The 56,819-nt window shown below is 68.0% G+C and carries 50 protein-coding genes (1 of these 50 only partly in view); 29 read left to right on the top strand and 21 right to left on the bottom strand.

Going from position 1 to position 56,819, the window contains the following annotated elements:
* Window positions 1-82: 82 nt before the first annotated feature.
* Window positions 83-376, top strand: coding sequence for a hypothetical protein (locus tag ABE571_RS09225; protein ID WP_313219827.1), 294 nt, complete (start codon window positions 83-85; stop codon window positions 374-376).
* Between the two features lie 24 nt (window positions 377-400).
* Here the strand turns inward: ABE571_RS09225 and ABE571_RS09220 are convergent, their stop codons facing one another.
* The 3 genes from ABE571_RS09220 to ABE571_RS09210 form a co-directional block, all read right to left on the bottom strand.
* On the bottom strand, window positions 401-1,846 hold the full coding sequence (locus ABE571_RS09220; protein WP_313211182.1) for an FAD-dependent oxidoreductase: 1,446 nt from the start codon (window positions 1,844-1,846) through the stop codon (window positions 401-403).
* A gap of 127 nt (window positions 1,847-1,973) precedes the next feature.
* Complete coding sequence (gene gltB, locus ABE571_RS09215) at window positions 1,974-6,428, bottom strand: glutamate synthase large subunit (RefSeq protein ID WP_346493595.1); 4,455 nt, start codon at window positions 6,426-6,428, stop codon at window positions 1,974-1,976.
* A gap of 167 nt (window positions 6,429-6,595) precedes the next feature.
* The gene (locus ABE571_RS09210; RefSeq protein WP_313211184.1) at window positions 6,596-6,997 is read right to left on the bottom strand and encodes an I78 family peptidase inhibitor; all 402 of its coding nucleotides are present in this window, start codon (window positions 6,995-6,997) and stop codon (window positions 6,596-6,598) included.
* A gap of 134 nt (window positions 6,998-7,131) precedes the next feature.
* Here ABE571_RS09210 and ABE571_RS09205 point away from each other — a divergent pair, with 134 nt between their 5' ends.
* Entirely contained in the window at window positions 7,132-8,196 is a 1,065-nt protein-coding gene (locus tag ABE571_RS09205) for a DNA topoisomerase IB (RefSeq protein WP_346481142.1), read from the top strand.
* Between the two features lie 9 nt (window positions 8,197-8,205).
* On the opposite strand, the gene ABE571_RS09200 is transcribed toward ABE571_RS09205, so the two are convergent.
* Window positions 8,206-8,547: a hypothetical protein gene (locus ABE571_RS09200; protein WP_313211186.1), complete on the bottom strand. Its 342-nt coding sequence runs from the start codon at window positions 8,545-8,547 to the stop codon at window positions 8,206-8,208.
* Between the two features lie 207 nt (window positions 8,548-8,754).
* On the opposite strand from ABE571_RS09200, the gene ABE571_RS09195 reads away from it, so the two are divergent.
* Window positions 8,755-9,888 carry an SDR family oxidoreductase gene (locus ABE571_RS09195; RefSeq protein ID WP_346493594.1) on the top strand — a complete coding sequence of 378 codons (1,134 nt, stop codon included), beginning with the start codon at window positions 8,755-8,757 and terminating at the stop codon, window positions 9,886-9,888.
* Here the strand turns inward: ABE571_RS09195 and ABE571_RS09190 are convergent.
* Window positions 9,845-10,990, bottom strand: coding sequence for a serine hydrolase domain-containing protein (locus tag ABE571_RS09190; RefSeq protein WP_346481140.1), 1,146 nt, complete (start codon window positions 10,988-10,990; stop codon window positions 9,845-9,847). The genes ABE571_RS09195 and ABE571_RS09190 overlap by 44 nt on opposite strands.
* A gap of 205 nt (window positions 10,991-11,195) precedes the next feature.
* On the opposite strand from ABE571_RS09190, the gene ABE571_RS09185 reads away from it, so the two are divergent.
* Entirely contained in the window at window positions 11,196-11,582 is a 387-nt protein-coding gene (locus ABE571_RS09185; protein WP_019184134.1) for a BlaI/MecI/CopY family transcriptional regulator, read from the top strand.
* Between the two features lie 15 nt (window positions 11,583-11,597).
* Window positions 11,598-13,427 carry a M56 family metallopeptidase gene (locus ABE571_RS09180; RefSeq protein WP_346493593.1) on the top strand — a complete coding sequence of 610 codons (1,830 nt, stop codon included), beginning with the start codon at window positions 11,598-11,600 and terminating at the stop codon, window positions 13,425-13,427.
* 51 nt (window positions 13,428-13,478) lie between these two features.
* Here the strand turns inward: ABE571_RS09180 and ABE571_RS09175 are convergent, their stop codons facing one another.
* From ABE571_RS09175 to ABE571_RS09165, 3 genes are read right to left on the bottom strand one after another with little or no spacing between them, the layout of a single operon-like run.
* Complete coding sequence (locus ABE571_RS09175) at window positions 13,479-13,814, bottom strand: I78 family peptidase inhibitor (RefSeq protein ID WP_313211190.1); 336 nt, start codon at window positions 13,812-13,814, stop codon at window positions 13,479-13,481.
* A gap of 48 nt (window positions 13,815-13,862) precedes the next feature.
* Window positions 13,863-14,975: a ribonuclease H-like domain-containing protein gene (locus ABE571_RS09170; RefSeq protein WP_346493592.1), complete on the bottom strand. Its 1,113-nt coding sequence runs from the start codon at window positions 14,973-14,975 to the stop codon at window positions 13,863-13,865.
* A complete protein-coding gene (locus ABE571_RS09165) occupies window positions 14,972-17,452 on the bottom strand; it encodes a DEAD/DEAH box helicase (RefSeq protein WP_313211192.1) in 2,481 nt (826 codons plus the stop codon). Before ABE571_RS09165 ends, ABE571_RS09170 begins: the two co-directional genes overlap by 4 nt.
* Before the next feature lie 145 nt (window positions 17,453-17,597).
* On the opposite strand from ABE571_RS09165, the gene ABE571_RS09160 reads away from it, so the two are divergent.
* Entirely contained in the window at window positions 17,598-18,104 is a 507-nt protein-coding gene (locus tag ABE571_RS09160; RefSeq protein ID WP_346481137.1) for a hypothetical protein, read from the top strand.
* Window positions 18,105-18,108: 4 nt separating this feature from the next.
* Here ABE571_RS09160 and ABE571_RS09155 read toward each other — a convergent pair whose 3' ends face one another.
* A complete protein-coding gene (locus tag ABE571_RS09155) occupies window positions 18,109-20,097 on the bottom strand; it encodes an IgaA/UmoB family intracellular growth attenuator (protein ID WP_346493591.1) in 1,989 nt (662 codons plus the stop codon).
* 391 nt (window positions 20,098-20,488) lie between these two features.
* On the opposite strand from ABE571_RS09155, the gene ABE571_RS09150 reads away from it, so the two are divergent.
* From ABE571_RS09150 to ABE571_RS09140, 3 genes are read left to right on the top strand one after another with little or no spacing between them, the layout of a single operon-like run.
* Window positions 20,489-21,217 (top strand): hypothetical protein, encoded by a 729-nt coding sequence (locus tag ABE571_RS09150; RefSeq protein WP_346481135.1) that lies wholly within the window; start codon window positions 20,489-20,491, stop codon window positions 21,215-21,217.
* Between the two features lie 9 nt (window positions 21,218-21,226).
* Window positions 21,227-21,727, top strand: a complete 501-nt coding sequence (locus ABE571_RS09145) for a sigma-70 family RNA polymerase sigma factor (protein WP_313211196.1) — start codon at window positions 21,227-21,229, stop codon at window positions 21,725-21,727.
* Window positions 21,724-22,335, top strand: a complete 612-nt coding sequence (locus ABE571_RS09140) for a hypothetical protein (protein ID WP_346493590.1) — start codon at window positions 21,724-21,726, stop codon at window positions 22,333-22,335. The genes ABE571_RS09145 and ABE571_RS09140 overlap by 4 nt, the downstream gene beginning before the upstream one ends.
* 32 nt (window positions 22,336-22,367) lie before the next feature.
* Here the strand turns inward: ABE571_RS09140 and ABE571_RS09135 are convergent, their stop codons facing one another.
* The 9 genes from ABE571_RS09135 to ABE571_RS09095 all read right to left on the bottom strand — a co-directional run bounded on the left by ABE571_RS09135 (window position 22,368) and on the right by ABE571_RS09095 (window position 34,947).
* Complete coding sequence (locus ABE571_RS09135; RefSeq protein ID WP_346493589.1) at window positions 22,368-24,200, bottom strand: hypothetical protein; 1,833 nt, start codon at window positions 24,198-24,200, stop codon at window positions 22,368-22,370.
* Entirely contained in the window at window positions 24,197-26,362 is a 2,166-nt protein-coding gene (locus ABE571_RS09130) for a hypothetical protein (protein WP_346493588.1), read from the bottom strand. Before ABE571_RS09130 ends, ABE571_RS09135 begins: the two co-directional genes overlap by 4 nt.
* Window positions 26,359-27,477: a BatA domain-containing protein gene (locus ABE571_RS09125; RefSeq protein ID WP_346462749.1), complete on the bottom strand. Its 1,119-nt coding sequence runs from the start codon at window positions 27,475-27,477 to the stop codon at window positions 26,359-26,361. Before ABE571_RS09125 ends, ABE571_RS09130 begins: the two co-directional genes overlap by 4 nt.
* Window positions 27,474-28,370 carry a DUF58 domain-containing protein gene (locus tag ABE571_RS09120; RefSeq protein WP_346493587.1) on the bottom strand — a complete coding sequence of 299 codons (897 nt, stop codon included), beginning with the start codon at window positions 28,368-28,370 and terminating at the stop codon, window positions 27,474-27,476. The genes ABE571_RS09125 and ABE571_RS09120 overlap by 4 nt, the downstream gene beginning before the upstream one ends.
* A 10-nt stretch (window positions 28,371-28,380) precedes the next feature.
* A complete protein-coding gene (locus tag ABE571_RS09115; RefSeq protein WP_313211202.1) occupies window positions 28,381-29,364 on the bottom strand; it encodes a MoxR family ATPase in 984 nt (327 codons plus the stop codon).
* A gap of 63 nt (window positions 29,365-29,427) precedes the next feature.
* Window positions 29,428-30,129 (bottom strand): DUF4159 domain-containing protein, encoded by a 702-nt coding sequence (locus ABE571_RS09110; protein ID WP_346493586.1) that lies wholly within the window; start codon window positions 30,127-30,129, stop codon window positions 29,428-29,430.
* A 67-nt stretch (window positions 30,130-30,196) separates the two neighbouring features.
* The gene (locus ABE571_RS09105) at window positions 30,197-31,531 is read right to left on the bottom strand and encodes a TldD/PmbA family protein (protein WP_346493585.1); all 1,335 of its coding nucleotides are present in this window, start codon (window positions 31,529-31,531) and stop codon (window positions 30,197-30,199) included.
* A gap of 20 nt (window positions 31,532-31,551) precedes the next feature.
* Window positions 31,552-33,186, bottom strand: coding sequence for a TldD/PmbA family protein (locus ABE571_RS09100; RefSeq protein WP_313211205.1), 1,635 nt, complete (start codon window positions 33,184-33,186; stop codon window positions 31,552-31,554).
* 132 nt (window positions 33,187-33,318) lie between these two features.
* On the bottom strand, window positions 33,319-34,947 hold the full coding sequence (locus ABE571_RS09095) for a TldD/PmbA family protein (protein WP_313211206.1): 1,629 nt from the start codon (window positions 34,945-34,947) through the stop codon (window positions 33,319-33,321).
* A gap of 144 nt (window positions 34,948-35,091) precedes the next feature.
* Here ABE571_RS09095 and ABE571_RS09090 point away from each other — a divergent pair, with 144 nt between their 5' ends.
* The 3 genes from ABE571_RS09090 (at window position 35,092) to ABE571_RS09080 (ending at window position 37,462) form a co-directional block, all read left to right on the top strand.
* Window positions 35,092-35,715 (top strand): DUF938 domain-containing protein, encoded by a 624-nt coding sequence (locus ABE571_RS09090; RefSeq protein WP_346493584.1) that lies wholly within the window; start codon window positions 35,092-35,094, stop codon window positions 35,713-35,715.
* Window positions 35,716-35,807: 92 nt separating this feature from the next.
* Entirely contained in the window at window positions 35,808-36,446 is a 639-nt protein-coding gene (locus ABE571_RS09085) for a tetratricopeptide repeat protein (protein WP_313211208.1), read from the top strand.
* An 83-nt stretch (window positions 36,447-36,529) separates the two neighbouring features.
* The gene (locus tag ABE571_RS09080; protein WP_313219846.1) at window positions 36,530-37,462 is read left to right on the top strand and encodes an AEC family transporter; all 933 of its coding nucleotides are present in this window, start codon (window positions 36,530-36,532) and stop codon (window positions 37,460-37,462) included.
* A 25-nt stretch (window positions 37,463-37,487) separates the two neighbouring features.
* Here ABE571_RS09080 and ABE571_RS09075 read toward each other — a convergent pair whose 3' ends face one another.
* On the bottom strand, window positions 37,488-38,972 hold the full coding sequence (locus ABE571_RS09075) for an AAA family ATPase (protein ID WP_313211210.1): 1,485 nt from the start codon (window positions 38,970-38,972) through the stop codon (window positions 37,488-37,490).
* 132 nt (window positions 38,973-39,104) lie between these two features.
* Between ABE571_RS09075 and ABE571_RS09070 the strand changes: the two genes are divergently transcribed.
* From ABE571_RS09070 to ABE571_RS09030, 9 genes are all read left to right on the top strand, one after another.
* On the top strand, window positions 39,105-39,737 hold the full coding sequence (locus tag ABE571_RS09070; protein ID WP_313211211.1) for a ParA family protein: 633 nt from the start codon (window positions 39,105-39,107) through the stop codon (window positions 39,735-39,737).
* Window positions 39,738-39,750: 13 nt separating this feature from the next.
* The gene (locus ABE571_RS09065; RefSeq protein WP_121043976.1) at window positions 39,751-40,227 is read left to right on the top strand and encodes a histidine phosphatase family protein; all 477 of its coding nucleotides are present in this window, start codon (window positions 39,751-39,753) and stop codon (window positions 40,225-40,227) included.
* A 42-nt stretch (window positions 40,228-40,269) separates the two neighbouring features.
* Window positions 40,270-40,827: a YceI family protein gene (locus tag ABE571_RS09060; RefSeq protein ID WP_259462215.1), complete on the top strand. Its 558-nt coding sequence runs from the start codon at window positions 40,270-40,272 to the stop codon at window positions 40,825-40,827.
* Entirely contained in the window at window positions 40,824-42,857 is a 2,034-nt protein-coding gene (locus ABE571_RS09055) for a phospholipase D family protein (RefSeq protein ID WP_313211212.1), read from the top strand. The genes ABE571_RS09060 and ABE571_RS09055 overlap by 4 nt, the downstream gene beginning before the upstream one ends.
* Before the next feature lie 25 nt (window positions 42,858-42,882).
* The gene (locus ABE571_RS09050) at window positions 42,883-43,320 is read left to right on the top strand and encodes a hotdog fold thioesterase (protein ID WP_313211213.1); all 438 of its coding nucleotides are present in this window, start codon (window positions 42,883-42,885) and stop codon (window positions 43,318-43,320) included.
* Window positions 43,321-43,501: 181 nt separating this feature from the next.
* Complete coding sequence (locus ABE571_RS09045; protein ID WP_313211214.1) at window positions 43,502-44,293, top strand: lysophospholipid acyltransferase family protein; 792 nt, start codon at window positions 43,502-43,504, stop codon at window positions 44,291-44,293.
* A gap of 56 nt (window positions 44,294-44,349) precedes the next feature.
* Window positions 44,350-45,345 carry an alpha/beta fold hydrolase gene (locus tag ABE571_RS09040; protein ID WP_313211229.1) on the top strand — a complete coding sequence of 332 codons (996 nt, stop codon included), beginning with the start codon at window positions 44,350-44,352 and terminating at the stop codon, window positions 45,343-45,345.
* A gap of 61 nt (window positions 45,346-45,406) precedes the next feature.
* Window positions 45,407-47,476 (top strand): tetratricopeptide repeat protein, encoded by a 2,070-nt coding sequence (locus tag ABE571_RS09035; RefSeq protein ID WP_346481130.1) that lies wholly within the window; start codon window positions 45,407-45,409, stop codon window positions 47,474-47,476.
* Window positions 47,477-47,486: 10 nt separating this feature from the next.
* Window positions 47,487-48,098: a YbhB/YbcL family Raf kinase inhibitor-like protein gene (locus tag ABE571_RS09030; protein WP_346493583.1), complete on the top strand. Its 612-nt coding sequence runs from the start codon at window positions 47,487-47,489 to the stop codon at window positions 48,096-48,098.
* A 353-nt stretch (window positions 48,099-48,451) separates the two neighbouring features.
* Here the strand turns inward: ABE571_RS09030 and ABE571_RS09025 are convergent, their stop codons facing one another.
* Together ABE571_RS09025 and ABE571_RS09020 are read right to left on the bottom strand one after the other, a co-directional pair.
* Window positions 48,452-49,276: an META and DUF4377 domain-containing protein gene (locus ABE571_RS09025; protein ID WP_346493582.1), complete on the bottom strand. Its 825-nt coding sequence runs from the start codon at window positions 49,274-49,276 to the stop codon at window positions 48,452-48,454.
* 71 nt (window positions 49,277-49,347) lie between these two features.
* Entirely contained in the window at window positions 49,348-50,142 is a 795-nt protein-coding gene (locus tag ABE571_RS09020; RefSeq protein ID WP_313211218.1) for an undecaprenyl-diphosphate phosphatase, read from the bottom strand.
* Window positions 50,143-50,419: 277 nt separating this feature from the next.
* Between ABE571_RS09020 and glnA the strand changes: the two genes are divergently transcribed.
* The 8 genes from glnA to ABE571_RS08980 all read left to right on the top strand — a co-directional run.
* Window positions 50,420-51,829, top strand: coding sequence for a type I glutamate--ammonia ligase (glnA, locus tag ABE571_RS09015; protein ID WP_121044004.1), 1,410 nt, complete (start codon window positions 50,420-50,422; stop codon window positions 51,827-51,829).
* Window positions 51,830-52,206: 377 nt separating this feature from the next.
* Window positions 52,207-52,545 (top strand): P-II family nitrogen regulator, encoded by a 339-nt coding sequence (locus ABE571_RS09010; protein WP_019184907.1) that lies wholly within the window; start codon window positions 52,207-52,209, stop codon window positions 52,543-52,545.
* A gap of 18 nt (window positions 52,546-52,563) precedes the next feature.
* Entirely contained in the window at window positions 52,564-53,997 is a 1,434-nt protein-coding gene (gene amt / locus ABE571_RS09005) for an ammonium transporter (RefSeq protein ID WP_346493581.1), read from the top strand.
* 139 nt (window positions 53,998-54,136) lie between these two features.
* Complete coding sequence (locus ABE571_RS09000) at window positions 54,137-54,886, top strand: N-acetylmuramoyl-L-alanine amidase (protein ID WP_346493580.1); 750 nt, start codon at window positions 54,137-54,139, stop codon at window positions 54,884-54,886.
* The gene (locus ABE571_RS08995) at window positions 54,883-56,058 is read left to right on the top strand and encodes an MltA domain-containing protein (protein ID WP_346493579.1); all 1,176 of its coding nucleotides are present in this window, start codon (window positions 54,883-54,885) and stop codon (window positions 56,056-56,058) included. Before ABE571_RS09000 ends, ABE571_RS08995 begins: the two co-directional genes overlap by 4 nt.
* Before the next feature lie 5 nt (window positions 56,059-56,063).
* Window positions 56,064-56,357 (top strand): immunity 53 family protein, encoded by a 294-nt coding sequence (locus ABE571_RS08990; protein WP_284128552.1) that lies wholly within the window; start codon window positions 56,064-56,066, stop codon window positions 56,355-56,357.
* A gap of 28 nt (window positions 56,358-56,385) precedes the next feature.
* A complete protein-coding gene (locus ABE571_RS08985) occupies window positions 56,386-56,736 on the top strand; it encodes a VOC family protein (RefSeq protein ID WP_346493578.1) in 351 nt (116 codons plus the stop codon).
* An 82-nt stretch (window positions 56,737-56,818) separates the two neighbouring features.
* Window position 56,819, top strand: partial view of a hypothetical protein gene (locus ABE571_RS08980; protein ID WP_346482596.1) — a 1-nt sliver only. The gene runs 404 nt beyond the window's last position; just 1 of its 405 coding nucleotides falls inside the window; the start codon is cut by the window's right edge — 1 of its three bases falls inside, at window position 56,819; the stop codon falls past the right edge of the window.

The following is a 56,819-nucleotide window of genomic DNA, read 5'->3' as shown; positions in this document are numbered from 1 at the left end:
CGCAGTTTCGTAGTTGTTGCATGGTCTCGGGAGGGGCCGTATCCGACAGTGGTGGTCGTCCGTCAATCAGGAAACCCCTGCCATGACCCTCCCCCGTTCCCCCATCGTCTCCTCATCATCGCCCGCCTCGGAGACGGGCCGCCGCATCCGTGCGCTGGCCACGGTGCTGCGCGAGGCGCCCCGGGCCGATGCCGAGGTGCTGCTGGCCGGGCTGGCGCGCATGCTCGATGCGCACATGGGCCGCGGCCACGATGATGTGGTCAGCAACCGCCGCATCCGCGACCAGCTGGACAACATCGAGCTGCTGATGGCACTGGAGATCGAGCGCGCCGGCGTGCGTCACACGCCGGTACCTGCGGTCCCGCGCGCCGCTTGAGAGGCGCGCTTCGGTAGGGCGCCGTTACGCCGAAAGCAGCTGCACGATGCTGCCGGCCGCATCGCGGCCCTCGGCCACGGCCGTCACCACCAGATCCGCACCGCGCACCGCATCGCCACCGGCGAACAGGCGCGGGTGGGCGGTCTGGAACGGCAGGCGGCCGCTGCCACCGGCCACGATGCGGCCGTTGTGGCCGGCTTCCACGCCCTGTTCGGTCAGCCAGGCCGGCGCAGTCGGCGAGAAGCCGAAGGCGATGATCACCACGTCCGCTTCCAGCAGCGATTCACTGCCTTCGATCGGTACTGCGTTGCGGCGGCCCTGGGCATCCGGTTCGTCCAGATGCGTTTCCACCACCATCACCCCGATCACTTCATCGTCCGCACCGGCTTCGATCGAGAGCGGCTGGCGGTTGAACAGGAAGCGCACGCCTTCCTCGCGGGCGTTGGCCACTTCGCGCGCCGAGCCGGGCATGTTGGCCTCGTCGCGGCGGTAGGCACAGGTCACCTTGGCCGCACCCAGGCGGATCGCGCTGCGCACGCAGTCCATGCCGGTATCGCCACCGCCCAGCACCACCACGCGCTTGCCCTCCAGGTCGGGCAGGGCGATCTGGTCTTCCCAGCCGGCAATCGGCCGGCCGTGGGCATCGCTGCCACTGACGATGCGGCTGTTCTGCACCAGGAACGGCAGCGCCGGCAGCACGCCCTTGAGGTCCTGGCCGAGCAGGCCACCATCGGTATAGCGGTACGCGCCGGTGCCGACGAACACCGCGTCGTACTCGGCCAGCAGCGCATCGATGCTCACATCGCGGCCAATCTCCACGCCGAGGCGGAACTGCACGCCCATGCCCTCCAGCACGTTGCGGCGGCGGCTGATCACCGATTTGTCGAGCTTGAAACTGGGGATGCCGAACTGCAGCAGCCCGCCGATCTGTTCGTAGCGGTCATACACCACGGCCTGGATGCCGGCATGCGCCAGCTTGTCGGCGCACGCCAGCCCGGCCGGGCCGGCGCCGATCACCGCCACGCGCTTGCCGGTGGCTTCCACCGCGCTCATGTCCGGGCGCCAGCCGGTGGCCAGCGCCGTATCGACGATGTACTTCTCCACGGCGCCGATGGTGACCGCGCCGAATTCCTCCAGCGTGCAGCTGCCTTCGCACAGGCGGTCCTGTGGGCACACCCGGCCGCACACTTCCGGCAGCGGGTTGGTGGAATGGCAGAGCGTGGCCGCTTCGTGGATGCGGTTTTCCTGTACCAGCTGCAGCCACTGCGGGATGGCGTTGTGCACCGGGCACTTCCAGCTGCAGTACGGGTTGCCGCAGTCCAGGCAGCGGCCGGCCTGGAACTGCGCGTCTTCCTTGCCGAACTTGCCGTACAGCTCGCCCCAGTCGCCGGAGGTGCGCAGTTCGACCGGGATGCGCTGCGGCATCGTCCGGGGCAGATCGAGGAACTGGAAAGCTTGCTTGCGGCTCATCGGTGGGCCCTGCGGTGGTGAGTTGCCGGCCAACGGCCGGCACTACGATTTGAGGTTGCCGGCCAGCGGCCGGCACTACAGCGGTGGGATGTACAGCGCCGGCGTGGGGCTGGCGCCGTGACCCCGGTCAGGCAGCGCGGCGCAGGGATTCGGTCAGCGATTCGATGCTGGCCGCCTTCGGTTTGACCAGCCAGAACTTGCCGACGTAATCGCGGAATTCATCGAGGATCTGCTGCGCCCAGATGCTGCCGGTCAGCTCGCGGTGGCGGCTGATCAGCGTATGCAGGTGCTGGCGGTGGTTCTCGAAGCCTTCGGCGGAGATGCGGTGGATGTCGATCAGCTCGTGGTTGTAGCGGTCCACGAAATCGCGGTCGATATCCAGCACGTAGGCCAGGCCGCCGGTGAAGCCGGCGCCGAAGTTCAGGCCCACCTTGCCCAGCACCAGCACGATGCCGTCGGTCATGTATTCGCAGCAGTGGTCACCGGCGCCTTCGATCACCGCCAGCGCGCCGGAGTTGCGCACGCCGAAGCGCTCGCCGGCACGTCCGGCCGCGAACAGCTCGCCGCCGGTGGCGCCATACAGGCAGGTGTTGCCGATGATCGCGGTGTTGCGTGCTTCGAAGCGCGCGCCACGCGGCGGGCGCACGACCAGTCGGCCGCCGGCCATGCCCTTGCCAACGTAATCGTTGGCTTCGCCTTCCACCTCCAGCTGCAGGCCACCCACGTTGAACGCACCGAAACTCTGCCCGGCGGTACCGCGGAAACGCAGCGTCAGCGGCGCATCACTCATGCCCTGGTTGCCGTGCGTGCGCGCGATCTCACCGGACAGGCGGGTGCCGATCGAGCGGTCGGTGTTGTGGATCAGGAAGCGGTGTTCACCGCCGAGCTTGCCGGCAATGGCCGGGGCCAGCAGGCCGTCCATCTGCGTGGCCAGGCTGTCCGGCGATTCGTACAGGCGCTGCGCGGCGCAGTGGCTGCCGGCGTACTCGGCCGGGTTGAGCAGGCGCGACAGATCCACCTTGACGCCCGGGCGCGGCGAGACCTCCAGCTGCTGCAGCAGGTCGGTGCGGCCGACGATCTCGTCCAGCGAGCGCACGCCCAGGTAGGACAGCCAGCCCCGCACTTCCTCGGCCAGCAGGCGGAAGAAGTTCTCCACGCGCTCGGGCAGGCCGGTGAAGTACTGCGCGCGCAGGCGCTCGTCCTGGGTGGCCACGCCGGTGGCGCAGTTGTTGAGGTGGCAGATGCGCAGGTACTTGCAGCCCAGCACGATCATCGGCGCGGTACCGAAGCCGAAGCTGTCCGCGCCCAGCAGCGCGGCCTTGATCACGTCCAGGCCGGTCTTCAGGCCACCGTCGGTCTGCAGCAGGGTGCGCCCACGCAGGTCGTTGGCCACCAGCGCCTGGTGCGACTCGGCCACGCCCAGTTCCCACGGCACGCCGGCATAGCGGATCGAGCTGACCGGGCTGGCACCGGTACCGCCGTCATGGCCGGACACGGTGATCAGGTCGGCGCCGGCCTTCACCACGCCGGCGGCGATGGTACCGACGCCGGCATGGCTGACCAGCTTCACCGACACCAGCGCGGTCGGATTGACCTGCTTGAGGTCGTAGATCAGCTGGGCCAGGTCTTCGATGGAGTAGATGTCGTGGTGCGGCGGCGGCGAGATCAGGCCGATGCCCGGCTTGGCATAGCGCAGCCGCGCGATCAGTTCGTTGACCTTGTGGCCGGGCAGCTGGCCGCCTTCGCCGGGCTTGGCGCCCTGGGCGACCTTGATCTGCAGCACCTCGGCGTTGACCAGGTACTCGGCGGTGACGCCGAAGCGGCCCGAGGCCACCTGCTTGATCTTGCTGCGCTTCTCGGTGCCGTAGCGCACCGGGTCTTCGCCGCCTTCGCCGGAGTTGCTGCGGCCGCCGAGCCGGTTCATGGCAATGGCCAGCGCTTCGTGCGCCTCGGGCGACAACGCACCCAGGCTGATGGCGGCGGTGTCGAAGCGGCGGAACAGGTCTTCGGCCGGGGCCACCTCGTCCAGCGGCGTGGGCGTGGGCGCGGCCTTGAGCTGCAGCAGGTCGCGCAGCGCCGACACCGGGCGGCCGTGCACGGCCTCGCAGTAGCGCTGCCAGTCCGCGGCATCACCACTGCGCGCGGCACGCTGCAGGGTCATGACCACGTCCGGGTTGTACATGTGGTATTCGCCGCCGTGCACGTACTTCAGCACGCCGCCCACATCCGGGCGCAGCAGGTCGTTCCAGGCACGCACGGTGAGTTCGCGGGCTTCGTCGTCCAGGCGCGCAAAGCCCACGCCGGCCACGCGCGAGGCGGTGTCCGGGAAGCACAGGTCGACCACCTCGTCATCGAGGCCGACGATCTCGAACAGCTGCGCGCCGCGGTAACTGGCCACGGTGCAGATGCCCATCTTGGAGATGATCTTGGACAGGCCCTTGTAGATGCCCTTGCGGTAGCGGCGGCCGATCTGCGACTGCTCGCCGCCCTTGCTCAACTGCAGGATGCCGCGCCGGCCGAGGTCGAACAGGGTCTGGTAGGCCAGGTACGGGTACACCGCGGTGGCACCGAAGCCGAGCAGACAGGCCATGTGGTGCGCGTCGCGCGCGGTGCCGGTTTCCAGGATCAGGTTGACGTCGCAGCGCAGCCCGGCGTTGGACAGGTGATGGTGCACCGCGCTGGTGGCCAGCAACGCATGCACCATCGGCCGGTCGGCGACCGGGTAGCGGTCGCTCAGCAGCAGCATCACGATGCCCTCGCGGGCGGCCGCCTCGGCCTCGGCGCAGATGCGCTCGATGCCCGCCTTCAGGCCTTCGTCCAGGCTGTAGGACAGATCGATCAGCCGGTTCTTGTCGGCGTACTGCTCCATCTTGATCAGCTGGCGCAGCTTGCGCTGGCTGAGCACCGGCGAATTGAGGATGACGTGGTTCACCGTCTCCGCACCGGCATGGAAGATGTTGGTCTCCTTGCCGAGCTGGGTGGACAGCGACATGACGCAGTCTTCGCGCAGCGGATCGATCGGCGGGTTGGTGACCTGCGCGAACGCCTGGCGGAAGTAGTCGTAGAGCGGGCGACTGTGCTGGCTGAGCACGGCCATGGGCGTGTCATCGCCCATCGAGCCGGTGGCTTCCTGCTCGGTTTCGGCCAGCGGGCGCAGGATCTGCTCGACCTCTTCGGTGCTCAGCTGGAACAGCTTGTGATAGCTGCGCAGGGTGCGCTCGTCGAACGGCTCTTCCACCAGTGATGGATCGATCAGCTCGGTCTGCAGATAGGTCACGCCCTGCTGCAGCCACTGCTTGTACGGTGCGCGGCCGCGGTTGATGCGGTCGATGGCGTCCGAGTCGAGCAGGTCACCGCGCTTGAGGTCGATGGCCATCATCTCGCCCGGCCCCAGCTTGCCCTTGCGCACCACGCGCTCGGCCGGCACTTCCCACACACCGGCTTCGGAGGCGACCAGGAAGTGGCGGTCGGAGGTGAGCATCCAGCGCGCCGGGCGCAGGCCGTTGCGGTCCAGCGTGCAGGCGGCATAGCGCCCATCGCAGGCCACGATGCCGGCCGGGCCGTCCCACGGTTCGCTGTTGAGCCCGTAGAACTCGTAGAACGCGGCCAGGTCGGGGTCCTTGAACTCCAGCGACTGGGTCGCCGGCGGCACCAGGATGCGCAGCGCCTGGATCAGGTCCATGCCGGCGCTGACCATCAGCTCCAGCATGTTGTCCAGGCTCTGCGAATCCGAGCCATGCATGGAGATCACCGGGTCGAACTCGCCGATGTCGAAGCGCGGGGTCTTCCACACCTTGCTGCGCGCCTGCGCCCAGCGGCGGTTGCCCTCGATGGTGTTGATCTCGCCGTTGTGGGCGAGCATCCGGAACGGATGCGCCAGCGGCCAGCGCGGCAGCGTGTTGGTGGAGAAGCGCTGATGGAACACGATGGCGCTGGAGGCCAGATCGTTGCGCTGCAGATCCACGTAGAAGCGGCTCAGCTTGTCCGGCAGCACCATGCCCTTGTAGCTGATCGCATTCGGGCTGAGCGTGGTGACGTAGTAATCGGCGTGCTCGCGCAGCTGCTGTTCGCTGCGGCGGCGGGCCAGGAACAGGGCCAGGGTGAAGGCGGCCTCGTCCTGCGTGGCACCGGCATCGACGAACACCTGCTCGATATGCGGCAGCGTGTCACGGGCGAGCTGGCCACAGACGCTGGGGTCGGTGGGCACCACGCGCCAGCCGACCGGCTGGCAGCCGGCGGCGCGCAGCTGCTGTTCCAGCGTGTCGCGGCAGGCCTGTGCGTCGGTGGGGTCGTGCGGCAGGAACACCACGCCGGCGGCGAACCGCGCGGCAAGGGTGAGGCCGGCCTCGGCGGCGAGCGCTTTGAGGAACACGTCGGGACGGCGCAGCAACAGGCCGCAGCCGTCACCGGTGACACCGTCGGCGGCGACGCCGCCGCGGTGGGTCATGCGCGAGAGTGCGGCGATAGCCGTGTCGACCAGCAGTCGGGACGGCTGGTCGTCGAGTTGGGCGACCATGCCGAAACCACAGGCATCTCGCTCATCTTGCGGGTCGTAAAGCCCTTGGCGGTTGCGGGGGGCCATCTCTGCCTCAATGTCGGGTGAGCGGCGACACTCGTCCCCGCTCAATCCGTTGAGCGCATCTGGAGGCACCGGATGACTCGACTAGAGCATAGTTGCTGCAACGCCGCAATACACGGTTGCAGGCGCAACCAAACCCCTGTGTTTCAGGGGTTTTCTCCGTCGCCTGTTCAGCCGCAGCGGACGCCAGCCACCACGTTCTTGGCATCCACTTCCACGTTCAGACGCTCGCCGATGAACTCCATCGTGGTCATGTCGTTCGGCTTGAGCACGCGCACGCTGGTGGCGCCGGCATCCTGCTGGGCCTGGCTGCCGAGCTCGGCGGTATAGGGCTGGCCGACCAGGCTCTGCACCTGGGTGGCATCGCAGCTGCCGACCGGCGGCGCTTCGGTCGCCTTGCCGGCTTCGTCGGTCGGCGCGGCGGCGGCTTCGGCCGCCTTCTGCGCATGGGTGGCGACGGCCTCCTGCTCGTCCATCGGCGGGGCGCTGCACGCACCGAGGACCAGCAGGGCGGGGAACAGGGCAATCAGCCCGAAAGAACGCCGCACGCGGCGGAACGACAGGGACGACATCGGTACTCCAGAAAGCGAGCCAGTAAACACTGGAGGATATCGCCAAGCGCGGCGTGAGGTGTTTGTGTTGCGTTATTGACGCGGCGCCGCACCGGCAGCGGTAACACTGCGTTTCCCTGATCCGCGCCGCGTCCATGAGCCCGAGCCGCACCACTACCCCCGAAGCCGCCGCCGCCCGCCAGGCCGGCCTGCGCTATGTCAGCGATGAACTGCCGGGCATTGCCCGCCGCAAGGCCGGCAAGGGCTTTGCCTACCGCGATGCCGATGGCGCGGCGATCCGCGATGCCGCCACCCTGGCCCGGATCCGCGCGCTGGCGATCCCGCCGGCGTACACCGATGTCTGGATCTGCGCACTGCCCAACGGCCATCTGCAGGCCACTGGGCGGGACGCGCGCGGACGCAAGCAGTACCGCTACCACGCCGATTGGGCGCGAGTGAGGGGCGATGGCAAGTTCGATCGCATCATTGCCTTTGGTACCGCCCTGCCCACGCTGCGCCGGCGCCTGCGCCGCGATCTGAAGCTGCCCGGCTTCCCACGCGACAAGGTGCTGGCGATCGTGGTGGCGCTGCTGGCACAAACGCTGGTGCGCGTTGGCAATGAAGTCTATGCACGTGACAACCGCTCTTACGGGCTGACCACGCTACGCAACCGCCACCTCGCGCTGGTCAAGGGCGGCCGGGCGCAGATGCGCTTCCGGGGCAAGTCCGGGCAGGCGCATGAGGTGGATGTGGATGACCGCGAACTGGTCAAGCTGATCCGTGGCTGCCAGCAGCTGCCCGGGCAGGCGCTGTTCCAGTATCGCGATGACGATGGCGCGGTCCAACCGGTGGACTCGGGCATGGTCAACGACTATCTGCACGATGCGATGGGCGAGGATTTCAGCGCCAAGGACTTCCGCACCTGGGGCGGCACGCTGGAGGCGATCCGTCAGCTTGCCGTGACCGAGCTGCCCGAACCCTCCAGTGAGCGCGCGCTGGCAGCATTGCAGAAACAGGTGGTATGCGAGGTCGCCAACCTGCTGGGCAACACACCGTCGGTGTGCCGCAAGGCCTATATCGATCCTTGCGTATTCGATGGCTGGCGGGCCGGCTCATTGAAGGCCCTTGCCGGCCTGCGTGGCGAGCGCCAGTGGGAACTGGCCACGCTGAAAGTGCTCAAGGCCGCGCGGCGCACCGTCCGGCGTGCCCGCGCGGGATGAGCGTAGCGGTCAGCCGCAGTAGAGTGCGGTGATGTTGTTGGTACGACCGGTTTCGATGGTCAGCCGTTCGCCGCCCTGTTCTGCACCCGGGGTGGGATTGGCCGCGCCACTGGCAGTGGCGCCACTTGCGGCACGCTCGCTGCGCACGACGATGACCTGCAAGCTGTCGCTGTCCACGCGGGCACGCTCGACCGTGGCTTGCGATGCCGCCAGGCCCACGGCGCCGCGGACCTTGTCCACGTGGCACTGGCCGGAAATGACGCCGTCGATCGGCTGGACCTGCGCGACAGGGGTGCTGCTGCAGGCGGACAAAGCAAGGACGGCCACAGCCGCGGACAGGTAACGAAGCATGCGACGCACTCCATGGGAATTGCGCTCAGGGTGCATCGGTGCCCGTATGCGGCGCATGAATCTCTACACGGTGTGGGCACGCTCCATTCACCGTCCCTGGCCGCCGGGTTGACCATAGTGGGGCTGCGCATTCCACGGCGGCCATCGCCGCGACGAACATGCGCCCGCGTGAGACCCACGCATCTGATCCGGCAACAGGAGTCGAACATGGCCACGGCCAAAACCCGTAAGACCACCGAGACCCCCACTTCCCGCAAGCGTCCGCGTCCGGCGGAGGCGGCTGCCGCGGCGGCCGAACCACGCGCCCGTACCCCGGTCGTCAAAACCGCGACCCGCAAGGCCGCCGCCACCGATCCGCGCGCTGCGCGCGTGGCGGCCCGCCAGCGCCGTCTGCAGGACCAGGAAAAGGCCAAGGACGCGCGTGCGGCGAAGAAGGCCGCGAAGGCGCCCACCACGAAGGCCGCCAAAAAGGCCACCCAAGCGGGCACGCGCCGCCAGCCGGAAAAAATGCCGGCCGAGCAGCTGGCCAAACCGGGCAACGAACACGAGATGCAGCTGGCCCCGCGTTTCCTCGCGCCGGACTACCAGGGCAGCGGCAAGCTCAAGGGCAAGCGCGCGATCATCACCGGCGCCGACTCCGGCATCGGCCGCGCGGTGGCGGTGCTGTTCGCCCGCGAAGGGGCGGATGTGGCGGTACTGCACCTGGATGAAAAGAAGGACGCGAAGATGACCCGCGAGCACGTCGAGAAAGAAGGTGGCCGCTGCGTGGTGATCGCGGGCGACGTGCGCGATCCGGCGTTCTGCAACAAGGCCGTCAAGCAGGTCGTCAAGGCCTTCGGCGGTGTCGACATCCTGGTCAACAACGCGGCCTTCCAGCTGCATTGCGATCGTCTGGAAGACCTCGAGGACGAGCACCTGCAGGAAACCCTGCAGACCAACATCGGCGGCTACATCCAGATGGCGCGCGCGGTGCTGCCACACCTGGGCGAAGGCGCGAGCATCATCAACACCGGCTCGGAGACCGGCCTGTTCGGCAGCAAATCGCTGGTGGACTACTCGGCCACCAAGGGCGCCATCCATGCCTTCACCAAGGCGCTGGCCAGCCAGCTGCTGCCACGCGGCATCCGGGTCAACGCGGTCGCCCCGGGCCCGGTCTGGACCCCGCTCAATCCGGCCGACAAGAAGGCGCCGGATGTAGCCGAGTTCGGCCAGGACAGCGACATGGGCCGTCCGGCGCAGCCGGAAGAGCTGTCGCCGGCCTACGTCTTCCTCGCCTCGCCGATCACCGCCAGCTACATCAGCGGCGTGATCCTGCCGGTGATGGGCGGGCCGCGCGGCTGATCGCCGGCGCGGGCGCGTCCACGCCGTAGAACGCGGCGATCCGTGGAATGAAGGTCTGCGGGTTGGCCCCGACCAGGTTGGTCAGCACCACGATGGCCAGCCCCTGGTCGGGGTAGACGATGAAGGCCGAGCGTGCACCGCCCATGCCGGCCACCTGGCGCTGCGGTGCACGTTGCAGCACCGCCCAGCCGGCCCCCCATGCGCCGTCGCTGCCGTCATCGAGCCGTTCCGGGGTCCACATCCGGCGGGTGCCGGCGGCGTTGACCAAGCGGTTGCCGGTCAACGCGACCAGCCACTGCGCGACGTCGTCGCCAGTGGTCAGCATGCCGCCGCCAGCCCACAGCCCGGGGGTCATGTCGTAGAACCAGTGCGAGAGCCGTGGCGCGGCGTCCGGCGCATCGGTGCGGCGCGGGAACCAGCTGTAGATCGTGGCGCTGTTGGCGATCAGGTCGTAGCTGTCGCCGAACGTGGATGACGGCATCCCGGCCAGATCGAACTGGCGCGTGGCTACGTAGCGGTCGTACGGCATCGCGGACTGTGCGGCGATGATTCGTGCCAGCAGCACGTAGTTGGTCTGGTTGTACGTGAAGCGGGTGCCGGGCGCAGCGTCTACCGGGCGTTGCGTCACGGCGGTCCAGGCGGCCGCCTCGGTCCCGCCGCCGAGCAGGCCCTGTGCATCCAGAATGTCCGGCAGTCCTGAGGTATGTGCCAGCAACTGGCGCACCCGCACCCCGCGCCACGCGTCGGGCAGGTCGGCGAGATAGGCCGAGATCGGCGCATCCAGGTTCACCTTGCCTGCTTCGGCCAGCTGCATCATCGCCACCGCGGTGAATGACTTCGTCGCCGAGTTGAGCGGAAAACGCGTGGCGCGCGTGGTCGGCAGCTTGTTCTCGACATTGGCCAGTCCGTGGCTTTCGGACAGCACCACTTTCCCGTCCTGGACCACGGCGATCTGCAGCCCGGGAATACGCAGCGCATCCATGGTCTGGCCGATGAACTGCCGGGTCTGCTGGTTGGCGGTGTCCACGTTGCCGGCTTGGGCGTGCACGGCCAGCGGGAACAACAGGGCGACGATCATGATCACGCGACGGGTGGAACGCATGCGGTGGGTCCTTGGCGAGGCGGGCGCGATGCCACGGCGGAATGCGGCAGGTCGAAGGCTTGGATGCGGGCCGGGGCGAAAAGGTTTAAGGCCCACGGGCTGTCCACTGCGCCGCCTACCGTTCGTCGGCACCCTCCATCCGGCACTTGACGACACCTGTAGTCACTGGCACGGTAGCGACACGTGTAGTCATAGGGAGAGCGTCATGCGCGGCAAGACGATCGGGGACCAGGAACTGGCCCTGCTGCAGTACATCGCGGAACAGGACCGCCCCAGTGTCGGGGAGGTCGCCACCGGCTTCGGGGAGCCGCGCGGGCTGGCACGCTCGACCGTGCTGACCATGATGGAGCGCCTGCGCGCCAAGTCGTACCTGAGCCGCAAGCAGGTGGACGGTGTCTACCGCTATGCCACCACCAGCGGCCAGGACAGCGTGGTGCAGGGGGCCGTGGCCAGCTTCGTGGAGAAGACGCTGCAGGGCTCGGTCTCGCCGTTCGTGGCGTTCATGTCGCACAAGGTGGATGTCAGCGATCAGGAACTGGCCGAGCTGGAAGCGCTGGTCGCACAGTTGCAGTCACGCAAGCGGGAGGGCTGAGTCATGGACATGATGATGAGTGAAGTGCTGATGCGGCTGGGCTGGACCAGCCTACAGAGTGCGGTGCTGGTGGCGCTGGTGTGGGGCGTGTGCCGGCTGCTGCCGCAGCTGCCGTCCGCCACCCGTTGCCGGCTGTGGTGGCTGGTGGCCGCGCAGGCCGTGCTCGGCCTGCTCTGGAGCAGCCCGCTGGAACTGGCGGTGTTGCCGGCCCCGGCGGCGGTGACGGCACCGGCGATGGCGCTGCCCGCGTTCGACGCCGCCGTGCAGGCCGCGCCGGTCACGTACGCCGCCACGGCGCTCGAGTCGGCGACGATGACAGCCTCCTGGCCCTTGCTGCTGCTGGCCGCGTGGGCTGCCGGTGTGCTGCTGATGCTGATGCACAGCCTGCGCGGTTACCGCGCCAGCCGCGCGCTGGTGCGCAGCGCCACCGAGTGCACCGACGCCGGCCTGCAGCAGGCGCTGCAACTGGCCGCCGAAGCGCATGGCCTGCGGCGCTCACCGCAGCTGAAGCTTTCCGCGCAGATCCGGTCGCCGCAGTTGATCGGCCCGTGGCGGCCGGTGCTGCTGCTGCCGGCCCGCGAGCTGCCGACGATGTCGGCGGACGATCTGGACATGGCGCTGACCCACGAACTGATCCATCTGCAGCGCCGTGACCTGTGGTGGGGGTTGCTGCCAGCGTTGTCGCAGCATCTGTTCTTCTTCCATCCGCTGGTCCACGTGGCGGCCCGCGAATATGCGCTGGCTCGCGAAGAAGCCTGCGATGGGGCGGTGGTGGCCGGGCATGATCACTGCCGCCATGACTACGGTCGCCTGCTGGTGCAGCTGGGTGTGGCGCCCCGTCCCGCCGTCGGCGTGGCCAGCGCCTCGCCGAACCTGCGCAGTCTCAAGCGCCGGCTGCGGACGCTGCAGCAGACCCGCAGCGTCCCGCGCGTGGCCTCGCTGGCAATCACCGCGCTGTTCGTGGTGATCGGTATTGCACCGTTGCGTCTGGTGGCTGCACCGCCGCCGCCGGCCGCACCCCAGGCACCGGTCGCGCCGACCGCGCCCACCCCGCCCGCGCCACCGGCCCCGGCACCCGAACCGCCGCCGGCGCCACCGCCGGTATCCGCCCCGCAGCCCCCGCAGGCTCCTGCTGCACCGCGCGCACCGGCGCCGCCCGAGGCCCTGGCTGACGACGTGAGCTTCGTGACCCACGGTAAACTCAACATCACGCGTCAACCCGCGCAGGCCTTCGTGTTGATTGGCGGCGAGAGCAATTTCGTCGATGCCTCCGTCGCTGATCTCAAGCAGGCACGACGCGATGCCGGCAACGATCAACCGGCGCTGTGGGTGCGCCGCGGCCAGGACCGCTATCTGATCCGCGATCCGGCGGTGCTCAAAGCGCTGGGACACACCCAGACGGAAGTGGCCGCGCTGGGAACGGCGCAGGCCGAGCTGGGCAACCGCCAAGCGGCGATCGGTCAACAGATCGCGGCGGCATCGTTGCAGATCACGGCCGATGCAATGGCCTCGGTGGATGTCAGCGCGGTGGTCAACAGCGCGATCCGCGATGCCGGTCTGGATGCCGCTGTCGAAGCTGACCGGGCGGCCCGCCAAGGGGCTCGCCAGTCACGTGCAGCGGCGTCGGCCGCCAGCCAGGCCGCACGCGAAGCACGTACCGCCTCAGCCAGGGCGGTGGACGCCCGCCAGATCGCGCTGGTGGCGCGTGAGCAGGCCGAACTGGGCAAGGAACAGGCGCGCCTGGCACAGCAGCAGAGTGTGGCCTCGGCGCGTGCGGTGCGCGACGTGCGCACCGCGATCGATCAGGCACTGGCCAGCGGCAAAGCGGAGCGCGTGCGCAACTGATCGCCCCGTTCGCCACGGCGGCCTGCGTGCCAGGCCGCCGGCTTCAACCGATTAGCCGCAGTTGGCCCGCACGATCCTGTTCTGTTCGTCCACTTCGATGCTGAGCCGGTCTTCGCGGAAATCCATGGTCATCGCCATGCCCGGCTTGAGCACGCGGGCATTGCGGGCACCGCTGTCCTTCACCGCCTTCTGGATCACCGCCTCGGTGGCAGTCTGCCCGGTCAGGCCGGTGAGCTTTTCCGGGTCGCATTGGGAGGCGCTGCCGGCTACCGCAGGCGGGGCGGTCGAGGTCGGGCTGTCCGGCGGCGTCGCGGCGGTCTTGGCCGGAGGGCTGCAGGCGGCCAGCGGCAGGGCACAGCCCAGGGCGAACAGAAGGTTCAGACGCATGTGGTGGTCCTCCCACGGTAAGTACCCGCAGTGTCCGTGGGCCGGCCTTTACACCGCGTCAATGGCCTGCAGCGCCAACGTCTCCCGGTCGCGCTGTTCTTCGGCCACCAGCCGCCGCATCAGCAGCGCCAGGGTCACCACGTCCTGGTGGTTGTGCTCGGCTACCCGGCGCAGGTTCACCGCACTGCCGCCGCGCAGGTAGTTCAGCCACGCAGCCGGCGCTTCCGAGCCGGGCAGATCGTCCTCGCGCACGATCTGCAGCAGCTGCCGCTCGATCGTGGCCAGCCGGCAGTTTTCCCAGGTGCCGCGATAGCGGCGGCGTGTCGGGAACAACAGATCGACGTGATCCAGCGGCGTGATCGGGCAGCGCTGCCGGGCCAGCCGATAGCGCGTCTTGAGCAGCGGGGCGTCGTAGCAGCGCCCGTTGTAACTGGAAAACACCGTGCTCGGCTGCAGCCAGCCGGCGAACTCGCGCAGCATCGCGGTTTCCGCGGCCATCGTCGTCATCAGCAACTGGCGGATGCGCAGGCCGTCGCCACGTTCGGGATGCGTGTGCCAGTCCGCGGCACCGATCATGAAGGCGCGGGTGCCGGTGCCGCCGGCCAGGCCGGTGGTTTCGGTATCGAAGAACAGCAGGTCCTGCGGCTGCACCTGTTCACCCTCGCGCTTGGCGAAGGCCAGCGACAACGGTTCGGTCGGAATGGCTTGGATAACGAACGATTCGATCAGGAACAGGCCCGGCGCGATCTCCTCACCCGGCACATGGCGGTCCTTGGCGTTCTCGCGCGCGGGGGCCGTGCTGATGCCGCGGCCGCGCAGGCCGAGCAGACGGCGCAGGCCACCAATCTCGGGCTTGCGCAGCGCCGGCGCGGGAGCAGGAACAGCGGGAACCGCCGGTGCGGTCTCGCGTGCGGCCGCACCGGTTGGCTTGTGGCGGATCTCCTGCTCGACCCAGCCGAAGACGGAGGCCGGTGCGGGCGTACGCGCACGCGCATCGTTGGCGGCGGGCGGAAGCGGGGTGCTGCCCGTGTCGCCGGGAGCGCCCGTGTCAGCGGCAGCGGATCCGCGCGCAGCGGCGATGGCGGGACCAGAGGCAGGCGCCGCTGTCGCATCACCGGCCTGCCGACGCAGCAGGCGCAGCTTGTCCAGGCTCAGGCTCACGGGGTCACCACCTCGGCGCTACGGCGCTCCTGCTCTTCAGCAGACGGCAGCGCGGCGCTGTCGAACAGATCCAGCACCTTCAACGCCAGCGCCTTGGGCGTGGTGGCATCGTCCTCCTGGCCGGCCAGCACCGGGCCCACGCAGGCCGGGCAGCCGGCCTTGCAGTCGCAGCCCTGCACCAGCTCGCGCGCGCGCAGCAGCAGCTCGGCCTGGCGCACCCAGAGCGGTTCGCTCAGGCCCACACCGCCAGGGAAGTTGTCGTACAGATACACCGTCGGCACGAACTGCTGCTGCAGCTCGATCGCGCTGGCATCGAACTCGGCGCCGCGCAGCTGCCCGCGTCCGCTCTGGTCGGCCACCGCGAACCACGCGCCATCGCCATTGCCGACCGCCTTCTGCAGATCGCGAGCATCGGCCATCACCGCCACCGTGGCGACGATGTGCAGCGCGTAGGCCGCACCGAGGAAGCCATCCAGCGCTTCCTGCTTGCTGTCGAACGCGGTCAGCAGCAGCGCCTGCGGCAACTGCCACCACACCGCGGTGGTGTGCAGCTCCTGGTCGGGCAGATTGACCGGGCCGTAGCCGATGTTCTCGTGGGTGTAATAGCGGATCTTCTTGTAGCCGGCCACGCGGCGCACCACGTGCACTTCGCCGTGGTGCGAATCGCCACGCCCGGCGATGCAGCCATCGAAGCGGTCCAGCACCTTGAGCTTGGTGAAGTCGATGCTGTCGGTGTAGTAGTCCACGTGGGTACGGGTGACGTAGGCCTTGCGGCCTTCCCAATCCAGCCGCTCCACCTGGTAGGGGGTGGACTGCACCATGTGGATGGCGCCTTCATACAGCGTCAGCGCGGCGGCGGAGTAATCCACCTCGGCGATGATCTGCTGCTTGCCGTCGCTGCGGTCCACCACCACGAAGTTGCCGTCGGCGACCGAGCGCAGGCTGACCGCGTTGGCCGGGTAGCTGTCGGCGATCCACTCCCAGCGGTCGCCTTCGCGATGCACCACCTCGGTTTCGGCCAAGGCTTCCAGGAACACCAGCGGATCGATCGGGCCGAACGGATCGCCGGCCAGGAACGGCAGCTCGAAGGCGGCGCAGCGGATGTGATCGAACAGGATCAGCGGCTGGTCCGGCGCGGTGCGCGCATGCTCGGGCGAGGCGTCGGCGAAGAAGTCCGGATGCCGCACAACGTATTGGTCCAGCGGCTGCGAGCTGGCCACCATCACGCCCAGTGCGGGCTGCTGGCGCCGGCCGGCGCGGCCGAAACGCTGCCAGGTCGCGGCGACGCTGCCCGGATAGCCATTGAGGATGACCACGTCCAGGCTGCCGATATCCACGCCCAGCTCAAGCGCCGAGGTGCTGACGATGCCGTCGATCTGCCCGGCGCGCATCGCCCGCTCGGTCTCGCGCCGTTCGGTGGGGAGGTAGCCGCCCCGGTAGGCGCGGATACGGGCCGGCTTGCGCGGGTCGTGGTCGAAGATGTCCTTGAGGTACTTGGTGAGCACTTCAACCATCAACCGGCTCTGCGCGAAGATCAGGGTCTTCAGGCCGGACTTGATCGCGATGCGGGCGATGCGGTTGCTCTGCGAGCGCGCCGAGGCCCGCAGGCCGAGATCGGCATTGACCACCGGCGGGTTCCACAGCAGCACATGCTTGGGCCCGGTCGGCGCGCCGGATTCGGTGATCGCGGTGACTGGCGCTTCGATCAGCGCCTCGGCATGCGCCTGCGGGTTGCCGATGGTGGCCGAGCACAGAATGAACTGCGGCTCCACGCCGTAGAACGCGCAGATCCGCTTGAGCCGGCGCAGCACGTTGGTGACGTGGCTGCCGAACACCCCGCGGTAGGTGTGCACCTCATCGATCACCACGTAGCGCAGGTTCTCGAAGAACTGTGCCCACTTGGTGTGATGCGGCAGGATCGCCTGATGCAGCATGTCCGGGTTGGAGACCACGATGTCGCCGTGCAGGCGGATCGCCTGGCGTGCATCGCCCGGCGTGTCGCCATCGAAGGTGAAGGCTTTCACGCCCAGGTCGCCGGCGCGGTTGAGCTCCAGCAGCTCGGCCACCTGGTCCTGGGCCAGCGCCTTGGTCGGGAACAGGTACAGCGCCTTGGCCTTGCCCTGCATGGCGGCGCTGACCACCGGCAGGGTGTAGCACAGCGATTTCCCGCTGGCGGTCGGGGTCACGATGGCCACGTGCTCGCCCCGCTGGCTGGCCTCCCAGGCCTGCGCCTGGTGGCTGTACAGCTGCTCGATGCCGCGTGCTTTCAGCGCGTTGACCAGGGCATCGGGCACATCGGCCGGGATCGGCGCGTACTGGCCCTCGCGGGCGGGAATCGTAAAGCTGCCGGTGATGCGGTCGTTATAGCGCCGCTGCAGGCGCGCGGTCAGCAGCGCACCATCGCGCGAGGGCAGCCCATCGGTGGTGGCGAGGTTGCGCTCGGCGTCCTCGGTGCGCTTGGCGAGTTCGTAAGCCATGGTCACAACGGTCTGCAAAGGACGCTATGGAAACATGACCGCGTCTCAATGTCTGAGACATCGCGATGCAGGCCGGTGAATGGTTCAGTGCCCGCCCGCGCTATCTGGACAGCTGCCAGCAACGAAATCTGAAGGCGGCGTCCGTATGCTTGAGGGAGCCCGCACACACAAGGATGGCGCCGCAGTGGCATTACGTGGACACCAAGGTGCAGTTCTGCTGGCCAGCCTGCTGCTGGCCGCCGCCGCGCAGGCACAGCAGGTGGCGCCACCCGAACCCGTGGAGCCGCCGCCCCCGACAACGCAGGGGGATGTCACCACGCTGGGCGAGGTGCGCGCCCTCAAGCCCGACGACGAACCGCTGGACCTGTACCGCTTCAAGAATCCGGTACAGGTGCAGCCCAACCGCTTCAGCCGCACCTGGAGCGAACCACCCTCGCCGGAGCAGGTCAGCATGAGCGGTGGCTATCTGATGATGGGCATCAACAAGGGGCTGGCCGCCGCTGCGCAGGGCGTGAACAAACTTACCGGCGGACCCGACCAGATCCAGTCCGCGAGCGCCCGCCCACCGCCGGAGCTGACCGACGAAGAGCAGCGTCGCGCGCAGGAGGTGTGTGCGCAGCAGGGTGGGTGCCCGGTGCTGCGGGAGCCCTGATCGGTCAGGGCGACCAGCGGTGCATCGGCGCTGGCCGCTGGAGGATGTCCGCGTCCAGCGCGCTGCGGCGTGCGATGGCCCGTGGCACGTAGCGCACGCACTGTACCGCGTGGAACAGCATCAGCAGCAGCGCTGCCAGCAGCCATGCGCAACGGCCCAGCCCGGCGATGGCTGCATCGGAGGGCTCGGTCGGATCAATCTCCAGCCACTGCGTGCGCCCATCGTGGATACGCGCAGTGACCGTGCCAGAGACGGTGACCGGTCGAGCGATGGTCGCGGTGGCGCGCATGCGCTTCCACTGGTCATGCGCCGTGCCGAGCCAGGCGTCGCCGACAGAGTGGAACTCAGCCGGCGAAGCCGTCACCAGGACCACGCCGCCCTGCTGCTGTGCGAGCAGCGCAGGCGTCTGCGCCGCCCACCGCGACAGCACATGCGCATCGGCCGCCTGCTCGACCGCGGTGTTGATCTTTCTGATCACGTGGCTGGGAAACGCCAGGCCCTCCGGACCCGCCTGATCGCTGGCGAGGCGGGCGGCGCGCATGAGCGAGGCCCAATCCTGGTCGCCATGCGCGGTGTGATCGCTCTGCCAGGACAGCAGACGCAGCAACCTTGACTGAAGGTCGCCGCAGGCATCCAGGCCCTGCACGCACGCGGCATCGACGCGCTCCAGCAGGTCGCCCAGTCCGGTTACCTGGCGAAAGGGTGCCAACAGATCGGTGGTCCCGGCGTACTGCGTACGCAGCTGCGTATCGTAGGACCCCAATCTCAGGATCGGTTCTGCGATCTCCAGTTCAGCCATCGGCACCTGGGGCACTCCCCAGCGGACCCGGTCGCAGTCGGCGGTGGCCACGGTATGGCCGTGCCGTTGCTGAGGCACCAACTCGCACGTTGCGCGCACGCGCAGGTGCACACCATCGCCGATGGCGGGAGGGCGTTGCAGCAGGCTGCCGGGGTCAGCATCGGTACGGAGCTGGTGCGCCGAGAACAATCGCATCGCGCGCTGCACTTCGTAGGTGGGGCCATCGCTGGCACTCAGCGCAAGGCACAGCGACACCAGCGCTACCGCGAGCATCAGGGCATGCCGCGCCAGCGGCACTGGTGGATATCGACGATGCTCATCCAGCATCGACCAGCCCGGACCCAGGGACAGTACGCGCCGGCTGTGCCGGTATATCTCGGCTTCGATTGGGTGACCCGCCTGCAGTCCCTTCGATTCGTTCCAGTCGTGGCAGGGGCGAATCCGCTGGTCGTTGCCGATCAACACGTGACATCCGGTGCCCGCAGGATCGCCGGGGCGCAGAAGCTGCAAGCGGTTCAGGCGACCATGCACCCGGTCGATTGGCTGAAGGGCAGCCGGACCAACCTGCCGACGCAGATAGAAGCCGGCCGACAACAGCATCAAGGCCAGTCCTGCACCCAGCACGCCCCAGGCCCACGGGCCGTTGTCCCAGAGCAGGGCCACGCCGCAGGCATTGGCCAGCAGGGCCAACCCGGCAGCCGCCCACGGCGTACCGGGGCGGCGACGGAGCCGGCGTTCCTCCGGATGCTCCATGCGCTCGCCCACGTGTCGTGCGGGCGTCCGTAGCGCGCGTGACCCTGCTGTGGTGATATCGAATGCATTGAGCCGCACCACGATCGCATAGCCCGGCCCCAGAACGACCTCTGCGGTGTTCTGCTCGGCCAGGTGGTCCGCCGCATCAAAGGGCAGCAGTACGTCCACGCCGCCCACGCTCTCCCGCACGAATGAGATACCCCGGTTGCGCAACACTTCGCGGATATGGGGGCCGCTCAGTGCGCGCACCTCGGCATCCACGGTGAGGTCAAGGCAGGCATGGAGCGGCGCCAGGGCGGCGCGCTCTTTGACCGACAGCACACGCAGGGGTGCCTGCTCGCATAACCGTTCGAAGAAATGACGGGCGTCACGCCGTCGTTGCCACTGTATGACCGGCGCCAGAAACAGGAGGACGAGCACGCCGAATGCCATGATCTTCATCGCAAGCGGGCTGCCTCAAGGGGGACGGTGTACCAGGCCGATGTCCCCATCGAGTCGATCTTCACCATGGCAGGTGCATTCGTCATGCTCATGTCAGCGTGTGGAAAACCAGGCAGGTTGGCAGTTTGCCGGCGCGCTCACCATGCAAGAAGTTGTAGTTCATGGCACCACGGGAACGCGCTTCTGCCGAGCATCACCTCCGCGCGGTTGCAGTCGCTGAAATGCACCATGACGTCGTACGGGAGAATGACGTGGGTGCCGCCAGCAGTGTGCGGCGCATGCCAGCCGGAAGCATCACGACTGACCTCTGGGCCTGGTGATCCAGACCATCTGTCAGGTTTTCCACGCACTGACGGTCTTCTAAAGGACGCACGCCCACATGGAGAGCCGCATGCTTACCCCTGACACCGTTCTGCCGTCACCTCACGCAAGCGCCTGGCCCGCCCGTCGCATGTGGCACTGGTGGGCCGCAGCCTGGCGCATGTACCGGCAGGCGCCGATACGCTGGTTCGGGCTGTCCCTGGTGCCGATGGCGCTCGAACTCGTCCTGCAGGTGTCCATTCCGGTGGCCGGCGTGGTGCTGTCCAAGTTCGTGGTGCCGGTCGCATCGGTGTGGTGCCTGATCGTCCTGGACCAGCGTGTGCGCAATGGCCGCTTCGCCATAAGGCAAGGCATGGCCCGGACGTTCCGGCTGCGCGGCCGTCTGCTGCAGTTGGCCGTGTTGTCAGCGAGTGTGTTCGCCTTCCAGATCGCGCTGCTGTGGATGTGGGTCGGGCCGTCGGTGGCGCTCGGCGTGGCGACGGGGGATCCGGCGGTGGTCACCCAGCTGACCCGCCTGCAGCTGGCCACCGTCTTCGCGGCGGGGACGCTGCCGGGCATGCTGCTGTTCTTCACCGCGCCGCGGGTGGTGCTGGAGCATGCAGGAGTGGTGGAGGCATTGCACGAGAACCTCCGGCTGCTTGGCGTGGGCTGGCGGCCGCTTGCGGTGTACCTTGCGCTATCGATCCTGCTGGTTGGCAGCGTGGTGTTCCAGCCGTGGTTGCTGTTGCCGTTGCTGCAGCTGGGGTATGTGGGCTACTGGGCCTACCGCGATGCATTTGATTCCGTTGCCGCTGACTGAGCCGCCGCCTTGCCGCTGCCGACCGCCGCTGACCTGCAGTCCATCCTTCGTGAGCACTGGCCGATGCTGAGCCGACTGGCCCACAGCTACACGCGCGATATCGCCCGCCGCGATGATCTCCTCCAGGAAGTCAGCATCGCGGTATGGCAGGCGCTCCCGCGCTGGCGTGGCGACGGCTCGTTGCGTGCCTTCGTCGCACGTGTTGCCCACAACCGCTGCGTCGATGTATTCGCCAAGGAGCAGCGCCTGTCTGCCAGTGATCTGGATGAGACCTGGCCCGATCCGCATGCCGATCCGCTGCGCCATGCCGAAGCACAACAGCAGCGCGATGGCCTGCTGACTGCCGTTCTCAGTCTGCCACTCGGCTACCGGCAGGTCGTGTCCCTCGCGTTGGAGGGATTCGCCCACCGCGAGATTTCCGAAGCGCTGGGGCTGGAAGAGAATGCGGTCGCGCAGCGGTTGAGCCGCGCCAGGCGAATGCTGCGAGATCTGATGGGAGCTTCGCGATGACCGCGATCGACGACGAGAACACGGGGTGGGATGCACTTGCGATGCGCTGGCAGGCCCAGCCCAGCGGAGTGCCCGATGTGCAGGTACTTCAGCGCGAGGTGCATCGCCGGAGCCGCCGCCTGCGCATGGTCTGGAGTGTTGAGGTGGTCCTGGCAGTACTGTCGCTTGCCAACTGCGTCCGGGCATTGTCACTGGGTGAGCGACTGCATGTGCCCGCCGGACTGGTGTGGTTCCTGATCGGGCTGATCATCGCCATGACGGGCTGGACGCTGTGGCAACGCCGACGCCAGTGGCACGCGAAGGCACTCGATGCACGCGCGCTGATGGCGTTCGAAGCTGAGCGCTCACGCACGGCGCTCCGTATCTGGCGCGTGTCGACATGGGTGAGTGTGGCGCTGTGGACGGCGATGACGCTCTGGGCATTGTTCACGGCGCAGGGACGGATGCCGATGGTGCAGGTTGCACCCCCTGCGGCATGGGCCTTGAACATCGTGGTCAATGCCGTCGTCGTAGGGGTGTTTGCGGTCGCAGCCTGGGTGGTATGCCGCCGGCACCGGCAGCGACTGCAGCGGTTGCATTCACTGGAGAGGATGATGGACGTTGACTGAGCCCAGCAGGCATTACTGACACCCTTGGCGTATCACCGTGCAGGGGCTGCCACCCGCCGCCGCTCCAGCCACCACAGCAGCCCGGCCGCCAGCACGAAGGCGAGCAGCCACGGCCACCGTGCGCCCGGCGTCTCGACCACGCCAGCCGATGCTGCGGCGGCGCCGGTGGCCAGGCGCTGGGCCGTCGCGTCGCGCAGCTGCTGCCGATACAGCGGTCGCGCGCTGGCCGGATCGAAAACGTAGAACGCGTGGCGGTCTTCGCCCTGCTGCAGCTGATGCCAGCCCGGCTGGTTCGGCCAGTAGCCGGCGCAGTGTTCGGCACCGCTGGCCGGGTCAACCCGAAGCGGGATCAGTGTGCCATCCGGCGCGCGCACCTGTGCCGACTCCCGAAGCTGGCACAGTGCCACGCGCTCGCCGGACCAAGGGGTGGTGGTCTCTACGCGTGGCGCATCCGCGGCGGGAAGCGGGCGTGCCACGCTGGCCAGCACGCCGCTCCACAGCTCGGCGTGGCGATCGCCGCGGCCGGCCAGCACCAGCCGATAGCTGTCGGTGATGGGGAGCAGTGCAATGCGGCCACGTCCGAGGGCGCGATAGCCACCGACTGCCATGCCCTTGTCATCGTGCAGCAGGGGTGTCACATCGCTGATCTTCAGGCCCAGCTGCTCCAACACCGGCAGCGCGGCCTGGTGCGAGGCGGTGTCGGCCTCATCGATGTAGGCGGTGGTGTCCGATGCGGGCCGCTGTGGGCCGCGGCGTGCCTGCAGCAACGCGGCGTCAACATCGGCCGGCAGTGACAGGGACACCGCTTGGTTTCCGCCGGTGACGGTCAGTCCCCAGCTGCGCAGCGTCTGGCGGGCGCCGTCGCCGAGCGGGCCGCCGGTGCGGACGAGCACGCCCAGCCCGCCGCGGATCGCCTGCTGCAGCGCGCTGCGTTGCGCGCCCGACAGCCCGCCCAAGCTGCGCTCATCCAGTACCACGACATCGGTCTCAGCCAAGGTGGCAGCGGTAAGCGCGATCGGTGCATCGCCGAGTGATACCCCACCGCCGGCGTTGGCCTGCGCCTGCACCCGCAGCCCGGCATCGGTGGCCCAGCGGCGCAGGTACTTGAACTCCGGGCCGGGTGCACCGGCCAGTATCAACAGGCGGGGCGTCGCGGCGGCCGCGGTGTCCACGGGAACGGCAAGCGTATCGATCACATGCTGTTCGGCGTCGAGCAGCCGCAGGCCGAACACGCTCTGTCCGGCGACGCGGGCCACACCGCTGAGTTGCATCTTCCCTTCGGCATCTGGCGTAGACCTGTCGATGACCACACCGGCAGGATCCACCAGCTCGGCGCGTGCCTTCGACACGCCCTGCGCGCGCGCGCTGACGGTGAACACCGCACCGGGCGCAGTGACCGGCGGGGGCTGCAGTGCGATCCAGCCCTGTGGTGCGCTGGGCAATTCGATACGTACGCCACGGGGCAGCGCGGCATCGCGATCGCGGGCCGACAGGCCATCGCCGATCAGCCGAAGGGAGGTGGGACCCGGATGCTGGCGCAACACGGTGGCCAGGTCGGGTGCTGCGAGGGCGTCTGCCACCTTCGTCGCTTCCGGCAGCGCGACCACGGTCTCGCCCGGCGCCGCCGACCAGCGCACCTGATCGGCCGCGCCCGTCAGCACGGTCAGCTGGCCACCGGCCACGCGCTGCATCGGTGGCACCAGGGTCAGGTAGAGCAGCACGGTCACCACGGCCTGCAACACCAGCAGGGTGGCGAACACGCCGTTTGCCCGCGCCGGTCCACGCCACTGCTGCCAGCACAGACGCGCGCTGCTCAGCAGCAGCACGGCGAGCAGCGCGAACAGGATCCAGCGCGGGTCGCTCACGGTGTCGCCTCCAGTGCATCCAGGTAGCGCTGACCCATGGCATCGGGTGCGCTGCGCCGGGCTACCTGCGGCAGCGGGCGCAGCAGGGCACGCCACAGCTGCGCGCGCAGGGCCTGATGGCAGTCGGCGCAGCCGGGGGTGATGCGCAGTGTTTCGATGGCGGCGGCCAGGCTCAGCGGGTCCGGCAGGCGTGCTTCATTGCGTCGGAGCCACTGGGTCAGCGCGTCCAGATCGGGGGCGCTGGCCGGATCGGCCAGCTGCTGCCAGACCTGCACGATGGCCTGGTCGGGTGCCTCCAGCGCACGCAGTGGCAAGGTGCGGCTGGCCAGGTCGGCGCGATCGCCGCTCATGCGTCGGCTCTCGTCGATCGGCGGCAGTTCCGGGCCGACCCGCGCCAGGTAGATGCGCTCGGCCTGCTGCACTTCCTTGATGAAGCCCAGCGCCTTGTAAGCGTAGGGCAGGGCACGCTCGGGCTGGCCCTGGCGCAGTTCGCCTTCCGAGGACCACATCTGGTCCAGTGCTGCCTTCAGCGTGGCGCGCGTCTTGGGATCGAGCAGGGTCGCGGCCTCGGCGTGATCGTGGGTATGACCGTACTCGGAGAGCACATCGGTGGCGCTGCCGAACACCGGGGTGCTGCCGTCGGTCGGCGCGCCGTGGTCGTGATCATCATGGCCGGCCTGCGCCTGGGCATGCTCACCATCGTGATCATGATCGTCATCGTGCGCGGCCGCCGGTGTGTCACTGGTCGGCAGGGCATCGCTGGTCGGCGGCGGCTTGGCCCCGCCTTCGCTTTCCTCGCCGAGGAACTGGCCATAGCGCAGGCGCAGGATGCGCTGGTCCACGCCGATCGCATCGGAACGCTTCACGAATTCCTCTGCCGGCAGCTGGCGGCGCTGTTTGATCAGGGCTTCGGCGTCGATGATGATCTGGCGCTGGCTGCGGAAATACGCTGGCAGGGTCTTCTTGACCATGCCCTCCATGTCGGTGCCCTGGATCTCCGCGGCGCTGGGCAGGCGCAGGATCACGCTGCTGCTCTGGGCGCTCTGCGCAGTGGGTGTGTGGGTATCACGTACGGTCAGCTGCGCGATCACGTCGTTGCCTTCGGTGGCGCCCAGCGCGGCCAGGTCCAGCGTGCGCGCGAAACGCCGCTGCGTCGCCGGCCCGGTGCCGGTCAGGCTGAACGTCTGCTCGCGGAAGGTGATGTTCTCGCCGCTGCCCTGGGCCAACGTGACCTTCAACTGCGCGGTGGCGACCACACCATAGTCGTCGGTAGCCTCGAACTGCAGCGGCCACTGACGTTGGCCGGGCGTACCCAGCACGAGACTGCGGTCGGGCGCGATCACGCGCACCACAGGCGGGCGATCGGGCACCACATCGAGCCGGTACAGGCGGGTGTCGCGCAGGGCAGGCTCGGTGACCACGCGATACAGCGCCGGACGCGTGGCGGTCCACTGCGCGGTCCATTGTTCGCCGTCACGCGCCAGCGCGATGCGCTGGCCATCGTGGAACTGCAGGGTCGCGGTCTGCGGCTGCGCGGAGAAACGCAGTGACCAGTGCAGGCGGCTGTCCTGCGGCACCTTGCCGTCCAGCGCGCTCTGCACACGCGCGGCCTGCCCGGTGTAGGCCGGGGCGGTGATCTCCAGCCGCGCGGAACGCAGCCGTGGTGGTTGCGCAGGTGTGGCCGGCGGTGCCGCCGTGCCCGGGAACAGGGGCGCCGCGTTCTGGACGCGTGGCCAGCCCAGCGCAAGCGCGATCATCACCACCGACGTGATCACCGAGGCCAGCACCCACCGGCCCGGCCAGCGCGGCCGCAGTTCGGGCATGCGCGACTGCAGGGCGGCGGCGACATGTGCGCGCTGCCGCTGCTGCAACGGGTTCAATGCCGCCGGTATGGCAAACAGCAGGTCGGCACTGTCCTGCACGAGCGGGTGGTCGTCCAACCGGCGGACCAGCCATTGGCGATCCAGACGACGTGCGCGCCAGGTTGCCACGCCGACGCTGATCAGCAACGTCAACAGCAGGACCACCGTCGCCGCGTTGAAGCCGGCCAGCCGCCACGCCACCGCGCTGATCGCCAACGCGACCGGCACCGCGAGCAGGGTGATGATCCACCATTGGCGCCGACGCGCGCGCTGCCAGGCGTGCTGGATGGCAGCGTTCATGCGCCTGCTCCGCGGCGCGGCGAGGTCGCCATCGCCCGTTCCAGCGCGAACAGCAGCACGATCAGCGCGAGCAGCCAGGGGCTCAGCTCACGCGGTGCGGGAAGCGGTGCGGCAGCGCCACGCAACGGTGCCTGTGTGGCCGCAGGTGCGAGGGTGGGTGCGGCCGGTGCCGCGATGACCGCCAGCAATTGGCGGGGGAAGCCGGGATCGCGCAACGCCGGCAGCGCCGTCGGTGACAGCGCTGCGCTGAAGCGCAGCAGACGACCGCTGCCTTCCTGCCGTTGTTCCAGCACCACTGCACCCTCTGCATCGCGCAGGACGGGCATCCAGCCGGCCCCCGCAGCACCGGGCGCGACCAGCACACTGCCGCCCTGTTGCACCCATGTCTGCCAAGCGGCAGGCAGCGGCGTAGCAGCGAGCCACACGCCGGTCTGCCCGGCATCGGGGGCGGTATCAGCACCGCGGGCAGGCGACAGCGCCTGGTTGGACCAGGCGCGCTGCAGCGCGGCCAGCACGCGCTGCTCGCCTTCTGCGATATCGCCACCGACCTGCAGCACAGGCAGTGTCGCCGTACGCGCGCTGGCCGGCGCCATGAGGATCGGCCGCCAGTTCACGGCACGCGACAGGCGTGGGCGCTCGCCATCCAGTCCGGGCATCGGGTCGGGCACGTACACCGTCAGCGGTGCGCCGGCAGGCAGTGTCTGGTCCAGCTCGCGCAGCAGGCTGGCCAGTGGTTGATGGGACGCCGGGGCGCCGTCGGCCAGCGCAGGGAAGCCAGGCGCCAGCCATCGCCAGTCGCCTTTGGCGTCCTGGCCACGCAGCGCCGCGCCGTCGAGACCAGGGGCGACGACCGTGACCGCGTGGGTATCGGCGCCGCCACCGTGCAGCACCGGCCGCGCCAGCAGCAAGGCCAGCGCGGCAAGCAACAGCAGCCGCACCAGCAGCAGCGGCCACGCATCGAAGCGGATTTTCTGACGCGGCCGGATCCGGGCCTGCAGCCAGCGCAGCGCGGCGAAGTCGAGTGGCGCGTACTGGTGGCGACGTGCCAGGTGGATCAGCAGCGGCACCAGCCAGGCCGCCAGTGCCAGCAGCCCGAGGGGAAACAGCAGGCTCACGCGCCGCCTCCGGCACCCAGCAGCGCACGCAGCGGCTGGTCCAGCGGCTGGTCGAGATAGCCGGTCGCATGCACGATGCCGCTGCTCTGCAGTCGCGCCTGCAACGCGCGCTGGGCGGCATCGAAACGGGCCAGGTATTCGGCACGGAGCGCACGGCCGTCGCCCAGCAGCTCGTCGCCGGTTTCCGGATCGCGGAAACGGTGGCCGTCGGTGAACGGGAAATCGCGCTCTTCGGCCGTCAATAGCTGCAGGTGCAGCACCTCGCGGCGGGCGGCGGCCAGCCGTTCCAGCAGCACGATGCCGCCCTCGTCAAAACCGTCGCCCAGTGCGACCAGCAGGTCGCCGGCCTGCACCCGCTCCCAGACCGGGGCCAGCGAAGTGGCCGGCGGCCACGTGCCACTGGCCTGCAGCTGGCGCAGCAGCAGGTGCACGCGGTCGCGCTGGCGCGGGCCGTGCCCGGCGGGAACCAGTTGCACGCCCTCGCCGCTGATGGCGATCACCCCGAAGCGGTCGGCCTGCTGCAGGGCCAGTTCCACCAGGCAGGCGGCGATCGCGCAGGCATGGTCCAGCCGCGACCAGTCCGGTCGCGCGCGATCACGCTGGCCCGCCGAGGCGGTCGCATCGATCAGCACCCAGGCCGTGATCGGGCTCTCACGCTCGGATTCGCGCACGAAGAACCGGTCCGAGCGCGCGTAGAGCTTCCAGTCGATCTGGCGCAGCTCATCACCGGGTTCGTAGGCACGGTACTGCGCGAACTCCAGCCCGGCGCCGCGGCTGCGGCTGGCATGCTGGCCGATCCCGTGCGCGCCGCGCGCACGGCGTGGCAGCAGCCGCAGCGCCTTGAGGCGGCTGCGGACATCGGCGGGGATCGCGATCGGCGCGTTGCGGCTCACGGCGTGTGGATCAACCCGGGAACGGCACGGCCTGCAGCAGCGCGGCGACCACGTCGTCGGCGCTCTTCTGCTCGGCTTCGGCGGCAAACGACAGCAGCAGCCGGTGACGCATCACCGGCGCGGCCAGCGCCTGCACGTCCTCGCGGGTTGCGGCGAAACGGCCCTGCAGCAGCGCGCGCGCCTTGGCCGCCAACACCAGCGACTGCCCGGCGCGCGGCCCGGCGCCCCACTTGATCCACTGGTTCACCGCCGCCGGTGCGTCGCTGCCCGGGCGGCTGGCACGCACCAGGCGGGTGATCCAGGTGAGTACGTCTTCGCTGATGTGGACCTCGCGCACGGCAGCCTGCAGCGCCAGGACCTCGTCAGCCTCCATCACCTTGGGGACGCTGCCACTGGCGCTGCCGGTGGTCTGCAGCAGGATGTCGCGCTCTTCCTGTTCGGTGGGGTAATCCACCCGCACGTGCAGCAGGAAGCGGTCCAGCTGGGCTTCCGGCAGCGGGTAGGTGCCGGCCTGTTCGATCGGGTTCTGCGTGGCCAGCACGAAGAACGGCGCCGGTAGCGCATAGGTGGTGCCGGCGTAGCTGACGGTGCGCTCCTGCATCGCCTCCAGCAGGGCGGCCTGGGTCTTGGGCGGGGTGCGGTTGAGCTCGTCGGCCAGCAGCAGGTTCGTGAAGATCGGGCCCTTCTGGAACCGGAAGTGGCGGTGCCCGGTGCCGTGATCTTCTTCCAGCAGCTCGGTGCCGAGGATGTCGCTGGGCATCAGATCGGGCGTGAACTGCACGCGCCGGAACTGCAGCTCCAGCGCCTGCCCGAGCGAGCGCACCAGCAGGGTCTTGCCCAGCCCGGGCGCGCCTTCGAGCAGGCAGTGGCCGCCGGCCAGCAGGCCGATCAGCAGCTGCTCGACCACCGCGTGCTGGCCGACCACGGCCTGGGCCAGCGCGCCGCGCAGCTGCTGCAGTTTGGGAAGAAGGGCATCAAGGCGGTCGGTCGTCATAAGGCACTCGCAGAAAATCGGTGTAGAGCCACGCCATGCGTGGCTGAAAATGCAGGAAGGAACCTAACTGTTCAACGCGTACATCACGATGTTCACCGCGAAACGAGTGTTGTCTTCGGCCAGGAAACGCTTGTTGCGCCAGTCGTAGTCCCACTCGCAGCCGTAGTCCTTGTTGCTGTAGAGCACGCCGAGCCGGCCATCGATCTCGATGCCCTTGAGGTAATCGTGGACCAGGTCGTCGCCCCAGCCATTGAGCTCGAACCCCGTGGCGGGCGGGCCCTCGGGGAAGCGGAAGAAGCTGCGGTACAGCGCGTGGTTGTTCGGCAGCTTGTTCAGCGCCTTCGGCCCGAACAGCTTGGCCATCTGTGCTTCGAAGGACTTCGCGAACAGACCATCGATATCGTGGTTGCAGTCATCGACGAACACGAAGCCGCCGTTGCGCACGTAACGCACGAAGTTCTGCCGCTCGGCGGTATTGAACTCGACCAGCTTGTGCCCGGCCAGGTAGCAGAACGGTGCCTCCAGCATGCGCGGATCGGACAGCGCGATCACGTGCTCGGTCGGGTCCACGCGCAGGGAGGTGTAATCGATCAGCGAGGTGATCACGTTGGATGGCATGCGCGCATCCACGTCCCAGTCGCCGGAGTCGTACTTGAGGCGGGTGAACCAGAAGTCATAACGCCCGGCCTGGGCGCGTGCCGGCGCGGGCAATGCCGCGAAGGCGGCACTGCCCAGCATCAGGCGCAGGAACTGTGCGCGGTTCATCGCCACGCACGTTCCCGGGTGTCACCGGCCAGACGAAGAGACGGCCGGTGGCCGTCACGACCGTTCATCAGACCGCGTCGGACAACGAGGTGAAGGTGAAATCGCGCAGCTTCATCGGCGGAATCATCATCACCAGGCTGGACTCGTCACCGGCCACACGCACCGGCTTGCCCAGTTCTTCGATGTTGTTGAGCATGATCACCGGCGACTCGTTGAAGCGGAAGTTCTTCACCGGGTGCTTGATCTGGCCGTTCTCGATGTAGAAGGTGCCATCGCGGGTCAGGCCGGTCAGCAGCACGGTCTGCGGATCGACCATGCGGATGTACCAGGTGCGGGTGACCAGGATGCCCTTCTGGGTGCCACGCACCAGCTCGGCGGTGCTCTTGTCGCCACCGGCCATCAGCAGGTTGCCCGGCCGCGCGTTGGCGGTCTTGCCCTGCTTCTGCGCCCAGAAACGCGAGTAGTTGAGGTTGGCGATCTTGCCGTCCCTGATGATGTCCAGCTTCTCGCGCGGCTGGCCTTCGTTGTCCCACGGCAGCACGGCCGCCTCCGGGTGCCACGGGTCGGCCACCATGGTCACGCGCGGGTCGTAGACCTGTTCGCCGAGCTTGTTGCCGCCGCCCTTCCTGGAGAGGAAGCTGCGGCCTTCATCGGCCGAGCGCGCGTCGAAGAAGTTCATCATGAAGCTGATCAGGCCGGCCGCGGCCGCCGGCTCCAGGATCACCGTGTACTTGCCCGGCTCCAACGCCTTGGCTTCGGCCGATTCGGTGGCCTTGCGCATGGCGATGCGGATGTCCTGGTCGGCCTTGAAATCGGCGGCATCCTTGAGGTTGCGGCCGACCCAGCCCGAACCGCGGCCGTCTTCGGTACGCACGGTGCAGGTGTAATCGAAGTTGGTGCCGCGCTGGTAACCGAAGTTGCCGTTGCTGTTGGCGGTGGCGTAGAAGCTCTGGCCATCTTCCAGGAAGCCGGCGGCGATCAGGCCGTTGCGACGGCACGGCGCGATCGAGTCGGCGGCGACCTTGGCACGGAAGGCCGGGTCGATGGCCGCGGTGGATTCGCTGAAGGTTGGGCTGGACCGGTAGGTCTGCTTGCCGATCGCCGGTAGGAACTCCGGGTTCTCCGGGGCCAGGCGGGCCAGATCTTCGGCACGACGCACCACACGTTCCAGTGCGGCGTCGTCGAACTCGTTGATCGAGGCGGTGCCGACCCGCTTGCCGAAGGCGACCGTGACGGCCAGTTCGGTGTTGTCGACGATGCCGCTGGTGGAGACGTTGTTGAGCGCGAAACGGATGTTGCCGTCGATCGAGCCGGCCAGCACGGCGGTGCACTCATCGGCCTTGGAGAGCGCGATGACCTTGTCGAGGATGGCCTTGGCCTGCGCTTCGGTGAAGATACTCATGGATTGGGGCTCCTGACCGGTCAGCCGAGGCTGCGCGCGGTGTTGATGACGTTGATGCCGTTGAAGCGCGCGGTGGACGAACCGTGCGAGACCGCCGAGACCTGGCCGGGCTGGCCCTTGCCGTCGAAGAACGAACCGCCCAGGCGGTAGTCGCTTTCATCGGCCACCGCGGTGCAGGCGTTCCAGAACTCCGGCGTGCGGATCTGGTAGGCCACGTCCTCGAGCATGCGGGTGATCTGCCCGTTCTTGATTTCATAGAACAGCTGGCCACCGAACTGCGCGTTGTAGCGCTGTTGATCGATGGAGAACGAGCCGTCGCCGATGATGTAGATGCCGTTCTCGACGTCCTTGACCATGTCGGCCACGCTCAGCTTGGACTTGCCCGGCGCCATCGAGACATTGGCCATGCGCTGGAACTGCACGCTGGACCAGGAATCGGCATAGCAGCAGCCGTCGGACTCGGTCTTGCCCAGGATATGGGCCTGGTCGCGGATGGTCTGGTAATCCACCAGCTTGCCTTCGCTGATCAGGTCCCAGCGCTTGGTCTTGACGCCCTCATCGTCGTAGCCGACCGCACCGAGACTGCCCGGCTGGGTCTTGTCGGCAAAGATGTTGACCTTGTCGCTGCCGTACTGGAAATGCTGCTCGCGCTTGTCCAGCGTGGCGAAGCTGGTGCCGGCGTAGTTGGCTTCGTAGCCGAGCACGCGGTCCAGTTCCAGCGGGTGGCCGACCGACTCGTGGATGGTGAGCCAGGTGTGCGACGGATCCAGGATCAGGTCGTACTTGCCTGGCTTCACCGACGGTGCCTTGAGCTTTTCCTGCGCCTGCTTGGCCGCGGCGATCGCATCGGCCTTCATGTCATAGGAGTTGCGGTAGTTGACCACGCCGTTGGGCGAGACCGCCTTGCCGGTGCCGACGCCATCGAGGTACTCGTAGCCCAGGCCCATCGGCGAGGACAGCCCGGAGCGGGTGCGGAACTTGCCGGTGCTCTTGTCGATGGCGGTGACCGTCATCGGTGCCCAGATGCGGTGCACATCCTGGTCGATGTAGGAGCCATCGGTGGAGGCGAAGTACTTCTGCTCGTTGACCAGGAACAGCATCGAGTTGACGAAGCTGGCGCCGGCGCCCATCGCGCCTGCATTGACGTCCAGCAGCAGCTCGACCTTCTCCTTGATCGGCACGTCCATCGCGTTCTTGCGGATCGGGGTGCGCCAGGACACTTCGCCCACGCCGGGCGCGGCGGCCAGCTGCACCGGGGCGGTCTGCACGCCGGCGTTGGCCTTGGCGATCGCGGCGGCCTGCTGCGCGGCACGCGCCACATCGGTGGTGCCGAGCTGGTTGGTGGCGGCAAAGCCCCAGGCGCCGTTGACGATCACGCGGATGCCCACGCCGGTCGATTCGGTGTTCACCACGTTCTGGACCTTGTCCTCGCGGGTGATCACGTACTGGCGCAGGTAGCGGCCGATACGCACGTCGCAGTAGGTCGCACCGGCCTGGCGCGCGGCGGCCAGGGCGGCATCGGCCAGGCGCTTTTTCAGCGCCGGATCGAGTGCGCTCTGCAGTTGTTCGGCGGCAATGACCTTGCCGAAGAACGACGGCACGATCAGTCCGCCAGCGGTAAGCCCGGTCAGGGCGAGAAAGTCACGTCTTTGCAAGGCAGCTCTCCACGTCGGTGTGGGGGTGGCAGGGAAACAGCGACATCAGGGCGACCGCCGCGGCGGCACAGCCGATTCTTGCGGCCATGCGGGCGCCGCGGTAGTGACATTCGGCACGGAGCGGGGACAGGCTCATCCCAGGCTGCGCGCGGTGTTGATGATGTTGATGCCATCGAAGCGCGTGGTCGATGAGCCATGCGAGACCGCCGAGACCTGGCCCGGCTGGCCCTTGCCATCGAAGAACGAACCGCCGAAGCGGAAATCGCGTTCGTCGCAGATCGCGCTGCAGGCATTCCAGAACTCCGGCGTGCGGATCTGGTAGGCGGCGTCCTCGACCATGCCGGTGATCTCACCGTTCTTGATCTGGTAGTACAGCTGGCCGCCGAACTGCGCGTTGAAGCGCTGCTGGTCGATCGAGTAGGAGCCACGGCCGTGGATGTAGATGCCGTTCTCCACGTTCTTGATCATGTCGGTCACGCTCAGCGGGGTCCTGCCCGGCGCCAGCGACACGTTGGCCATGCGCTGGAACTGCACGCTGGCCCACGAATCGGCATAGCTGCAGCCGTGGCTCTCCTTCTCGCCAAGGATATGCACCTCGTCGCGGGTGGCCTGGTAATTGACCAGGATGCCGTCCTTGACCAGGTCCCAGCGCTTGGTTTTCACGCCCTCATCGTCGTAGCCCACCGCGCCCAGGCTGCCCGGGGCGGTCTTGTCGGCGAAGAAGTTGACGATGTCGCTGCCCCAGCGGAAGCCCGCATCGCGCTTGTCCAGCGTGGCGAAGCTGGTGCCGGCGTAGTTGGCCTCGTAGCCGAGCACGCGGTCCAGCTCCAGCGGGTGGCCGACGTTCTCGTGGATGGTGAGGAACAGGTTGGACGGGTCCAGTACCAGGTCGTACTTGCCCGGCTTGACCGACGGCGCCTTGAGCTTTTCCCGCGCCTGGCGGGCCGCGGCGATCGCGTCCTCCACCGGATCGTAGGAATCGCGGTAGGCGACCACGCCGCCCGGCAGCGCGATCTTGCCACGCGCGTCGCCATCCAGGAATTCGTAGCCCATGCCCATCGGCGAGGACAGCCCGGCGCGGGTGCGGAACTTGCCGCTGGCCTTGTCGATCGCGGTGGCGGTGAAGGGCAGCCAGATCCGGTGCACGTCCTGGTCGATGAAGGAGCCATCGCTGGAGGCGAAGAACTTCTGCTCGTTGACCAGGAACAGCGTGGAGTTGATGAAGTCGGCCCCGGCATTGAGCGCAGCCGCGTTCAGCGACAGCAGCATCTCGACCTTGTCCTTGATCGGCACCGCCATCGCGTTCTTGCGGATCGGGGTCTTCCAGCTCACGTCACCCACGCCGGTGACCGGCGCCAGCTGCACCGGACGGGTCTGGATGCCGGCGTTGGCGCGGGCGATCGCCGCGGCCTGCTCGACCGTGGCCAGCACCGCGGCCGGGGTCTGCTGGTGGGTGGCGGCAAAGCCCCATGCGCCGTTGACGATCACCCGGATGCCGATGCCCGAGGACTCGCTGTTGGTGACGTTCTGGACGTTGGCCTCGCGGGTGATGACCGCCTGGTTGAGGTAGCGGCCGATGCGCACGTCGCAGTAGCTGGCACCGGCGCGCTTGGCGGCGGCGAGCGCGGCCTCGGCCAGCGCCTTGCGGCGGCCCACATCTCCCGGCTCGAGCAGCTGCTCGGCGGCGATCAGCCGGCCATGCGGCAGTACCAGGCCCGCCAGGCCCATTCCAGACAGCGCTAGAAACTCACGACGTTGCACAGCTCACATCCCCCAAGGACGGCCGACGGCACGCAGGCCCCCGACATTGGACAAGTCTTCGACTTTCGGTGGCATCGCGGAGTGGCACAAGTGACTGCGGTCATGGTTGGATGGACATCGATTCCCTGCCGATGTGACATTCCGATGAGCCAGATACGCTGGTCCGAGGCCTGCGACCGCAACCGCGCACCGATCCTGGCGGTGCTGCAGCGCCACCTCGCCGCCCGCCATCGGGTGCTGGAGATCGGCAGCGGCACCGGCCAGCATGCCGAACACTTCGCTGCGGCATTGCCCCACCTGCAATGGCAGGCCAGCGATCATCCCGATCACCTGCCCGGCATCGGCGCCCGGCTCCAGGCCGCCGGCCTGCCCAATACGCCGGCGCCGTGGCCGCTGCAGGCGGAGCTGTCGCCCGCGGCCGGGCTGGGGCCGCTGCCGGACGCACCGCTGGCGTTCGATGCGGTGTTCACTGCCAATACCCTGCACATCATGAGCTGGGCGCACGTGCAGGCGTTGTTCGCCGGGTTGCCTGCCGTGATGGCCGAGGACGCCGTGCTGTGCGTCTACGGTCCGTTCAACGCCCACGGTGCCTACAGCAGCGAGAGCAATCGCCAGTTCGATGCGTGGCTGAAGGCGCGGGACCCGGCCTCGGGCATCCGCGATGCCGAAGCGGTGGATGCCCTGGCGGCCGGGGTGGGCCTGCGGCTGGCCGAGGACGTGGCGATGCCGGCCAACAACCGCCTGCGGGTGTGGCGGCGCGCCGGGTAGATCCGACCGTTGGTCGGCCGCGCTTGGTGCCGGGCCTGCGCTGCGGTTAGGATCAGGAGGGGAGGTTGTTGTGACAACCTGGGGGAGTTTGCATGGCAGTTGCAAGACAGAGGCTGGCCGGCGTGATGCTGGCCATGGGGGCTGGTGTGTTCAATGTGTCGGCGCAATCGCTGCCGGCGGTGCAGGAGTTCTACTTCGACAATGACGTGGCCGCCGCCCCGATGGTGGTGGTGCAGGGCGAGGGCGGGGATCTCGTCGACCAACTGATGAAACACCGCGAGCGCGGCCGCAAGACGCTGGAGGCCACCGTGCAGCTGGCGGGCGTAGCCATCGCGCAGGGCCGCCCTGAGCTGGGACGCAGTCTTTACGAACAGGCCGCCACGACCGCGTCGGCCAGTTCGGTGGTGGGCCGTTCCGTGCGGTGGAACTATGGCTGGGATCTGTTCCGCCTCGGGGAGACCGACGCTGCACTGGCCCAGTGGACAGCGGCCCAGAACACGCTGCGCGGGAACCCCGGGTGGGTGCCGCCCACCTTCGCGCTGGCCCTGTGGACGCTGGGCCGCAAGACCGAAGCCGTGCAGTGGTATGCCGCGGCCGTGCGCACCGAGCCACAGCAGTGGAACGGAACGGACCGCTATGCCGAACTGTTGCCGGGTTGGCGCGACAGCGAACGCAGCACGCTGGCCGAGGTACAGCGGGCGTGGGCAGAGAAGCCGCCCGCCTGGCCGTGATCGGGGCCGGTGAGGCCGCCGTACCCTTCCGTTTCGACCATGGTCGGGGCGGCGGCCACTGCCGGATCGGCTAGGCTGTCGCGATGGCGTTCGATGCATTCGCTCTCATCCTGACCATGCTCGGCCTGGGCATGGCGTTCTCGCGTCTGCGCGCGTTGCCCGACAACACGGCCGATGTGCTCAACCGCATCGTGCTGTATGTCTGCCTGCCGGCGGCGGTGCTGATCTACGTCCCGCGGCTGCATCTGGATATCAGCCTGATCGGGCTGGTCGCCACGCCGTGGTTGTTGATGCTGTGCACGCTGGCCGGGGTCAGCCTGGCCACGCGCGTCTTCGGCTTCGCTCGCGACGTGCATGCGGTGCTGCTGATCTGCGTGGCGCTGTCCAATTCCAGTTTCATCGGCTACCCGATGGTGCGTGCCCTGCTCGGCGATCACGCCCTGCCCTATGCGGTGGTCTACGACCAGTTCGGCACCTTCGTGCTGCTGTCCACGTTCGGCCTGTATGTGATCGCGCGCTACAGCGGCGACACCCCGCCTACCGCCGCGCAGATCCTGCTGCGGATCGCGAAGTTCCCGCCGCTGTGGGCGTTGCTGTTCGCGTTGACCCTGATGCCTGAACAGCCGCCGGGCTGGATCGGCACCGGACTGAAGCAGCTGGCCGATGCGATGCTGCCGCTGGTGATGCTGGCGGTCGGTTTCTCCATCCAGCTGCGCCTGCCACTGGATGAGCTCAAGCCCCTGGGCATCGGGTTGCTGCTCAAGCTGCTGGTGATGCCGGCACTGGCGCTGCCGATCTCCTGGGCGTTCGGCCTGCACGGCACGATGCTGCAGGCCAATGTGCTGGAGTCGGCGATGCCGACCATGATCACCGCCGCCGCGCTGGCAATGTCCCATCGCCTGGCCCCGCGCCTGGCCGCTGCACTGGTCGGCTACGGGATCCTGCTGTCGCTGGTGACGCTGCCGGCGTGGGTGTGGGTGTTGCAGCGCGGGGCCGGTGTTCAGGGGCCGCCGTGATGCGGCAGCCGACCAACGGTCGGCGCTACGCGTCCGCGCTGACGGTGCGCCCGCGTGCCCACTCGCGCAGCGCGGTGACCTGTTCGGCCATCAGCACCGACAACGGCCGGCTGCCGCGGATCTCCTGCATCAACAGTTCGGTATCCAGCACGCGTGATTCGGCATGCGCGGCGTACAGCCCCGAGACCACCGCCTGTTCGATCTCCGCACCGGAGAAGCCATCCGCCGCGGCCGCCAGCGCGGGCAGCGCGAAGTCGTCGGCATTGAGCTGGCGCTTGCCCAGGTGCAGGCGCAGCAGCTCGACCCGGGTGTTGGCATCGGGCAGATCGACGAAGAAGATTTCGTCGAAACGGCCCTTGCGCAGCAGCTCGGCCGGCAGTTCATGCACCTGGTTGGCGGTGGCGACGATGAACACCGTGCTCTTGCGCTCGGCCAGCCAGGTCAGCAGGTGGCCGAGCACGCGGCGCGACACGCCGCCGTCTTCGCCGCCACTGGCCAGGCCTTTCTCGATCTCATCGATCCACAGCACGCACGGGGCCAGCTGCTCGGCCGAGGCGAGTGCGTCGCGCAGGTTCTTCTCGGTCTCGCCGTGGTACTTGTCGTACAGGCTGCCGAAGTCCAACCGCAGCAGTGGCACGCCGAAACCGGCCGCGGTTGCCTTGGCCAGCATCGATTTGCCGCAGCCCTGCACACCGAGCAGCAGCATGCCCTTGGGCGGGTCCAGGCCGGCCGGGCCCGCGCCGCCGAGGAACACCGGCCGACGCTGGTTGACCCAGCGCTTGAGCCGGTTGGCGCCGGCCACGTCGGCAAAGCGGGTGGTGTCGTATTCGAAGTGCAGGTGGCCGGCCCGGTTGAGCAGCTCGAACTTGAGCCGGGCCAGCTGTGGCAGGTCGTCCTGGCTGAGTGCGCCGTCGGCGAAGATCAGCTGCCGGGCGATCCGCCGCGCGTCGACCAGGCTCAGTCCGCGCAGGTTGTGCAGGATCTTCTGGACCGCCTCGTTGTCCACCTCCACGCGCCGCCCGCCGTTCTCGCGCGCATAGGTTTCAGCTTCCTCGCGCAGCATCTTCAGCAGCGCGTTGAGGTCGGGCAGGCGCGGATTGAAGCGGGTGGCCAGCGCTTCCAGCTCGGCCGGCAGCTCGACCTTGGCCCCGATCAGCACCAGCACATGGGCCTCGCAGTGCCGCCGCTGGATCAGGTCGCGCAGGGCGCGCTGGTGGCTGGCATAGCCCAGGTAGGGGTGGAAATCGAGCAGCAGATAGATGCCGCGCTGCTCGGCCTGGCGGATCATCTGCAGGGCCGAACTGGCATCGGGCGGGCCGACCGGGTCGTCCTCGCGGTCCATGTCGATCCGGCGCAGGCCCTCGGTGATCGACCAGCGGTGCAGGGCACGCCAGACATGCATCAGGGTCTGGCGGAACAGCTCCACCACCCGGCCCTCATCCTGGGTCTCGATGATGATCAGCGGGGTGTTGGCGCGGATCAGCGCGCTCAGGTCCTGTAGTTCGCTCATGCTGGCGGTCAGTCCATTGGAACCACCCACGATAGCAAAGCCGTGGCCGTCGGTTCTGGTTCAGCGCTGCGACTATCTCCGTCACAGGCGCCGGTGTAGGCTGCGGGAACGTTCCCCGGAAGCGAGGCTTGCATGAAGACGATCCTGGTGGCCGGTTCCAAGGGCGGGGTGGGCAAGACCACCGTCGCCACCCACCTGGCGGCGCATTCGGCATTGGAAGGCAAACGTACCGTCCTGGCCGATGCCGATCCACAGGGCTCCAGCACCCGCTGGGCGCAACGCCGCTCGGTCCTGGAAAGCGCCGTGCTGCCGATCGACGTGTACCGCAAAAAGAGCTGGGAACGACTGGTTCCCGAGGGCACCGACGAGGTCATCATCGATGCCCCGGCCGGTGCGATGGCCGACGATATTCCGCATTTCCTTGACGTTGCCGATGCGGTGGTGGTCCCCGTGCTGCCCTCCGCGCTGGACATCGAAGCCATCGTCGGCTTCCTCAATAGCCTGTCCAAGGTTCCCCGCGTACATAACCGCCGGTTGCCGGTCGGGCTGGTGCTCAACCGCACCAAACCCTGGACGCAGACCTCGCAACAGGCGATACAGATGTTGGCCGATTGGCCGTATGAGGTCGTCGCGCAGTTGCGCGACAGCCAAAGCTATGTGGTGATGGTCGGGCTCGGACGGAGTCTGTTCGACTACCGCTCGGCCCAGGTGCGCGAGCACCAGAATGACTGGGAGCCGCTGTTGAAGTGGCTGAAGAAAGCCTGACACGAGAGATCCCATGCGAGAACTGATACTGCTGCGTCACGCCCATGCTGAAACCGCCAGCACCGGCCAGGCCGATCTGGACCGCCCGCTGTCGCCGGTCGGTCTGGCCGAAGCCGAGGCCGCCGGCCGCTGGCTCAAGGAAAACAATCTGCTGCCGGACTGCGTGCTCTGCTCGCCGTCGCGGCGGACCCGCGAAACCCTGGAAGCCGTCCTGGGCATCACCGGCTTCGTCGAGAAGCGGCTGGAGGATGCTGTCTATGAGGCCACCCCCGGCACCCTGATGGGGTTGATCGATGCACGCCGCGATGTGGACCGCCTGCTGGTGGTGGGCCATAACCCCGGCCTGGAACAACTGGTGGCCCTGATGAGCGAGGGCACCAGCAGCGACTACCGGGGCATGCCGCCGGGTGGGATCGCGGTACTGGCCTTCGACCGTGAGGCCGCCATCGAGCCTGGCGTGGCCAGCCTGACCGCCTTCTGGTGGCCGTAAGCAGTGTGGGCAGTCCGCGCGGCGTGGTCCGGGCTGCTGTTGATGGCAGGGGCGGTGCATGCCGCCCCGCCGTCGTCGGTACCGGCTCCGACCAGCCATGCCCTGGCCTTCGATACGGCCAGTTCGCGCTTCGGGTTTGAGATCCGGACGCGGCTGGGACAGCGCATCGAGGGCGTGTTCCCGCGCTTTGAAGGCAACATCGAGGTGCTCTCCGACGGTCGCCACCAGGTGCACCTGCGGATGTTCACCCGTTATGTGGAAATCCCCGGCAAGCCCCGGTACACCGGCTGGATGCGCGGCGAGGAGTTCTTCGACTCGGCCCGCTACCCGGTGGTCGAGTTCGACTCGCTGCCCTACTGGCCCGAGGTGGTGGACAAGGGCGGCAGCATCCAGGGCCGGCTGATCCTGCGCGGGGTCAGCCACCCGGAGACCCTGCGGGTCGAGCCGCCGGCCTGTGCCCGGGCCGGGTATGATTGCGATGTGGTCAGCCGCGGTACCGTCCAACGTGGCCGGTATGGAATGGACAGCTGGCAGCTTGCCCTGAGTGATCGAGTGACCTTTGTATTGCGTGCGCGTCTGAGCGAGGCGCCGAAACCGTGAATCCATTGCTGCGTCTGTTGGTGCTGGCAACGCTGTTGCTGGGCAGCGGCTGTGCCTCGCTGTCCAACGCCGAACGCGAGCGCGCGGCCGGCATCGCCGTGCAGGCGCGCTCGACCGTGGTCGACTGCGACCAGCCGGACCGCTGCGCGCTGGATTCACCGCTGCGCGCGCTCGGTGGCCGCGCCTTTGCCGAATCCCACCCGGGGCAGCCGCGGCATTACGCCACCATCCTGGACGAAGGCGAGATCTCGCTGGTCGCACGGTTGAACCTGATCCGCAGCGCCACCCGCAGCATCGACCTGCAGACCTACATCTTCGACAAGGACGACAGCGCCCGGCTGGTGCTGGACGAACTGCAGGCGGCCGCCCGCCGCGGGGTCAAGGTGCGCGTGCTGATCGACCAGCTCTCGGCGATCTCCGACTTGGAGATTCTCGGCGCCCTGTCCGGTAGCCATGCCAATTTTTCGCTGCGGGTCTACAACCCGACCTTCGGCAAGGCACGCCTGAACTACTTCGACTACGCCGCCAGCGTGGTCTGCTGCTTCCGCCGCTTCAACCAGCGCATGCACAACAAGCTGCTGGTGGTCGACGATGCGTTGGGCGTGGTCGGTGGGCGCAATTACCAGGACGACTATTACGACTGGGACAGTGAATACAATTTCCGCGACCGCGACGTGATCGTGGCCGGCCCGGAAGTGCGTGAGATGGCCGCCAACTTCGATGCCTTCTGGCGCGCGCCGCGCAGCGTGCCGGCCGAGCGCCTCAACGATGTGGGGCGAACCCTGCTCCGCCAGGGCGTACCGGCCATGCCGCCGGCCGACTTCCGGCGCCCGGAGCGGGTCGAGCGGGTCAGCGAAGAAGCCAACGATCCGGACTTCGTGCGGCGTACCTTCGTCGACACCGCTCTGCCGGTAGCCTCGGTGCAGTACGTCGCGGACCTGCCACGCAAACATCGCCGCGAACGCGCCAGCCAGCCGGCCAACGGCCAGCACGTGACCGAACCGCAGCTGGATGCGCTGATTGCCAGCGCGCAGTCCGAGGTGTTGCTGCAGACGCCGTATCTGGTCCTGTCCAAGCCGGCGCAGCAGCTGTTCCGCACCCTGCGCAAGCGCGAGCAGGCGCCGCGCGTGGTGGTCTCGACCAACAGCCTGGCCGCCACCGACAACCCGATCGTCTACGCGCTGTCCTACAAGTACAAACGCCGCAACCTGCGCGAGCTTGGCTTCAACATCTACGAGTTCAAGCCGTTCCCGCTGGATGCGCCGGTGGATTACCGCAATCTGCTGCCCGCACCGCTGGGAACCGAGGAGCCGCCGTCGCAGGGCAAGCGCAGCAGCCTGCTCGGCGGCAGCGCGGCCGGCAGCAATGCGCGCGGCAGCGCCGACAACCGTGCCAGCAGCGGCCCCCGCCGAGGGAGCGCCGATCGAAACAGCGCCAGCGGTCGCCGCCGCAGTACCGATGGCAGCGAAGTCGAGCGCCGCGTGCTGCGTGCCGAAACCCGGCCCTCGTTCCTGGGCACCAAGGCGGTCAACAAGCCGCTGCCGGTCACCCGCAAGGGCGCGCGCATGGGCCTGCATGCCAAGTCGATGGTGGTTGACCGCCGCATCGGCGTGATCGGCACGCACAACTTCGATCCGCGCAGCGAGAACTACAACACCGAAGGCGCGGTGATCATCGATGACCCGGTGTTCGCCGAGGCGCTGGCGCAGAGCATCCTGCGCGACATCCACCCGCAGAACTCCTGGGTGGTCGCGCCGCGTGCCAAGCCGCCGGTGCTGTCCGGCCTGAACTACAGCGTCGGCAAGGCCTCCGAGGCGCTGCCGGTGCTCGATTTCTGGCCGTGGCGCTACGCCACCGATTACGAATTCCAGCCCGGGCCCGCGTGCCCGGATCCGCTCAAGCGGCAGGACCCGGCCTTCCACACGTGCTATGTCGCCGTCGGTGACTTTCCCGAAGTGAATGTCGGGCCGAAGTGGCTGCTGGTGCGCATGCTCACCGCCTTCGGCGCCGGGCTGGTCCCGATCCTGTAAGTCTGCAACCCCACGGAGAAGCTGCATGTCCCAGGTATTCCGCGACGCGGTGTCCATCGAAGCGCTCAACGCGCTCAGCCGCAACACGCTCATCGAGCACCTGGGCATCGCGTTCACCGCCGCCGGCGAGGACTGGATCAGCGCGACCATGCCGGTCGATGAACGCACCCGCCAGCCGTACGGCATCCTCCACGGCGGGGCGTCGGTCGTGCTGGCCGAAACCCTCGGCAGCAGCGCCGGCAACCTGTGCGTGGATACCACCGCGCAGGTCTGCGTCGGGCTGGAGATCAATGCCAACCACATCCGCGCCGTGCGCGCCGGCACGGTGACCGGCACCGCGCGTGCGGTGCATGTCGGGCGCAGCACCCAGGTGTGGGACATCCGCATCGAGGACGAGGCCGGCAAGCTGGTCTGTACCTCGCGGTTGACCCTGGCGGTGGTGCCCGCCGTGCGCCCGGGCTGATCGCGCGCATGGCACGGATGCTGTGTTGCGTGGCCCGCGACAGTGCGCCGGCGCATGTGGGCACGGCCGTTGTGCCGCCGGTGGCCGTTGGCTTGACGGCTTGCGGCGGCTGGCTTGCGCACGCCATCGATTTGTCCGGATTCCGCTGGCAGAGCCTGCGGCGCTCGGGTATCGTTCGCGGATGAATTCCCCCACTCCGGCCTCACGTGGCGGCGTGGCGCGTGTGTGCCGTTACCTGTACCGCGTACCGCTGCTGCTGGTCCACCTGTTGCTGTTCCTGCCGATGCTGCTGATCGCCATGCTGCCGCCGTGGGGGCGTATGCGTGTGGGCGAGCGCACGTTCGAACATGCGGCGGTGAACGCCTGGTCGGCCGGCCTGATGTGGATCTTCGGCTTCCGCCTGCACCGGATCGGCACGCCGCTGCCGGGCGCGGTGCTGTTCGTGGCCAACCATGTCAGCTGGGTCGATATCTCGATGCTGCACAGCCAGCGGATGATGGGCTTCGTGGCCAAGCAGGAGATCGCCGGCTGGCCGGTGGTCGGTTGGCTGGCCGCGCGCGGGCAGACCATTTTCCACCAGCGTGGCAGCACCGAATCGTTGGGCGGCGTGATGCAGGAAATGGTCGTGCGCCTGCGCGAAGGCAAGGCGGTCGGCGTGTTCCCCGAAGGGCGCACCCGCGGTGGCCATGAAGTCGGCCCGTTCCATGCGCGCATCTTCCAGGCCGCCGTCGAGACCCAGGTCCCGATCCAGCCGGTCGCGTTGCGGTATGGCTGGCGCGGTGATGCGCAGACAATTGTCGCGTTCGGCCCGAAAGAGAGCTTCTTCGCCAACTTCCTGCGTGTGCTGGGAGAGCCGGCACGGCGGGCCGAGGTGCACTTCCTCGCGCCCATTGATACCCACGATCTGGAAGGCCGTCGCCGCATCGCAGAAACCTCGCGTGCGCGCATCCTGGCGGCCATGTCCGCCGAGTAGGCGGTGGTGATCCTTCACACGCCAGCGTCGCGGCCGGGAGCAGGCTCGCGCCCATGTTGACCGCTGCCGACTATCACCCCCCGCGTTGGCTGCGCAATCCGCACCTGCAGTCGATGCTCAGTTCCAGCCGGATGCGCATGCAGCGCGGCCTGGTGCTGCTGGCGGCCACCGGCGCACATACCGACGAACTCATTCTCGATGGCGGCGAAGGCGTCCGCCTGCAGGGGTGGCACAGCTATATCCAGGGGCGCCAGCCGATCGGCATGGCGTTGCTGCTGCATGGCTGGGAAGGCAGTGCCGAATCCAGCTACATGCGCATGACTGCCGCGCGGCTGCTGGAGGAGGGCTACGACGTGGTGCGGCTGAACTTCCGCGACCACGGCAACACCCACCACCTCAACCCCGGCATCTTCCACTCCAACCGCATCGATGAAGTGGTGCAGGCCGCCGGCGACATCGCCCGACGCTGGCCCGAGCTGCCCCTGGTCGCGGCCGGTTATTCGCTGGGTGGCAACTTCGTGCTCCGCCTGGCCCTGCGTGCGCCCTCGGCCGGCGTGCCGCTGCGCCGCGTGGCCTCGGTCTGCCCGGTGCTGGACCCGGCGATCACGATGGAGAGCATCGAGAACGGCCCGGCAATGTATGACTGGTACTTCCGGCGTAAATGGGCTGGCTCGCTGCGCCGCAAGCGCGATCTGTTTCCCGAGCTGAGCGACTGGGACGACCGCGTGCTCAAGCTGGACATCCGCGCGCTGACGGCCTGGCTGGTCGAGCACCACACCGAGTTCGGTTCGCTGCAGGCCTACTTCGATGGCTACTCCATCGCGGGTGATCGCCTGGCCGGGCTGCAGGTGCCGGCCGACATCCTGATGGCCCAGGACGATCCGGTGATCCCGTTCGCCACCTTCAACGGCTGGCGTCTGCCGGCCCATGCCCACCTGGAGATTGCCCCGTGGGGCGGCCATTGCGGCTTCCTGGAAAACTGGCGCGGCGATGGCTTCTCCGAGCGCTGGGTAGCCCAGCGGCTGCGGATCGAGGCCAATACCCCCGCCTGATCGGGCGTTCTGGCCGGCCGGCCCCGCTACAATCGGGGTTTGCCCTCGAGTTCGGACCGTCATGCAAGACCAGATTCTCCAAGCCCTGCGCCGCAATGCGGCCGACGACGCGGTACAGCTGGCGCGCGAATGGACCACGGCCGAGCCGGAGCAGCCGCAGGCGCACCGCTGGCTGTCGCTGTCGCTGCAGCAGCAGGGCCAGTTCGATGACGCACTGGCCAGCCTGCAGCAGGCGCTGACGCTGGCGCCGGACAACGCCGACCTGCATCTGCAGCAGGCGGGCCTGCTGCTGGCCCTGCGCCAGTTCGATGCGGCCGGCTCGGCGCTGGACCGCACGGCCGAACTCAATCCCAACGAACTGTCCGCGTACGTGATGCAGGCGCATCTGGCGCTGGCCCGCAACGACGTGGATGAAGCCGATCGACTGACCCGCCTGGCGCTGCGCGTGGACGCCGAGCATCCGGAACTGGCCGCGCTGTCGGGCATGGTCGCGCTGCGCCGTGGCGAGGTGGATCGCGCGCTGGCCCAGCTCTCGGCAGCCAGCCAGGCGCTGCCCGATGACGCCCGTGTGTTGTATGCGCTCGGCTTCGCCTACCTCGGCAAAGACATGTTGGCCTTCGCCGAACAGGCCTTCCGCCGTGTGCTTGCCCTGAATCCGGCGACCACCGCCCTGCAGGGGCTGGTGGTCCAGCTTGCGCTGCGCCAAGGCAACCTGGAAAGCGCGTCGGACATGATGCGCCAGGTGCTGGCGGCGCCCGGTGGCGACACCCCGGCCATGCGCCGTCTGGCCGGGGAGCTCGAACTGCAGGCCGGTCAGCCGTTGCTGGCGCTTGAGCACCTGTTGCCGGTGCTGGCGCAGTGGCCGTCCGATCGCCACACGCTGCAGATGCTGCTGATGGCCTGGCAGCGCCTGGGGCGTGAACAGCAGGCCCGGGAAACGCTGGATGCGACCCTGGCCGATCATCCCGGGGTGCATGACCTGTGGATGGCGCGCCTTACCGTGGAACCCGTGGGTGGCCCGGAAGCGGTGGCCGTGGGCGAACGCTGGCTGCAGGCCATGCCTGAGCACCTGCCGGCACTGGAAACGCGTCTGCGCCTGCACGACATGAACAACGAAGCCGACCAGGCCGAGGCCGTGGCCGAGCGCATCGTCGCGCTGGAGCCGGGCCGGGTGTCTGCTGAAGTGCGCCTGGTCGACGGCCTGCTCACGCGCGAGCCGGCCGCCGCCATTGCGCGCGTGCAGGCGCTGCATGACAACGCACCTGAAGAAGCGAAGGCCGGGCTGCGCGCGTGGCTGGGGTCCGTCCAGGACCGTGCCGGCCAATACCACGATGCGCTGCGGACGTGGGTGGACCTGCATGCGGCCGAGGCACCCCAGCGCCTGCCGCTGCCGCCGCAGGCCAAAGCCCCGCTGAGCTGGCCGGAGCTGGCGCCGGTGGCTGAGGACAATGCCATCGCCCCGCTGTTCATCTGGGGTGCGCCGGGCTCCGGGGTGGAGCGGGTGGTCGCCGCGATGGCGGCCGCCAGCCCGGTGATGCGCGGTGACCGCTTCGGGCCGACGCCGCCCAACGATCCCTTCCAGCGCTATCACACGCTGCAGGAGCTCTCGACCGGCAAGCTCACGCCCGAGGCGCTGGTGGAGCAATGGCGCAGCCAGTTGCCGGCCCGGGGCATCGCCGAAGGCGCGGTGATCGACTGGCTGCTGTGGTGGGACAACGCACTGCTGTGGGCGCTGCGCCCGCAGCTGCCGGAAGCACGCCTGGTGATCGTGCTGCGCGATCCGCGCGACATGCTGCTGGAGTGGATCGCCTTCAGCGCCCCGGCGCCGCTCGCGGTGACCTCGGTGCACGAAGCGGCCGAATGGCTGGCGCGTTCGCTGGCCCAGGTCGCCACCCTGCACGAACAGAGCCTGTACCCGCACGCGCTGTTGAAGATCGACGACATCGGCAACGATCCGCAGGCGATGGCCGAGTACCTCGGCGCCCAGTTCGGCATGCGTTTCCCGCCCGCACCCACGCTTGGCCCGGCCCGCATGGCACCGGGCCACTGGCGCGATTACCGCGATGAAATGGGCCCGGCCTTCGCGCTGCTGACCTCGGTCGCCGTGCGCCTGGGCTACCCGGAAGAATGAGGAGACCGGTATGCATCTGAGCAGTGACAGCATCACCAACGGCCAACCGATCGCCGCCACCTTCGCGGCCGGCGATGCCGAGGGCTTCGCGCCCAACCGCAACCCGCAGCTGGCCTGGCACGATGTGCCGGCCGGCACCCGGTCGTTCGCGCTGCTGTGCATCGACCCGGATGTGCCGACCGTGCCGGACACGGTCGGCCGCCAGGATTGCACGGTGCCGCGCGATCAGCCGCGTGCGCACTTCGCGCACTGGGCGATGGCCGATATCCCGGCCGAGGTGCGCGCGCTGGCCGCGGGCAGCTGCAGCGATGGCTTCACCGTGGGCGGCAAGACGCAGCCGGCGGGCCCGGCAGGCTGCCGCCAGGGCCTGAACGATTTCACCGGCTGGTTCGCCGGCAATCCGGACATGGCCGGCCAGTACCTGGGCTACGACGGCCCGTACCCGCCGTTCAACGATGAGCGCGTGCACCGCTATTTCTTCCGTGTGTTCGCGCTGGACGTGGCCCAGCTGGTGCTGCCCACGCCGTTCACCGCCGCGGATGTGCTGCATGCGATGCACGGGCACGTGCTGGCCGAAGCCTCGCTGCATGGCACCTACACGTTGAATCCGGCGCTGGCGTGAGGTGATACGTGCCGACCGTTGGTCGGCGCGCCCCGGTAGGTACCGACCGTTGGTCGGCGCCACATCCGGTAGGTACCGACCGTTGGTCGGCGCCACATCCGGTAGGTACCGACCGTTGGTCGTCACCACATCCGGTAGGTACCGACCGTTGGTCGGTACTGCGCTGTCGGGAGCCGGCCAGCGGCCGGCACTACAGTCGGGAGCCGGCCAGCGGCCGGCACTACAGTCGGGAGCCGGCCAGCGGCCGGCACTACAGTCGGGAGCCGGCCAGCGGCCGGCACTACAGTTGGGAGCCGGCCAGCGGCCGGCACTACGGGATGAAGAAGGGCGGCCGGTGGCCGCCCTTCTGCGTCTTACTTCGTCTCGTTCGCGGACTCGACCACCATGTCCAGCACATAGGCGTTGGACGAGGCATCGGCCGGCGGGTTGGCGATCGTGTAGCGCTTCACGCGCACCACGTTGCGCACGCCGTCTTCGTGGGTGTAGCCCTCGATGACGTCGTAGAAGTTCTGCCACTCGCCCGGCTCGCCCTGCTTGATGCCGTTGGCGTCATAGCGGATCTCGCGGGTCTGCAGGCACTGCTTGTCGCGGATCATCGGGTGTGGGCACGGCTTGGTCTGCGCGGCCACTTCCAGGAACACCGTTTCGCCTTCGCCGCCGTAGCGGGTTTCAGCGGTCGGTTCCGGGGTGAACACCAGCACATCCCCGTTGGCGGTACGCAGGGTCAGCTGGCCGGCATCGCCCAGTTCGGTCTTGAGCGCGCCTTCCAGGCGGCTGCCGACGGCCTGGTCCAGCGCCATCAGGTTCTTGTCCGTGCAGGCCATCATGGTCGAGGCCATCGGCGAGATGGTCAGCGAACCATCGGCCAGCGTGTAGCCGCCGCCCATGCGGTTGCAGGTGTTGCTGATCGCGATGCGGTCATCCCTGAAGTCCAGCGTGACCGGCTTGTCGGCGCGGGCGAACAGCGCATCGATGCGCTTGCCGCCGGCGTCGGTGGCCGAATCCAGGCGCCAATGGCTGCCCTGCAGGCGCTGCACGTCCAGACGGGCCACGGCGGCCTGGTCGGCGGCGGCGGTCGGTGCCGGGGCGAGGTCATCGCGGCCGGCCGGGGCGGTGGAGGGGTTGCTGCAGGCGGCCATGAGGGCCAGCGGCAGGATCAGCATCAGGGTGCGTTTCATGTACATCTCCTTGGGAACCTGGGGAAAAACGCCGGCGCAGCCACAACGGGGTGACGTCGGCGCCGGGCTGTTCAGTTGCCAGCCGGCAACCAGAGCAGCAATGCCGCGCCCAGTGCGATGCGGTAAACCGCGAACGCCGTGAACTTGTGCGACTTGATGTAGCCCAGCAACCACTTCACTACGATGAAGCCGGTGACGACCGCGGCAAGGAAGGCCACGCCCACATCGGTCCAGTTCTCGCTGGCAAGCTTGCCGTCCTTGGCCAGTTCCAGGAAGGCATAGCCGCTGGCGGCGAACATGGTCGGGATGCCGACCAGGAACACGAACTCGGTGGCTTTCGCGCGGCGACTCAGGCCGAACAGCATCGCGATGAAGATCGCCGCCGCCGAACGCGAGGTGCCCGGGAACACACCCGCCACCACCTGCGCCACACCGACCAGGATGGCGACTTTCCAGGTCACCTCATCGCGCTCGGGCAGGCGCGCGGTGTAGGCCTCCACCAAGATCATCCACAGGCCACCGATGATCAGCGCCCAGGCCACCGGCGTGACCGTCTCCGGCAGCTCCCAGCCGGCCAGGCGGACCGGCAGGCCAACCACGGCGGTGACCAGGAAGGCGGTCCCGAGCTTGAGCACGTAATCCCGGTTGGCGCGCTCATGCAGGCCGGTCGCCAGGGACCACAGCCGCTGCCGGAACACCAGCGTGATCGCCAGGATCGCGCCGGCCTGGATGATGATGTTGAAGAAATCCGAGCGTGCCCCCAGCCAGTGCTGGGCGATCAGCAGGTGGCCGGTGCTGGAGATCGGCAGGAATTCGGTGAGGCCTTCAAGAATGCCCAGAAGGAGGGCGGAGAACAGGTCGGACATCGGCGGTACTGGAGCTCGCGGAAGGGAGGAATCGGGCAGCGGCGACAGCGGGACGCTGTGGCCAACGTCGCCTGTCGACGGCCCGTGGGCGTAAAGCATAGAGCATCGCGCATCGCACCAAAGGTGTGCGTGGTGCAGCGTTTGCACTGCTTTGGTGCGTCCGCCCACGCGGCGCGCGGCGCGCCATGCCAGTGAAATCAAGGATTTGTGAACGCTGAAAAGTTGGCACGGGGTTTGCTGTATCTACCTACGCAATCACCCATCTGAGGTTTCACCGATGTCCGTGGAAAATGTTGAGAAGCTGATCAAGGACAACCAGATCGAGTTCATCGACCTGCGTTTCGTCGATATGCGTGGTATCGAGCAGCACGTCACCTTCCCGGTCAGCATCGTGGAGCCGTCGCTGTTTGAAGAAGGCAAGATGTTCGATGGCAGCTCGATCGCCGGCTGGAAGGGCATCAACGAATCGGACATGGTCCTGCTGCCGGATCCGTCCAGTGCCTACATCGACCCGTTCTACGCCGACCCGACCCTGGTCATCAGCTGCGACATCCTCGATCCGGCCACCATGCAGCCGTACGGCCGCTGCCCGCGCGGCATCGCCAAGCGCGCCGAGGCCTACCTGAAGTCCTCCGGCATCGCCGAGCAGGCCTTCTTCGGTCCGGAGCCGGAGTTCTTCATCTTCGACTCGGTCCGCTTCGCCAACGACATGGGCCACACCTTCTTCAAGATCGATTCCGAAGAAGCGGCCTGGAGCACCGGTGACAAGTACGACGGCGCCAACAGCGGCTACCGTCCCGCCGTGAAGGGCGGCTACTTCCCGGTCCCGCCGACCGATTCGCTGCACGACCTGCGTGCGGAAATGTGCAAGACGCTGGAACAGGTCGGCATCGAAGTGGAAGTGCAGCATCACGAAGTGGCCACCGCCGGCCAGTGCGAAATCGGCACCAAGTTCAGCACCCTGGTGCAGAAGGCCGACGAACTGCTGCGCATGAAGCACGTCATCAAGAACGTCGCCCACCGCAACGGCAAGACCGCCACCTTCATGCCCAAGCCGCTGGTCGGCGACAACGGCAGCGGCATGCACGTGCACCAGTCGCTCTCCAAGGGCGGCACCAACCTGTTTTCCGGTGACGGCTACGGCGGCCTGAGCCAGCTGGCGCTGTGGTACATCGGCGGCATCTTCAAGCACGCCAAGGCGATCAACGCCTTCGCCAACTCCGGCACCAACAGCTACAAGCGCCTGGTGCCGGGCTTCGAAGCCCCGGTGATGCTGGCCTATTCGGCCCGCAACCGCTCCGCCTCGTGCCGCATTCCGTGGGTGTCCAACCCGAAGGCGCGCCGCATCGAAATGCGCTTCCCCGATCCGATCCAGTCCGGCTACCTGACCTTCACCGTGCTGATGATGGCCGGCCTGGACGGCATCAAGAACCAGATCGACCCGGGCGCACCGAGCGACAAGGATCTGTACGACCTGCCGCCGGAAGAAGAGAAGCTGATCCCGCAGGTCTGCTCCTCGCTGGACCAGGCCCTGGAAGCGCTGGACAAGGACCGCGAGTTCCTCAAGGCCGGTGGCGTGATGAGCGACGACTTCATCGACGGCTACATCGCACTGAAGATGCAGGAAGTCACCAAGTTCCGCGCGGCGACCCATCCGCTCGAGTACCAGATGTACTACGCGAACTGAGCAACAGGTGACGATGACGAAGGATATCCCTCCCACCCTTCGTCATCGTCGCCGCCTTTCCGGCTGGGGAGCCGGCAAGGTACGTCGTACAGCGGACCGTTGGTCCGCTACGAAAGGGTAGAGCGGACCGTTGGTCCGCTATGAAAGGGTAGAGCGGACCGTTGGTCCGCTTCACCACCAGGGGCAAGAGAGACCGGACGCGTGTCATGGGCCCTTCCTCCCTCCCGCGTCACCGCTGGCGTCGCCCTTCGGGCGTCGGCAACGGCGTGGCCCATGCAACGTTCGGCGCAACGACCGGCGGCCATGTGCAAGTGGCCGCCGGTTGACCTGACATCGGTCCCACGTGGGCCGGTTCCATCCACCATCGGGATATGCGCATGAAATTGATCTCCGCCATCATCCGGCCGTTCAAGCTCGACGAGGTCCGCGAGGCCCTCTCCGACGCTGGCGTGTCGGGCATCACCGTGACCGAAGTCAAAGGCTTCGGGCGCCAGAAGGGCCACACCGAGTTGTATCGCGGCGCGGAGTACGTCGTGGATTTCCTGCCGAAGATCAAGATCGAGACCGTCGTGACCGACGATCGCCTGGAGGCCGTCGTCGAGGCCATCCAGACCGCGGCCGGCACCGGCAAGATCGGCGACGGCAAGATCTTTGTCACCGCGGTCGAACAGGTCGTCCGCATCCGCACCGGCGAAATCGGCGCTGACGCGCTCTAACCCCACTCGGAGCCCACAATGAAGACCTCTTTGTTCACCGGGTGGCAAGCCCGGTTCCATGCCGTGTGCCTGATGATGTTGCTCAGCGCGCTGGCCGTTGGTGCTTTCTCCAGCAGTGCGCATGCCCAGGCCCAGGTCACCCCCGTGCCGTCGGAAACGGTCGCGGTCGAGCCGCTGCCGGCCACGCCGGAGGCCACGGCTGCCCCGGTCGCCGAAGCCGCCGCTGCACCCACCTTCGACCACGGCGACGTGGCCTGGATGCTCACCTCCACCCTGCTGGTGCTGTTGATGGTGGTGCCGGGTCTGGCGCTGTTCTATGGCGGCCTGGTGCGCTCCAAGAACGTGCTCTCCATCCTCAGCCAGATCCTGGTGGTGTTCTCGCTGGTGCTGATGCTGTGGGTGGCCTATGGCTACAGCGCGGTGTTCAGCGAAGGCAACGCGTTCTTCGGCTCGTTCACCCAGTTCGCCTTCCTCAAGGGCTTCGGGCCGGATACCGTCGGCAACACGCCGATCGCCGGCCTGCCGGACTATCTGTTCGTCGCCTTCCAGTCCACCTTCGCCGGCATCACCACCGCACTGATCGTCGGTGCGTTCGCCGAGCGCATCAAGTTCAAGGCCGTGCTGCTGTTCTCGGCCCTGTGGTTCACCCTGAGCTACATCCCGATGGCGCACATCGTGTGGGGCGGCGGCTATCTCGGTGAGATGGGCGCGATCGACTTCGCCGGTGGCACCGTGGTCCACATCAATGCCGGCGTGGCCGGCCTGGTGGGCGCGTACTTCGTCGGCAAGCGCATCGGCTACGGCCAGACCGCACTGAAGCCGCACAACGTGCCGTTCACCTATATCGGCGCGATGCTGCTGTGGGTGGGCTGGTTCGGCTTCAACGCCGGCTCGGCCGCCGCCGCCGACACCGTCGCCTCGCTGGCCTTCATCAACACCATCCTCGCCACCGCCGCCGCGGTGCTGGGCTGGACCCTGGTCGAAGCGGTCAGCAAGGGCAAGCCGTCCGCGCTGGGCGCTGCTTCCGGCGCCGTGGCCGGCCTGGTCGGCATCACCCCGGCCTGCGGCACCGTGGGCCCGCTGGGCGCGATCGTGATCGGCCTGGTCGCCGGCGTGGTCTGCGTCTGGGGCGTCACCGGCCTCAAGCGCCTGCTCAAGGTCGATGACACCGCCGACGTCTTCGGTGTGCACGGCATCGGCGGCATCGTCGGTGCGCTGCTCACCGGTGTGTTCAGCGCCGAATCGCTGGGCGGCACCAAGGCCGACCTGGACATCGGCCACCAGGTCTGGGTGCAGCTGGTCAGCGTCGGCTTCACCATCGTCTGGTGCGCCGTGGCCACCGTGCTGATCCTGCTGGTGGTGCGCATGGTGTTCGGCCTGCGCGTCACCGAAGAAGCAGAGCGCACCGGCCTGGATGTCACCTCGCACGGCGAGTCGGCCTACGAGGCCTGATCCGCGCGCGCTACCGCATTAGAAACGAGAGAGATGTTCTACCTTTGCCGGCGGCCTTCGGGTCGCCGGTTTTTTGTGGGCGCCTGCTGGGCATTACCGTGCTTTGGCAGCTGATCGTGCAATCACGCACAATGCAGGCATGCACGTGACCCGTACTTCCCTCGCACTGCTCGCCCTTCTGCTGCTCGCCGCCTGCGCCAGCACCGAGGTCCGCAGCCCGCTCGCCACCTGGGTGCCGTCGCCGAACCACAACGCGCGCGCGCCGGTGGTGATCGTGTTGCACCACACCGATCAGCATTCCGTGCAGCAGAGCCTGGACACGCTGCGCAGCGCCAACAGCGGCGGCAAGGTCAGTTCGCACTATCTGGTCGGGGCCGATGGCCACCTCTACCAACTGGTTGGCGATGACCGCCGCGCCTGGCATGCCGGTCCCGGTCGCTGGGGGACGATCACCGATCTCAACTCGGCCTCGATCGGCATCGAGATCGACAACGATGGCGACACGCCGTTCGCACCGGCACAGATCGCGGCCTTGATCCGCCTGCTGGATGACCTGTGCACGCGCCTGCGCATTCCGCCCAGCCAGATCATCGCGCATGCCGATCTGGCGCCCTCGCGCAAGCAGGATCCCAGCCGTTTCTTCCCGTGGCAGCAACTGGCCGAAGCCGGTTTCGGCGTATGGCCGCGCGCGACTGATGGCCCGGCACCGATGGGCTTCGATCCCTGGATGGCCCTGCAGACCTTTGGTTACCCGATGGACGATCGCGCTGCCGCTGTCGGTGCCTTCCACCGCCGCTTCCGCGGCCGCGATGATCTCCCCGCCGATCTCGATGTCGAAGACGCCCGCATCCTGCACTCGCTGGTGCTGCAACAGGAACGCCGCCCATGAAGTTCACGCCCGTCCTGTCCACACTCAAGCACGCCGCGCTGATGGGCGTCGGGTTGGCGCTGTTGAGCGCGTGCGCGGTCGCGCCGCAGCGCCCGGCATCACCAGCGCCAGCGCCAACCAGCACCTATGCGAAGGCAAACTGGAACGCATTGCCCGCCGTCGCAGACAACGACCTGCAAGCTGGCTTCGTGGCCTGGCGCAGTGCCTGCCCGCGCCTGAAGACGGAGGCGAACTGGGCACCCACCTGCGCCGCGGCCGCCAACGTTGCCGCCACGCCGGCCGCCATCCGCCAGTTCCTGCAGGCGAATCTGGATGTCTACGCATTGCGTGCCGCCAACAACCGGGCCGATGGCCTGATCACCGGCTATTACGAGCCCATCTATGCCGGCAGCCTCACGCGTACCGCCAAGGCAGCGGTGCCGGTGTACGGCGTGCCCGAGGACATGGTCAGCGTCCAGCTCGACAGCCTCTACCCCGAACTCAAGGGCAAGCGCCTGCGCGGCCGTGTCGAAGGGCGCGTGCTCAAGCCGTATGAAGATGCCGCGCGGATCGCCGCGAACGGCGTCAAAGCACCGGTGCTGGCCTGGCTGACCAGCCCGATGGACCTGCAGTTCCTGCAGATCCAGGGATCGGGCCGCGTCCAGCTGGCCGATGGTCGTCAGCTGCGGATTGCCTACGCCGACCAGAACGGCCATCCCTATCGCCCGATCGGCCGCTGGCTGGTGGAGCAGGGCGAGCTGAAACAGGCCGACGTGAGCATGGCCGCCATCCGCGCCTGGGCCGATGCCCATCCCACGCGCGTGCCCGAGCTGCTGGCCAGCAACCCCAGCTATGTATTCTTCACCCGCGGCCCGGACAGCGATGAAGGGCCGCGCGGCTCGTTGAACGTGCCGCTCACCGCCGGCTACAGCGTCGCGGTGGACCGCAACGTCGTGCCACTGGGCAGCCTGCTGTGGCTGTCCACCACGCGCCCGGACGGCACCGCCCTGGTGCGCCCGGTCGCCGCGCAGGACACCGGCGGTGCCATCACCGGCGAAGTGCGCGCGGACCTGTTCTGGGGCACTGGCGATGCGGCTGGCGAGCTGGCCGGGCACATGAAGCAGAAGGGTACGATCTGGATGCTGTGGCCGAAGGGTGTGGCGTTGCCGAAGGCGCCTGACAAGAGCGAGTGACACCGATGGATGAACTGCAGCGACTCCAGCACTGGTATCGAAGGCAGTGCAACGAGGACTGGGAGCATACGTTCGGGGTCACTATCGACACCCTTGATAACCCCGGCTGGCACGTCTGCATTGATCTCATCGAGACGGAGCTTGAGCAAAAGCCCTTTGCATCAATCAGCCGCGGGGATTCGGAAGATGATGCTGACTGGATCATCTGCACGGTTGAGAAGTCGCAGTTTGTGGCGAGCGGTGGTGCCGGGAACTTGACTGAGTTGCTTGGTGTATTTCTCAGTTGGGCTGAGGCTTAGCACTAGCGATCAATTGCCGGGAGGACTCATGAAAGTCAAACGCATCATCGCCAACATCGCCGCGTCCGACCCCGCCGCCGCGGACAGTTTCTATCGGGACATCCTCGGCCTGGAACTGGTCATGGATCACGGCTGGATCCGCACGTACGCCGGGTCAGCCGACATGAACGTCCAGGTGAGTGTCGCGGCCGAGGGCGGATCCGGTACCGAGGTTCCCGATCTTTCCATCGAGGTGGACAACGTGGACGAAGCGCTCCGACGGGTCCAGGCGGCGAACTTGCCCATCGCGTATGGCCCAGCCAACGAACCATGGGGCGTCCGCAGATTCCATGTCCGGGATCCGTTGGGCCAGCTGGTAAATATCCTGGAGCATGTCTAGGTACAGACTGACCATGCACACAACTTCTCTAGATGTCGCAGACGACGCAACGGCCTGCGCTTTCTTCCGGATTGGACTGGTCT

The sequence above is a fragment of the Stenotrophomonas sp. TWI273 genome, assembly GCF_039674765.1.
In the GTDB taxonomy this organism is placed as follows: domain Bacteria; phylum Pseudomonadota; class Gammaproteobacteria; order Xanthomonadales; family Xanthomonadaceae; genus Stenotrophomonas.
Note: the sequence above shows the minus strand (reverse complement) of the source record. Positions and strands in the feature narration are given on the sequence as shown.

What these genes read in the sequence shown, in the direction of transcription:
- ABE571_RS09105 (WP_346493585.1), bottom strand. Translation starts at nt 31,531, where the DNA reads ATGAGTATCTTCACCGAAGCGCAGGCCAAGGCCATCCTCGACAAGGTC.
- ABE571_RS09225 (WP_313219827.1), top strand. Translation starts at nt 83, where the DNA reads ATGACCCTCCCCCGTTCCCCCATCGTCTCCTCATCATCGCCCGCCTCG.
- ABE571_RS09200 (WP_313211186.1), bottom strand. Translation starts at nt 8,547, where the DNA reads ATGCTTCGTTACCTGTCCGCGGCTGTGGCCGTCCTTGCTTTGTCCGCC.
- gltB (WP_346493595.1), bottom strand. Translation starts at nt 6,428, where the DNA reads ATGGCCCCCCGCAACCGCCAAGGGCTTTACGACCCGCAAGATGAGCGA.
- ABE571_RS09150 (WP_346481135.1), top strand. Translation starts at nt 20,489, where the DNA reads ATGCTTACCCCTGACACCGTTCTGCCGTCACCTCACGCAAGCGCCTGG.
- glnA (WP_121044004.1), top strand. Translation starts at nt 50,420, where the DNA reads ATGTCCGTGGAAAATGTTGAGAAGCTGATCAAGGACAACCAGATCGAG.
- ABE571_RS09035 (WP_346481130.1), top strand. Translation starts at nt 45,407, where the DNA reads ATGCAAGACCAGATTCTCCAAGCCCTGCGCCGCAATGCGGCCGACGAC.
- ABE571_RS09075 (WP_313211210.1), bottom strand. Translation starts at nt 38,972, where the DNA reads ATGAGCGAACTACAGGACCTGAGCGCGCTGATCCGCGCCAACACCCCG.
- ABE571_RS09050 (WP_313211213.1), top strand. Translation starts at nt 42,883, where the DNA reads ATGTCCCAGGTATTCCGCGACGCGGTGTCCATCGAAGCGCTCAACGCG.
- ABE571_RS09090 (WP_346493584.1), top strand. Translation starts at nt 35,092, where the DNA reads ATGAGCCAGATACGCTGGTCCGAGGCCTGCGACCGCAACCGCGCACCG.
- amt (WP_346493581.1), top strand. Translation starts at nt 52,564, where the DNA reads ATGAAGACCTCTTTGTTCACCGGGTGGCAAGCCCGGTTCCATGCCGTG.
- ABE571_RS09175 (WP_313211190.1), bottom strand. Translation starts at nt 13,814, where the DNA reads ATGCGTCTGAACCTTCTGTTCGCCCTGGGCTGTGCCCTGCCGCTGGCC.
- ABE571_RS09165 (WP_313211192.1), bottom strand. Translation starts at nt 17,452, where the DNA reads ATGGCTTACGAACTCGCCAAGCGCACCGAGGACGCCGAGCGCAACCTC.
- ABE571_RS09060 (WP_259462215.1), top strand. Translation starts at nt 40,270, where the DNA reads ATGGCAGGGGCGGTGCATGCCGCCCCGCCGTCGTCGGTACCGGCTCCG.
- ABE571_RS09085 (WP_313211208.1), top strand. Translation starts at nt 35,808, where the DNA reads ATGGCAGTTGCAAGACAGAGGCTGGCCGGCGTGATGCTGGCCATGGGG.
- ABE571_RS09110 (WP_346493586.1), bottom strand. Translation starts at nt 30,129, where the DNA reads ATGAACCGCGCACAGTTCCTGCGCCTGATGCTGGGCAGTGCCGCCTTC.
- ABE571_RS09045 (WP_313211214.1), top strand. Translation starts at nt 43,502, where the DNA reads ATGAATTCCCCCACTCCGGCCTCACGTGGCGGCGTGGCGCGTGTGTGC.
- ABE571_RS09020 (WP_313211218.1), bottom strand. Translation starts at nt 50,142, where the DNA reads ATGTCCGACCTGTTCTCCGCCCTCCTTCTGGGCATTCTTGAAGGCCTC.
- ABE571_RS09185 (WP_019184134.1), top strand. Translation starts at nt 11,196, where the DNA reads ATGCGCGGCAAGACGATCGGGGACCAGGAACTGGCCCTGCTGCAGTAC.
- ABE571_RS09070 (WP_313211211.1), top strand. Translation starts at nt 39,105, where the DNA reads ATGAAGACGATCCTGGTGGCCGGTTCCAAGGGCGGGGTGGGCAAGACC.
- ABE571_RS09190 (WP_346481140.1), bottom strand. Translation starts at nt 10,990, where the DNA reads ATGCGTTCCACCCGTCGCGTGATCATGATCGTCGCCCTGTTGTTCCCG.
- ABE571_RS09065 (WP_121043976.1), top strand. Translation starts at nt 39,751, where the DNA reads ATGCGAGAACTGATACTGCTGCGTCACGCCCATGCTGAAACCGCCAGC.
- ABE571_RS09195 (WP_346493594.1), top strand. Translation starts at nt 8,755, where the DNA reads ATGGCCACGGCCAAAACCCGTAAGACCACCGAGACCCCCACTTCCCGC.
- ABE571_RS09155 (WP_346493591.1), bottom strand. Translation starts at nt 20,097, where the DNA reads ATGAAGATCATGGCATTCGGCGTGCTCGTCCTCCTGTTTCTGGCGCCG.
- ABE571_RS09205 (WP_346481142.1), top strand. Translation starts at nt 7,132, where the DNA reads ATGAGCCCGAGCCGCACCACTACCCCCGAAGCCGCCGCCGCCCGCCAG.
- ABE571_RS09140 (WP_346493590.1), top strand. Translation starts at nt 21,724, where the DNA reads ATGACCGCGATCGACGACGAGAACACGGGGTGGGATGCACTTGCGATG.
- ABE571_RS08985 (WP_346493578.1), top strand. Translation starts at nt 56,386, where the DNA reads ATGAAAGTCAAACGCATCATCGCCAACATCGCCGCGTCCGACCCCGCC.
- ABE571_RS09025 (WP_346493582.1), bottom strand. Translation starts at nt 49,276, where the DNA reads ATGAAACGCACCCTGATGCTGATCCTGCCGCTGGCCCTCATGGCCGCC.
- ABE571_RS08995 (WP_346493579.1), top strand. Translation starts at nt 54,883, where the DNA reads ATGAAGTTCACGCCCGTCCTGTCCACACTCAAGCACGCCGCGCTGATG.
- ABE571_RS09180 (WP_346493593.1), top strand. Translation starts at nt 11,598, where the DNA reads ATGAGTGAAGTGCTGATGCGGCTGGGCTGGACCAGCCTACAGAGTGCG.
- ABE571_RS09210 (WP_313211184.1), bottom strand. Translation starts at nt 6,997, where the DNA reads ATGTCGTCCCTGTCGTTCCGCCGCGTGCGGCGTTCTTTCGGGCTGATT.
- ABE571_RS08990 (WP_284128552.1), top strand. Translation starts at nt 56,064, where the DNA reads ATGGATGAACTGCAGCGACTCCAGCACTGGTATCGAAGGCAGTGCAAC.
- ABE571_RS09115 (WP_313211202.1), bottom strand. Translation starts at nt 29,364, where the DNA reads ATGACGACCGACCGCCTTGATGCCCTTCTTCCCAAACTGCAGCAGCTG.
- ABE571_RS09160 (WP_346481137.1), top strand. Translation starts at nt 17,598, where the DNA reads ATGCTTGAGGGAGCCCGCACACACAAGGATGGCGCCGCAGTGGCATTA.
- ABE571_RS09030 (WP_346493583.1), top strand. Translation starts at nt 47,487, where the DNA reads ATGCATCTGAGCAGTGACAGCATCACCAACGGCCAACCGATCGCCGCC.
- ABE571_RS09000 (WP_346493580.1), top strand. Translation starts at nt 54,137, where the DNA reads ATGCACGTGACCCGTACTTCCCTCGCACTGCTCGCCCTTCTGCTGCTC.
- ABE571_RS09130 (WP_346493588.1), bottom strand. Translation starts at nt 26,362, where the DNA reads ATGAACGCTGCCATCCAGCACGCCTGGCAGCGCGCGCGTCGGCGCCAA.
- ABE571_RS09080 (WP_313219846.1), top strand. Translation starts at nt 36,530, where the DNA reads ATGGCGTTCGATGCATTCGCTCTCATCCTGACCATGCTCGGCCTGGGC.
- ABE571_RS09010 (WP_019184907.1), top strand. Translation starts at nt 52,207, where the DNA reads ATGAAATTGATCTCCGCCATCATCCGGCCGTTCAAGCTCGACGAGGTC.
- ABE571_RS09220 (WP_313211182.1), bottom strand. Translation starts at nt 1,846, where the DNA reads ATGAGCCGCAAGCAAGCTTTCCAGTTCCTCGATCTGCCCCGGACGATG.